Below are 55,215 nucleotides of genomic sequence, written 5' to 3'. Positions count from 1 at the left end.
TCCTCGAGCATGGCCACCTGCCGGCTGATGGCCGAGGCACTGACGTTCAGGCGCGCGGCGGCTTCGGTGAGCGAGCCGCTGCGGACGACTTCGAGAAAGTAGCGCAGCGAGGTTTCCTGCAGGCGATGCGATGACATGGCGATGGGCTCGGGCGTTGGGGTACGGACTGCGTTGCAAAAAACGCAAAGATATCCGGAAAAATCAGCAATTGTTCAAAAGCACGGGTTTGCCTAGACTGCCACGGAACTGTCATAAACCGGACTTCCATCCCATGCCCTTCCAGCCCCGAACCCCGCGCCGCCTGCTCGCACTGCTCCCCGTTGCCCTGCTCGCCGCCGTAGGCGCCGGAGTTGCTGGCGCGGCCGAACTCTCCACGGCCGATGCCGAACGGCACGCGCAGGGCAGCTTCCGCGAGTACTTCGAGCTGCTGTCCCTGCCCAACGACGCCATTTCTCCGGAGGACATCCGCAAGAACGTCGAGTGGCTGGAGCAGGCCTTCCGCAAGCGCGGCTTCACCACGCAGCAACTGCCCAACGACGGCAAGCCCATGCTCTACGCCGAGTACCCGGGCAGCGACCCGGCGCGCAAGACGGTGCTGTTCTACATGCACCTCGACGGCCAGCCCGTGATTCCGGCGCAATGGGCGCAGAAGAGCCCGTGGACGCCCGTGCTCAAGCGCAAGGCGGCCAATGGCAGCTGGGAGGAGATCGATTCGGCGCCGCTCTTCAGCGGCCCGCTCGACCCCGAATGGCGCGTGTTCGGCCGTGCGTCGGCCGACGACAAGGGCCCGATCATGATGATGCTCGCGGCCATCGACGCGCTGAAGGCCGGGGGCGCCCAGCCGGCGGTGAACGTGAAGGTGATCCTCGACAGCGAGGAAGAAAAAGGCTCGCCGTCGATCAGCAAGGTGATGCAGGCGCACCGCGACCTGCTGCGCACCGACGCCATCGTGATCCACGACGGCCCCATGCACGCCACCAACCGGCCCACCCTGGTGTTCGGCAACCGCGGCGCGGCCGAGGCCCGGCTCACGGTCTACGGCGCCAAGGTGCCGCTGCACAGCGGGCACTACGGCAACTACGCGCCCAACCCGGCGCAGCGCCTGGCCAGCCTGCTGGCCTCCATGAAGAACGACCAGGGCCGCGTGACCGTGCCCGGCTACTACGACCACGTGAAGATCGCCGAGGCCGACCGCAAGATCATGGCCGCCGTGCCCGACGACGAGGCCGCGCTCAAGCGCCGCCTGGGCATCTCGCAGACCGACAAGGTCGGCGCCAACTACCAGGAGGCGATGCAGTACCCCTCGCTGAACGTGCGCGGCATGGCCGCGGCGGCGGTGGGCGACAAGGTGGCCAACATCGTGCCCGACAAGGCCGTGGCCGAGCTCGACCTGCGCACCACCCCCGACTCCAACGCCGCCTGGCTCGGCCAGCAGATCCAGAAGCACATCGAGCGCCAGGGCTACCACCTGGTGAAGGGCGAGCCGACCGACGAAGACCGCAGCCGCTACGACAAGATCGCCAGCTTCTCCTACCAGAGCGAGGGCGGCGACGCGGCGGGCTCGCAGATCAACTCGCCCGTGGGGCAGTGGGCCTACAAGGCGCTGACCGGCACCTTCGGCACCCAGCCCGAGCCGGTGCGCATCCGCATGATGGGCGGCACGGTGCCCACGGCCGAGATCGTGCGCGTGCTGCCGGTGCCCTTCGCGATCATTCCGCTGGTGAACGCCGACAACAACCAGCACGCGGCCAACGAGAACCTGCGCATGGGCAACTACGTGAGCGGCGTGCGCACCGTGTACGGGCTGATGACGCAGCCGTTCTGACGACGGCCTTTACCGTCGAGCGCCTGTGCCCCGGTGCACCGGTGCAAGCCGGTGCAAGCCGCCTTCTTCAGGCAGGCTTGCCCGGCTTTTGCGATTGTTCGCACGCGACCTGGATCAGCTCGCGCTCGTCCAGCGTCGCGCCGATGCGCACCGCGCTCAGGCAGCCGCCCCACACGCAGCCGGTGTCGGTCGAGAGCAGGTCGGGCCGCGAGAGCCAGCCCAGCGTCGACCAGTGGCCGAAGGCGATCGTGGCCTTGGCCGTCTTGCGCCCCGGCACGTCGAACCAGGGCATGTAGCCCTCGGGCGCGGTGGCGGCGCTGTCCTTGGCCTCGAACTCCATCACGCCGTCGGCGCTGCAGAAGCGCAGCCGCGTCAGCGCGTTGACGATGGCCCGCAGGCGGGCGCTGCCCGCCAGCGTGTCCTGCCACTGCGCGGGCTCGTTGCCGTACATCGACATCAGGAACTCGCCCAGCGCCGGGCCGCGCAGCACCGACTCGACTTCGGACGCCAGCACCAGCGTGTCGCTCACCGTCCATTGCGGCAGCACGCCCGCGTGCACCATCAGCAGGTCGCCGGTGCCGATGCGCATGTGCAGCGCCATGTGCTGCTGGCGCACCCAGTCGAGCAGCGTTTCGCTGTCGGGCGCGGCCAGCAGTTCGGCCAGCGTGTCCTTGCGCCCGGCCTTGCGCGCGCCGTGCGCCACGCCCAGCAGGTGCAGGTCGTGGTTGCCCAAAAGGCTCAGCGCCGAGGCGCCGTAGCCCTGCACGCGGCGCAGCACGGCGAGCGAATCGGGGCCCCGGTTCACCAGGTCGCCGAGCAGCACGATGGTGTCGCGGCTGGGCGAGAAATCGATCTTCTGCAGCAGCCGGCCAAGGGGGGCGTCGCTGCCTTGCAGGTCGCCAATCAAGTAAAGTGACATTCCCTCATTCTCTCCCTCAGTTCATGGATGTCTTCCTCCTGGCCTTGCTGACCACGCTCAACGCAGTGTTCGCAATGTCCGAAATGGCCCTTTCCACCAGCCGGCGCGCACGTCTCGCGGCCTTGGCCGAAACGGGAGACACCGGCGCGGTGGCCGCGCTGAAGCTGATGGAGTCGCCCACGCAATTCCTCTCGACGGTGCAGATCGGTATCACCTCGATCGGCATGCTGAGCGGCATCGTCGGCGAGGCCGCCTTCGCCGCGCCGCTGGCGGTGTGGATGGAGTCGGTGGGCATGGGCGCCGGCACCGCCAGCATCGTCTCGACCGCCTGCGTGGTCACCTGCATCACCTTCTTCACCATCATCTTCGGCGAGCTGGTGCCCAAGCGCATCGGCCAGCTCTACCCCGAGCCGGTGGCGCGCTGGGTGTCGCGCCCCATGCGCGCGCTGGCCAAGGGCGCCAAGCCCTTCGTGTGGCTGCTGGCGGGCGCCACGGCCACCATGCTGAAGCTGCTGCGCATCGACGCCAACGCGGCGCGCCACGTCACGGAAGAAGAAATCTCGGCCAGCCTCGAAGAAGGCGTGGACGCCGGCGTCATCGAGCATCACGAGCACCAGATGGTGCGCAATGTGTTTCACCTTGATGACAGGCGCCTGTCGTCGCTGATGATTCCGCGCGCCGACATCGAATGGCTCGACGCCTCGTTCACCGTGCCGCAGGCGCTGCAGAAGGTGGCCGACGCGGCCGCGCTCAACCTGGTGCATTCCTGGTACCCGGTGTGCCGCAACTCGCTCGACGACGTGGTCGGCGTGGTCAGCGTGGCGCAGCTGCTGCGCCTGGGTTCGGCGCATGCCGGCGTGCTGGGCCAGGAAGCCACGCCCGCCGTGTTCGTGCCCGAGACGCTCACCGGCATGGAGCTGCTCGAGCAGTTCCGCGAGCGCGCCGGCCGCCTGGTGTTCGTGGTCGACGAATACGGCGTGGTGCAGGGCCTCATGACCCCGCGCGACCTGCTCGAAGCCATCACCGGCGAGCTGCAGCCCGGCATGCAGACCGACGCCTGGGCCCGCGAGCGGCCCGACGGCGTGTGGGAGCTCGACGGGCTCATGCCCGTGTCGGAACTGCGCGCGCGCCTGGGCATCCGCGAGCTGCCCGATGAAGAGCGCGGCCGCTACAACACCGTGGCCGGCCTGCTGATGTCGGTGTCCGGCCACCTGCCCGAGGTGGGCGAGCAGATCGACTGCGCCGGCTGGTGCTTCGAGATCGTCGCGCTGGAAGGCCGGCGCATCGACCGCGTGCTGGCCTCGCCCGATCCGGCGGCGCCGCTGAAGAGCGACTAGGGCGCGGGCTGATGCTGTCGCTGCTCGCACTCAGCTGCCCCCAATGCTCCGCGCCGCTGCCGCGCGCCGCGCGCTGGCGCACCGTCAACTGCAGCTACTGCGGCGCCACCATCGTGCGCGGCACCGAAACCGTCGAGCGCGAGAGCTTTCGCGCCGCGCTGCGCCGGGCCAATGCCGACGTGCCGGGCGGGCGCATCCTGACCTGGCGCGGCGCGCGCTACCGCGTGCTGGCACCGCTGGCCGCGGGCGAGCACAGCGACGTCATGCTGGCCGAACGGCTGGGCGCGCTGCCTGAACGCGTCACGCTGAAGCTGGCGCGGGACTCGGCCGCCAACAGCGTGCTGCTGCGCGAGGCCGCCGTGTTGCAGGCCCTGCAAGCGCTGTCGATTTCGGGCGCGGCCTACTTCACGCGCCGGCTGCCGCAGCCGCTGGGCACCGGCGTGGCCGAAGGCCTGGGCGACGGCGCCCGCCAGGCGCTGGTGCTGCGCCACCCGACCGGCTTCTGGGGCAGCCTGCAGGACGTGCAGCAGGCCAACGCCCAAGGCATCGACCCGCGCCACGCCGTGTGGCTGTGGCGCCGCATGCTCGAGGTGCTGGCCTTCGTGCACGGTGCCGGCTGGACGCACCGCGACCTGTCGCCCGCGCATGCGCTCGTGCATCCGCGCGACCACGGCGTGCTGCTCATCGGCTGGTCGCGCGCGCAGCATGCCGCCGGCTCGGCGCACGCCGCCGCCGTGGCACGCGACCTGATGCAGGCCGCCTGGACCGTGCGCGCCGTGTTGCACGGTGCTTCTGCCGGCGAGCCCGGCGTTGGCGCGCACACCCCCGCGCCGCTCGCGGCCTTGCTGCGCCAGTGCAGCGAAGACGCTGCCGCCTGCGAGCGCCTGGGCGCGCAGGGCATCGAGCAGGCGCTGTCCGCCGCGTCGCGCGAAGCCTTCGGGCCGTCGAAGTTCGTGCACTTCGACCCCGCGCCGCGCGCCGGCACCTGAACACAACAGTCACCAAGGAGGAAATTCATGGGCTACGGAAACTACTCGCATGCCGCTCACACGGCGCTGATTGCCGACCGCGCCGCCAAGCCGGGCGCCGAGGTCTTCACGCAACGTTCCACGCACCCGCTGATGAACCCGCACGGGCTCAAGGTGCGCGAGTCGCGCGACAACGCCGACCATCCGAACGCGCTGGGTATCGTCTTCGCGCTCGACGTCACGGGTTCGATGGGCGACATTCCGCAGACCCTGGCGCGCCGCGAACTGCCCAACTTCATGAAGCTGCTGACCGACTGCGGCGTGCCGGACCCGCAGCTCATGTTCATGGCCATCGGCGACGCCAACTCCGACGGCGCGCCGCTGCAGGTCGGCCAGTTCGAGTCGACCGCCAACCTCATGGACCAGTGGCTCACCTGGAGCTACCTCGAGGGCGGCGGCGGCGGCTCCGGCGAAGAGAGCTACGAGCTGGCCTTCTACGTGATGGCGCAGCACACCGACATGGACTGCTGGGTCAAGCGCAAGAAGCGCGGCTACCTGTTCGTCACCGGCGACGAGCTGCCGTACCCCGCCGTCTCGCGCCACCAGATCGAAGGCCTCATCGGCGAGAAGCTCGACGAGGACATTCCGATCGAAGAGGTCATCGCCGCCGCGGCCGAAACGACCAACCTGTTCTTCCTGATTCCCGACGCCCAGCGCCGCCGCCGTTGCGAAGGCCGCTGGCGCGAGCTGCTGGGCGATCACGTCATCTGCATGGACTCGCCCGACGACGCCTGCGCCGTGGCCGCCGGCATCGTCGCCCTCACCGAGAAAGCCGTGCCCAGCCTCGAGGCGCTGGCCGGCGTGATGAGCGGCACCGGCATGGCCAAGGAGCGCGTGGGCGGCGTGCTGCACGCGCTGGACGCCTATGCCGCGCTGCTCGACCCGAGCGCATCGCGCCGCGCGCCGCCGGCGGTGGCCACCGCGGCCGCGAACCCGCGCTCGTCGTGGTGGAAGCGCCTGTTCGGCTGATGGCCGGGTGAGCACCACGGCCGCTGCCACGCGGTATGTCTCGCTGCTGGGCCTGGGCTTCGGTGACTGTGGCAAGGGGCTCTTCACCGATCACCTGTGCGGCGCGCTGCAGGCCCACTCCGTGGTGCGCTTCAACGGCGGCGCGCAGGCCGGGCACAACGTGGTGCTGCCCGGCGGGCGGCACCACACCTTCTCGCAATTCGGCGCCGGCAGTTTTCATGCGGGCGTGGGCACTGTGCTCGCGAGCCCGGTGGTGGTGCACCCCACGGCCTTGCTTGTCGAAGAGACGGCGTTGCGCCGCGCGGGTGTCGAAGACGCCTTCTCGCGCCTGCGGGTCGACGCGCGCTGCCGCGTGACCACGCCGTTCCATCAGGCCGCGGGCCGGCTGCGCGAATGGGCGCGCGGGCGGGGGGCGCACGGCAGCTGCGGCGTGGGTGTGGGCGAGACCGTGCGGCACGCGATCGCCGCGCCCGATGAGGCCTTGCACTACGGCGACTTGCCGTACCCCGCGCGCGCGTTCGAAAAACTCGAAGCTTCGCGCACCGCATTGCTGCGCGAGTTCGCGGGCACGACGCCCATGCATGCGGATGCCGCGCAGGAACTGGCGGTGCTGCGCGACGACACGCTGCCCGCTCGCTGGCTCGCGGCGGTCGCGCCGTGCCTGGCGCAGTCGCCGCCCGCGAGCGCGGACCGCATCGCCGAGCGCCTGAGCCAAGCCGGCACCGTGGTGTTCGAAGGCGCGCAGGGCGTGCTGCTCGACGAGTGGCGCGGCTTTCATCCGCACACCACGTGGAGCACGATTTCGACTGCGGCAGTCCAGGCCGTGCTGCGCGACGTGGGCATCGGTGCGCGCGTGCAGCACCTGGGCGTGCTGCGCAGCTACCTCACGCGACACGGTTCTGGCCCCTTGCCCACGCACGACCGCGCACTCGACGCGCGCCTGCCCGAGCCGCACAACGCGGACGAAGGCTGGCAGGGCGTGTTCCGGCGCGGGCATCCCGATGCGGTGCTGCTGCGCTATGCGCTCGATGCGGTCGGCGCGCTCGACGGGCTGGTCGCGAGCCATCTCGATGCTGTCGAAGGTGTGGGCTTGCGCTGGTGCGCGGGCTACCGCGCCGCCGATGGTTCGCGCATGGCCTCGCTGCCCCTGAGCCCGACGCCTGACCTTGCGCACCAGCACGCGCTGACGCAACAGCTCCACGGCGCGCAGCCGCTGTACGAGCCCGGCACCCTCGCCACGCCGCAGGAGTGGACCGAGCGCGTCGAAGCGCTGAGCGGCCTCGCCGTGCGCTACGGCGCCTTCGGCCCGACCCGCGACACGGTGCGCGCGCTGCAGCCCTTCGAGCGCTCCTGAAAGACCTCGTGCCTAACATTCCCTTGATCATCGGCGCCGCGCTCAGCGCCGTCGCGGCGCTGCTGCACCTCTGCATCATCTTCGGTGGCCCCGCGTGGTACCGCTTCTTCGGCGCCGGTGAACGCATGGCCTCGGGCGCTGCGGCCGGGCACCTGTACCCGCCGATCGTCACGCTGCTGATTGCCTGCGTGCTGGGCGTGTGGGCAGCCTATGCGCTGTCGGGCGCCGGCGTGCTGCAACCGCTGCCGCTGCTGGCGTGGGTGCTGCCCGCCATCACGGCCGTGTACCTGCTGCGCGGGCTCGTGGCGTTGGCGCTCTTCGTGTTCGAGCGTCGCCGGCTCACGGCTTTCTGGGTGTGGAGTTCGCTGATCTGCCTGGGGTTCGGCGCGGTGCATCTGGTGGGGCTGGTCCAGGTCTGGCCCCATCTCTGAACCTGCCCAGGAGGTGAACGAGATGGCCAGCCAGCGCCCCGCAACGATCGCCGACTACATCGATGCGGCCCCGCCCGCGGGCCAGCCGCACTTGCGCCGGCTGTACGCGCTCCTGAAGAGCGTCGCACCCGAGGCCGAGGAGGCCATCAAGTGGGGAACCCCGTTCTTCGTCGAGCCGCGGTTCCTGTTCGCCTTCTCCGCGCACAAGGCGCATCTGAACTTCACGCCGACCGAAGACGGGCTGGACCCGTTCCGCAAGGCGCTGGAGAAGCACAAGACCACCAAGGGCATGCTCCAGATTCCCTACAGCGCGCCCTTGCCGGAAGCGCTGATCCGCCAGATCGCCGAGCAGCGCGTGCAGGCCGTGCGCGCGCGTGAAGACGACGCCTTCTGGTAGCTCTCGCGGCCCTCAGGCTTTCGCTTTCGGCTTCGCTGTCTTAGAGGCCTTCGGGGCCTTCGCCTTGCTCGCGCTGTTGTGCGCGATCGCCTCGCGGATCAGCGCCTTGAAGATCGTCGCGTCGACTTCCTCGCCCTCATGGATGTCGATCGCGCGGCGCATGTTGCCGTCCAGGCTCGCATTGAAGAGCTTGCCCGGGTCTGCCAGCGAGGCGCCCTTGGCGAAGGTGAGCTTCACGGCGCTCTTGTACGACTCGCCGGTGCAGATGATTCCGTCGTGCGACCAGACCGGCGTGCCCATCCACTTCCATTCCTCGACCACGCCGGGGTCTGCTTCCTTGATGAGCTTGCGCATCCTGGCCAGCACCGGGCCGCGCCAGTCGCCGAGCGTGGCGATTTTTTCAGTGATGAGTTCCGACGCCGGCTGAGCGGCGCTCGAATCTGTCGCGTCTGTTTTTTTCATGGGGTCGATCCTTGAGGTTCCGGAGGATGGTCATGCAGGACTTCGGGGCGATGTTAAGGCGCACGCCGACCGGGTCGCAAGACGAGCCGAACGAGGGCGGCGCGACGGACGCCGCCGCAAAAGCGCCCGAAGGGCGTGCCTAGAATGCGGCTCCTTTCGCCTCCCTCGACACCGCCCATGCAACTCGACGTCCCTTCGCTCATGCTGCCGCTGGGCCTGGGCTATCTGTTGTTCGCATGGCAACTGGTGCTCGTGCGCCGTCGCCTGGTGGACGATCGCGCGCTGGCGCTCTGGACCAAGGGCTGTGTGTTCCTCCTGGCGGGCATGTCGGCCCTGTTGTCGCGGTTGTTCCTGCCTGAATGGCTGGCCGTCCTGGTGGGCAATCCGCTGGTGCTGTGCGGCATGCTGTACTTCAACCAGGCGGTCTACCTGTTCGTGGGCAAGGGGCCGGTGCCTGCGTGGTTGACGGGGCTGGTGGTCGCCGGCGTCCTGGCCACGCCGGTGTTGCTGGCCTGGCCCATGAGCACCCGTTCGATGATCTTCTCGGCGGTGCTGATGCTGATGGCCGGCTTGCCGGCGCTGCATGTATTTCGCCATGCCTGGCATGCGGAAAGCACCATGCGCGCCGTGGCATTGACCATGCTGATGCTGAGCCTCGCGCATGCGCTGCGCGCGGTGCAGGCCGGCCTGGTGCCCGACCAGTACACGACCTTTTTCCAGTCCAGCCTCGGGCAGGGCATCGTCGTGCTGCTGGCCTTTCTTGCGCTGCTGGGCAGTGGCGTGGGCTTCGTGATGGCCAGCCTGGAGCGCACGGCGAAGAGCATGGAGTTCCTGGCCAGCCACGACGCACTGACGGGCTGCCTGAACCGGCGCAGCTTCGACCCGCTGTGCGATCACGAGGTGGCGCGCAGCCAGCGCGGCGCGCAGCCGCTGGCGCTGCTGCTGCTCGACCTGGACCACTTCAAGCGCGTCAACGACCTGCACGGCCACCGTTGCGGCGACCTGGTGCTGCAGGCGTTCTCAAAGCGCGTGCAGGCGCGGCTGCGGTCGGCCGATGTGTTCGCCCGGCTCGGCGGCGAGGAGTTCGCGGTGCTGCTGCCGAACACCGACCTGGCCGGTGCGCTCAACGTGGCCCATCATCTTTGCCACGAGGTGGCCGCCAACCCGGTGCAGCTGCCGGACGACAAGGTCTTCGCGCTGACCGTGTCCCTCGGCCTGGCCATGTTCACGCCGGGCGGGCGTGATGCAACGCCCCTCAAGCAACGCCATCGCGCCTCGGCGGCGCCCATGCTCTCGCCCGAGCTGCTCTACATGCGCGCGGACCAGGCGCTCTACGAGGCGAAGCGGCAAGGGCGCAATCGCGTGGTGGTGTGGCGGGAAGAACAGGAGGCAACCGCCCCCGAAGGCGTTGCCGTGCTCGCCTGAGATGGGCCGCCATGCGGCGGACCTTCGCACTTCAGCCACATCGCGTTACATTCGTGTCCCAGGAGGCACGACATGGCTGGGTTTTGGCGGAGGAGCGCGGCTGAGCCGCAGAACGAAGAGCCTGCGAAGACAAAGGCAATCGAGGGTGGCGATGCAAGGCCGCAGCCCCAGGCAGGGTGGTCGCCCCAGGTGTTCGACGACATCGAATGGCGCCGCTTCGAGGCACTTTGCGAGGCGCTGTTCGCCCAGGCGGGCGTGCGCACCGAGAGCCAGTCGCACGGGGCGGACGGCGGCATCGACATCTGGCTCTACTCGGCCAACAGCCCGAAGCCGATGATCGTCCAGTGCAAGCATTGGCGCAGCAAGCCCGTCGGCGTGCAGCAGATGCGCGAGTTCTTCGGCGTCCTCAAGTCGCACGATCTTCAGTACGGCACATTCGCCACGAGCTCGACGTTCACGTCCGACGCGGCGACATTTGCAAAGAGCAACGGCATCAACGCACAGGACCGCCACGGCCTGCTGCAACTGATCTCCAGGCGAACGCCCGAGCAGCAGGCCTCGCTTCTTGCGGTGGCATACGAGGGTGACTACTGGCGTCCGACCTGTGTCAAGTGCGGCGTGAAGATGGTGGAGCGAACGCCGAAAGACGGCGGCACGCCGTTCTGGGGTTGCAGCAACTTTGGCAAGCTGCGTTGCATGAACAAGATGCAGATGGCGGGCAAGCGCTGAGCGTGCGAGGGAACAGAGGCGAAGGCAGCGTGGCCTCGCGTCTCACCAAGCCACCCCATCCCCCTCCAACGCCCGCCGCGCCAGCAGGAACGTCGCCGCGTTCCAACTCTGCCCGGCCATCCCCATCGGCGCCAGCGTGCGCCCGTGGAACCACTCCGTGAACCGCCAGTCGTCCTGTGCATTCGACTGGGCGAGTTGCACCAGCTCCGGCCATGCCTGCGCATGCAGGCCGAGCTTCGCCAGCGCCATCACCCAGAACCCGCCGACGAAGGGCCAGATGCCGCCGTTGTGGTACTGGTGCACGATGTTCTGCTGGTGCCGTCCCATGTACGCGCGCCACAGCGGATGCTGCTGCGACAGCGGGTGCAGCACCACGCGCACCGGGTAGGGCTCGCACGCGCGCGCCTCGTTGACGGTCTGCACGATGCGGTGCGCCATGGCCGGGTCGGCCAGGCCGCTCTGTATGGCCAGCACGTTGCCGAACACGTCGCCCTCGTCGCCCACCACCGCGAGGTTGACGAAGCTCAGGTACAGCCCCGGGTCGCGCCGGCCGCGCCGCGCGTAGTGCCGCAGCAGGCGCGCGCGGTGGTACTCCGGCAGGTCGCGCTGGAAGGGGTTGAACAGGTGGTTGAAGTGGTGCTGCGTGTCTTCGGCATGGTCGAGCGCGAAGCGGCGCTTCACGTCGAACCACAGCGCGTTGGTGTACAGCACGTAGCCCGAGCGCGGCATGATGTCGGCCCAGTCGCTGGCCTCGTTCTGCTGCAGCAGGCGGAAGTGCTGGTGCTCCTGCGCATGCAGCCATTGAATGGCGCGCGCGACTTCTTCATGCCAGTGCGCGGCGCCGACCTTGCCGTGGCGGCGCACATGGTCGACCGCAATCAGCCACCACAGCGTCGCATCGATGCAACCGAGATACCAGAAGTCGGCGTCCTGGCCTTCGGGGTCGACGTACTTCGGGATCTGCCCGTTGGCCGCCTGCTGCGCCGCGAGCGCGTCGAGGCTGGCCACGGCGCCTTGCTCCAGCGCGGGCACGCCGCTGCCGCACATGGCCATCACGCAGATGGCGGCGTCGCGCCCGAAGATGCGGGTGTAGCGCCGCGCCACGGCCGCCTCGGTGCGGCTGGCCGCAAGGATGCCGTGCGGCGTGAGGTTGCTTTCGAGCAGTTCGAGCGAGGCCTGCGTGCAGGTGTCGATCAGCGCGAGGGCGGGGGCGTCAAGTGGAGCGTCAAGGTTCTTCATGGGTCGTCTATCGTCGCGCCGGAAATGCCATGGGGGGATTTTCCCTTCGGCACATCAGGTATCAGATTGTCAGACCGACCACCGGACCGACCACCAGCCTGACGCGTTACACGGTAAGCACCACCTTGCCGGCGTGGCCCGCGCGCTCCAGGTACCGGTGCGCCTGCACGACGTCGTCGAGCGCGAAGGTGCGGTCGATGCGCACCTGCAGCGCGCCGAGAGCCCGACCTGGCCGTTGCAGATGGCCTGGCGCGCGGGACTGACAAGGACCCGGCGCGGAGCTGGTTGCGCAAGGCGATGCTGCGCGCGTTCGACGACCGAGCCTGTTCAGCGCGCGCGGTGTGCCTGCGGCGTCATGCCATGCAGCCGCGAGAACGCGCGCCGCATCGCGTCCACCGAGCCGAAGCCGCTGCGGCTCGCCACCTGGTCCTGGGTCCATTGCGTCCACTGTGTCTGCTTCAGCAGCTGCGCGGCGGCGGCCACGCGGGTCTGCTCGACGAAGCGCGCGCGGGCGTGCTGCCGCTCTCTGTTACCGGACCGTTTTTCACGCAGATGCGATCGCGCTGAACGCTCGCTTGCCACGCGACGCACGCGTGCCGCACGGCGACGCAGTCCGGATGCGCATCGCCATGCGCTCGAAGCGCCGGCTTCAGCTGAACACGCTTTCGAGGTCGACCTCTTCGGCGCTTTCGTCCAGCTTCAGGCTCTGCTCGATGTGGTCGAGGTGATGCAGCATCAGCTTCTCGGCGCGCTGCGCGTCGCCGCGGTTCACGGCGGCGACGATTTCCTCGTGCTCGTCCGCGCGGCAGCTGGTGGCGGTGGGCGCGTCGTACAGCGAGATGATCAGGCAGGTCAGCGCCGACAGCTCGCGCATCGAGCGTGCCAGTGCCGAGTTGCCCGCAAGCTCGGCCAGCAGCACATGGAACTCGCCCGACAGCCGCACGATGGCGCGTTTGTCGTCGCGCTGCCGTGCCTCGCCCTCGAGCGCGATGTGCTGGCGCAGGCGCTCCCGCTTGGTCTCGTCGAGCGTGCGGATGAGCCGGCGCAGCACGCCCGGCTCGATCAGGCGGCGCGCCTCGAACACGTCCTGCGCCTGCTCGACGGTGGGCTTCGCGACGAAGGCGCCGCGCTGCGGGACCAGCTCGACGATCTGCTCGTGCGCCAGCCGGGCCAGCACTTCGCGCACCCTGGCGCGGCTGGTGGCGAAGATCGCGGCCAGCCTGTCTTCGCCCAGCTTCGTGCCGGGCGCGAGCCGGTGCTCGAGGATGGCGGACGAGATCTTCTCGGCGATCTCGTCGACGCTGTGTTCGAGGGGAGCGGTGGCACTGGCCGTGCGGGTCGCGCTGCTTGCTTGGGTCGCTTTGGTCGCGCCGGTCTTGCGGGCTGGGGCTCTGGTGGACATTGGGGCCGATTCTATCGGCGCACCCTCCGCAGCGCAGGGCGTCACGGGCCTGCGGCCTCAGCCCCGGACGCGGGCGGTGTCGCGCGCCAGCAGGCGCGCGAGGGCCTCGGGCAACCCCTGGTTCGGCTTGATGGGCGGCGGCGCGAAACTGCCGAGGCGCGCCGGCGCGGGTGCCAGCGATACGAGCGTCTGCGCATGGCACACGGCACTCGACACCCCGTCGACCACCGGCACCGGGATCCGGTCCTTGATCGACCGCGCGAGGCCCGCCAGCGGGGCGCCGGCGATGATGATCACGTCCGCGCCATCGTCCTCGATGGCCGACATGCACAGCGCTTCGAGGCGCTGGCCGTGGTCGTCCTGCACGTGCCCGATGTCCTTGAGCGGACCGTCGAGGCTGCGAATGCTCGCCAGCCGGTCGACCAGGCCGTTGGCTTGCACGCATTCGCGGTACCACGCCGTGATGCGGCGCGAGATCGCGATGATCGAGAAGCGCTTGCCTAGCAGGCACGCGCTCATCAGCGCGGCCTCGGTCAGGCCGACCACGGGAATGTCGAGTGCCTCGCGCAGGCCGTCGATGCCGGGGTCGCCGAAGGCCGCGACCACGATGGCGTCGTGCCGCGCGTGATGCTCTGCCGCGAGCGTGGCCGCGGCGTAGGCGCCGATCAGCGACTCGAAGCGGGTCTCGATGTAGGCGACGCCGAAGGGCGCGGTCAGGACCTCGATGCGCGTGTCGCTCGCGGCCGCGCGCCGGGCTTCGGCCGCGATCAGGTCCGAGACGCTTTGCGAGGTGTTGGGGTTGATCAGCAGCAGGTTCATGGCGTTGTCTCCAGGCGTGTGCTCGGTCGTGCGGTTCAGGCGGTTCAGGCGGGTCGGCGGGCCGGCAGCAGGGTGGGCTCGGCCCGCCGCAGGAATTCTCCACGTCCGGCGCGCGGGTGGAAGCGCTCGCCGTCCCACACGACTTCGCCGCGCGCCAGCGTCAGCGCCGGCCAGGCCTTGACCTCGATGCCCTCGTAGGGCGTGTAGTCCACGGCGTGGTGCAGGTCGGCGTTGCGGATCGGGCGCGGCGTGGTGCCCCAGACCACGAGGTCCGCATCGGCGCCGACCGCGATCGTGCCCTTGCGCGGATGCAGCCCGTAGGCCTTGGCCGGGTTGGTGGACGTCAGCTCGACGAAGCGGTTGATCGTGATGCGCCCGTCGAGCACGCCGTGCGAGAACAGCAGCGGCAGCCGCGTCTCGATGCCGGGAATGCCGTTCGGGATGTGGCGGAACGCCACCTCCTCGCCGCCGGGCTTCTTGCCCTCGGGCGCGTCGTAGCGAAACGGCGCGTGGTCCGACGAGAAGATCGTGAACAGCCCGTCGGACAGGCCGTTCCAGATCACCTGCTGGTTCTCGCGGTTGCGCGGCGGCGGGCTGCACACGCAGCGCGCACCCTGGTAGCTGTCGTCGATGCCCAGGTCTTCGGCCGTGAGAAAGAGGTACTGCGGACAGGTTTCGGCGAACACGCTCAGGCCGTGCGCGCGCGCCCACCGGATCTGCTCGACGGCTTCGCGCCCGGACACGTGCACGATCATGATCGGCACGTCGACCAGCTCCGACAGCGCGATCGCGCGGTGGGTCGCCTCGCGCTCCACCAGCATCGGCCGCGCATGCGCGTGAAAGCGTGGCGCGGTGCGCCCGTTGGCTTCCAGCCGCCTGGTCAGCCATTCGATGCAGTCGGCGTTCTCGGCGTGGATCATGGCCATCGCGCCGTGCGCCCTGGCCACCGACAGCACGTCGAGGATCTGGCCGTCGTCCAGCTTCAGGTCGTCGTAGGTCATGTAGATCTTGAAGGAGGTGTAGCCCTCGGCGATCAGCTGCGGCAACTCGTGCTTCAGCACGTCTTCGGTCGGGTCGCTGACGATCAGGTGAAAGGCGTGGTCGACATGGGCGCGGCCCTCGGCGCGCCGGTGGTAGTCCTGCACCGCGGCGCGCAACGACTGGCCCTTGTGCTGCGCGGCGAACGCAATCACCGTGGTCGTGCCGCCGCAGGCCGCGGCGCGGGTGCCGGTGTCGAAGTCGTCGGCCATGCGCACGGGCGGCTCCATCGGCTGGTCGAGATGGCAATGCGCGTCGACGCCGCCGGGCGTCACGTAGCGGCCGGCGGCGTTGATCTCCTGCCGTCCGGGCGGCAGGTCGAGGCCGAGTTGCACGATGCGGCCATCGCGGATGCCGATGTCCGAGTCGAAGGTGTCGCTGGCGGTGGCAACGCGGGCATTGCGCACCACGAGGTCGAGGTCGCGGAAGGTCATGGTCTTTCTCTGCTTCTTTGTCTGTCTGTCGAACTGTCTGTCTATCTGGCTGGCCGTGTTGCAGGCGCTCAGGCTTGCGCGTCGAAGAGGCGGCCCCAGCCCCTGACGGCGCGCGGATCCACGCCGGCCGTCTTCAGCGCGCGCCACACCACGGTGGCCACCGAGTCGTAGATCGGGATGCCGAGCTCGCGCTCCATCTCCTCGACCAGTTGCGCGCCGTGCAGGTTGGTGCACATGATGGTGATCGCGTCGGGGCGCTGCTGCGCCACCTCGCGCAGCATGCGGCGCAGCGTGTCGGGCTCGACTTCGCTGAACGCGAAGTTCACCGTCAGGTCGAGGTGGCGCTCGGCCACGCAGTCAATGCCGATGCCCGCGTAGTTGCCGACGATGCGCCGTTGCACGTCCTCGACATATGGCGACACCAGGCCCAGCGTGCGGGCGCCCTGCGCGGCCAGCAGTTCGTTGAGCGCCAGCACCGAGGTGGTGGCCGGGATGCCGGTCGCCTCGGTGATGCGCGCGCACAGCGCCCTGTCCTTCTCGAAGCCGAGCCAGCTCGCCGAGGTGCCGCTCCAGCAGATCGTGTCGACCCGCGCGTCGGCCAGCAGCCGTGCGGCCTCGAGGATCTTGCTGTCGTCGAACTGGTTCAGCGACGCGTCGCGCATCGAGATCTCGGTGACGGTGAAGCGCGAGAAATGCGCCGAGACGCCGGGCACGCCCGCGACCATGGCGCTGGTCAGCGGTTCGAGCGCGGTGTTGGAGGAGGGCGTCAGCACGCCGATGAGTTTTCGTGGGGTCATGGTTGTCGCAGTGGCGCCTGTTCAGACCGGCAGCTTCTTGCTGTAGTCGATCAGCATCGTCGAGCAGATGAACAGGCCGGCACCGGCCGCCGTGAACAGCATCAGCGCCATGAAGTACGAGCCGGTCGCCTGCACGATCAGGCCGACCACGATCGGCACGCCGATGCCCGCCACGTTGCCGCCGAGGTTCATGGTGCCGCCCAGAAAGCCGACCCGGGCGCGCGTGCCGAGGATCGACGGCACGCACCAGAACAGGCCGCACCAGCGCAGGAAGAACAGCGTCACCGACAGCAGCACGACCACGGCGATCGGGTCCTTGATCTGCGTCACCATGAAGATGGCCACGGTGGCGATGATCGACGAGATGCCGAACAGCGTGCGCAGCACCTTGCTCTGCGACGCGCCGGCGGCCTGCCATTTGTCGGCCAGCCAGCCACCGAACATCTCGCCGACGAAGCCCGAGAAGAACATGATGAACACCGCGCCGCCCATCTGCTTGATGTCGAAGCCGTGCACCTTCGACAGGTAGTTGGGCATCCAGGTGAGCAGGCCGTAGAACAGCGCGTTGAAGCACATCCAGCCGAAGAACATGCCCCACACGGAGCGATAGCGGAAGAAGTCGAGCACGCGGCCGCTCGCATGGGCCGGTTCCTTGGCGGCGTCGGCGGCGTGGCTGGCCTCGATGTAGCGTGCTTCGGCCTCGTTCACGCCGGGATGCTGGCGCGGATGGTTGCGGATGTAGCGCCATGCAAAGTAGCCCGCCACCACGGTGCCCACGCCGGCAATGACGAAGGCCATGCGCCAGGAGCCGAGCACGGCGATCAACGCCGAAATCAGGATCGCCCCCAGCGCCGCGCCCAGGGGGGCGCCGCCGTCGAGCAAGGTGGCGCCGCGCCCGCGCTCGGTCTGGGTCATCCAGATGCCGTTGAGCTTGCCGCCCGCGGGGTAGATCGGCGCCTCGGCCGCGCCCAGGCCCAGTCGGGTCAGCAGCAAGGGAAGCCAGCCTGTGCAGACGGCTGCAATGGCCTGGAAGAAGCCCCAGCCCACGGTGGCGGCGGCAATCACGACGCGCGGGCCGTAGCGGTCGGCCAGCATGCCACCGGGGATCTGCATCAGCGCGTAGGTCCAGAAGAACGAACTCAGCAGCAGGCCCTGCACGGCGGGGCCGATGTTGAACTCCTTGGCGATCAGCGGCATGGCCACCGAGAGCGAGGCCCGGTCGATGTAGTTGATCGAGATCAGGAACAACATCATCAGGAAGATCTTCCAGCGCACCTTGGTGGGCTGGAGCGCGTCGTCTGGTGCTGCGGCGGTCGCCTTGGCGCCGTCCGTCATGGTGGTTTGCATCGGGGTTGTCTCCTTGCAGTGGCACGGATGCCCGCGTGCAAGGAGGACCCGGCACGCTGGCGAACTTTGCAGTCGCGGGCCGGGCTGGTTCGAACCAGTGCGCCACCGAGGCTGTGCGGCGGAATTTAGGCTTTGTCGAAATTAACGTCAACAACTATGTTGACAATAATGTTAACGATAGTGGAAACACCTAGCCGAGCGGCTCCCAGAGGCGCTTGGCAGGTGTTTCTCCCGCGTCTACTTCGTCTGCGGCACGTCCGGCGACGGCGTTTGCGCGAAGTAGCTCATGGCCGCCAGCACGCCGCTGCCTGCCACCGGCACCTGCGCCAGCTTGAAACCCATTTCGATGCCGGTCAACGCGGCCATCAGCGTCAGGTCGTTGCAGTCGCCCAGGTGCCCGATGCGGAACATGCGGCCCTTGAGCTTGCCCAGCCCCGCGCCCAGCGAGAGATCGAAGCGCTGGTGGATCAGCCGGCGCAGCGCGTCGGCATCGACCCCTTGCGGCGTGATGACGCCGGTCAGCACCGGCGAGTGCACGCGCTCGTCCGCGCACTGCGTGGGCAGGCCCCAGGCCTGCACGGCGGCACGCACGCCGCGGCCCCAGCGCCGGTGGCGCTCGAAGATCACGGGCAGGCCCTGTCCGAGCACCATGTCCAGCGCCTCGCTGAGCCCGTACAGCAGGTTCGTGCTCGGCGTGCAGGGCCAGTAGCCGCCCTGGTTCATCTCGATGATCTCGTCCCAGGCCCAGAAGGCCTTCGGCAGGCGGGCCGTTCTGGCCACCTCGAGCGCCTTGGGCGACACCGCGTTGAAGCTGATGCCCGGCGGCAGCATGAGCCCCTTCTGCGAGCCGCTGACGGTGACGTCCACGCCCCACTCGTCGTGGCGGTAGTCGGCGCTCGCGAGTCCGGAGATGGTGTCGACCAGCAACAGCGCCGGATGCCCCGCGGCATCGATCGCGCGGCGCACCGCGGCGATGTCGGAGGTGACGCCGGTCGAGGTCTCGTTGTGCACCACGCACACGGCCTTGATGTGCCGGGCGCTGTCCTGGCGCAGGCGCTGCTCGATCAACTCGGCCTGCACGCCGTGGCGCCAGGCGCGCGGCAGGCCGGTCTCGTCGTTGCCCTCCAGCGCGAGGAACTCGGGCTCCAGGCCGAGCCGGCGCGCCATCTTCTGCCACAGCGTCGCGAAGTGGCCGGTCTCGAACATCAGCACATGGTCGCCGGGGCTCATCACGTTGGCCAGCGCCGCCTCCCACGCGCCGGTGCCCGATGCGGGATAGATGACGACCGGGTGCCGGGTCTGGAACACCTGCTGCAGGCCGGCGATCACCTTCTTGCCCAGGATGGCGAACTCGGGGCCGCGGTGGTCGATGGTCGGCAGGCTGATGGCCCGCAGGATGCGATCGGGCACGGGGCTGGGCCCCGGAATCTGCAGGAAGTGCCGGCCGCTGGGATGGTTGTCGAGCGCGATCATGGATGTCTCCGTTCTTCAGGGGTTGCGAAAGAGGTCTACAGCTGCACCGACGCGTGGCCGATGCCCGGAAATTCAGCGCTGACGAGCTCGCCCCGGGCCGCTTCGAGAATGCCGACCCAGGTGCCCGTCGTCACCACGGTGCCGGCCGCGACGGGCTCGCCGTTGCGCGTGGCATGGCGCAGCCACGCAGGCAGCAGCCAGGCGGGATCGCCGAGCGCGTGCGTGCCGCGGCGCTCGACCGGCGCGCGCTCGCCGATGCGCACGGTGCAGGTCTGCGCGCGCCAGTCGCGCGCCGCAAACGGCACCCATGCGCCCAGCACCAGCGCGCCGTGCGATTGCAGGTCGGCCAGCTTGCACAGCGCGGGCGCGGCCATCGCCTCGTGCCAGCGGGAGTCCACGATTTCTATCGACACGGCCATCGCGTCGACCAGTGCGCTTGCGCGGTCGGCGTCGAGCGTCGATGCCAGCGCCGGATCGACCGCGCAGCCGAGCCGCAGCGCGACCTCGGCCTCGATGCCGCGCATGTGGAACGGCCAGTGGCCGGCCTGTGCCGGGCTGGTCCATACGCCTTGGGGCGGCAGCGGCGCGTGGGTCAGCACCGCCTCGCGCGAGGGCCCGCCGGCTTTCCAGTACCGCGGCGGCGCGTCGAACCAGCCGAGCGCCTGCGCCACGCGCTGCTGCACGGCATAGGCGTCCTCGGCATGCTCGAGCAGTTCGGCCACCTGCGCCGCGGGGCACGTGGCGTGGCTGCGGCGCGCGCGAACCAGCGACGCGGCCGCGGCATCGATCCTTGACAGGGACATCTCGGTTTCCTCCAGTGATCGCAAAAAAATTCAGAAGCTCGCGCACAACGGCGCGAGCCCGCGCACGTCCACCCGCACGCGGGTGCCTTGCGAGGCGAACAACATGCCGGTGCACGAGCCGGTCGTCACGACCTGGCCCGCGCGCAGGCCCTCGCCCCGCGCCGCACCCCGGTTGGCCAGCCACACCAGCAGCGCGCCCACGTCGGGGTGGGGGTGCTCGCCGACGGTGTGCGCAACGACCTGCTCGTCGAAATGCAGCACGACCTCGGTCTGCGCCAGATCGAGCCACGCCTTCTCGAAGGGCACGGACTCGCCGAGCACCAGCCCGCCGTGGCACAGCAGGTCGGCCAGCAGCGCCGCCGGGCTTGCGTCCAGCCAGTCGGCCAGGCGGGTTTCGGCCACCTCGATCACGGGCAGCACCGATGCGATGGCGCCGGCGACCTCGTCGCGCGTGTAGGGCGCCGTGCGCGGCGGCAGGTCGGCCCCGAGCCGGAACGCGACCTCGGCTTCGACCCCACGCAGGTGCCATCCGGTGCCGTGCAGCAAGGCGCCGCCGGGCACCAGGCCCTCGGCCGGCAGGGGCGCGCAGCGCGGTTCCATTCCGGGCGCGCCGGCACCGACCTTCCAGCCGCCGGTCGGGCCGAGCGCCGCCAGCGTCGCGTCCTGGATCGCGTAGGCCGTGTCCAGGTCCCGCGGCTGCAGCAGCGACGACAGCACCCGCCCGCCTTCGCGCCGCGCGCGGCGCAGCGCCTGTGCGGCTTCGGTGGGCGTGACCCGCACCGCCGCAGCCTCGGCCGGCGTCACAGCGCGGGGAAGCGCTGCCACGGGTGGGCCTGTTCGAACGCGCTGGCCAGCGCGAGCAGGGCGTCGTCCGCGCCTTCGCGTGCCACCAGCTGCATGCCGACCGGCAGGTGCCCGGCAAAGCCGCAGGGCACGGCAATGGCCGGCAGGCCCACGGCGTTCGCGAACCCGGCGAACACCGCGTGGCCGCGCGGGCCGACCTCGCGCCCGTCGATGCGCGTCGGATGGGTCTGGCCCGCGGGCCAGGGCAGCGCGGCGGCCGCCGGCGTCAACAGGAAGTCGTGGCGCTCGAACAGCTGCGACAGCGTGTTGCGCAGCCGCTCGGCCTCGAACAGCAGCTCGAACAGCTCGGGCCCGGAGGCCTTGCGCCCGGTCTCGGCATTCGCCTGCATCGCAGGCCCGAACAGCGACGCGTCGAAGGGCCGGCCGGACAGCTCCTGGGGGTGCGCCACCAGCCAGGCCAGCCCCACCTGTGCCAGCAGCGGCCAGCGCTGGTTGACCGCCTCGACGAGGCCGAAGTCCTGCGCCGTCGTGACCTCGTGGCCGAGCGCGGCCAAGCGGCGCGCGGCCGCCTCGGTGAGCTGCGCGATCTGCGGGTCGACCGGGTGGTCGCCGAAACGTGGAATGAAGAGAATGCGCGCGCCTTGCGGGCAGGCTTGCGCCACCGGCCGGTCGCCGATGACTTGCATCACCGCCGCCGCGTCGGCCACGCTGCGCGCGATCGGGCCCGCGACTTCGAAGCCGAGAAAGATCGGCGGCAGGCCGTCGCCGCGCGGCACGCGTCCGCGCGACGGCTTGAAGCCGACCAGGTTGGTGTGCGAGGCCGGCCGGCGGATCGAGCCTCCGCCGTCGGTGCCCAGCGCGATCGGGCATCCGCCCGCGGCCACCAGCGCCACCGCGCCGCCGGACGAGCCGCCGGGCGTGAGCGCCGGGTCCCAAGGATTGCCCGTGGGGCCGAACACCGGGTTGTCGGTGTAGCCCTGCATCGTGAACTCGGGCACGTTGGTCTTGCCGAAGATCACGGCGCCTGCCTGGCGCAGCCTGGCCACCGGCAGCTCGTCGCGCTCGGCCACGAAGCCGGCCAGCGCACGGCTGCCCCAGTGGGTGGCGAGGCCGCGCACCTGCAGGTTGTCCTTGATGGTGACGGGCACGCCGTCGAGCGCGCCCAGCGGCCGGCCGTCGCGCCAGCGCGCGGTGCTTTGCCCGGCCGCGTGCGCGGCGCCTTCGCTGTCGAGCGCGACCAGCGCGTTCAGGCGCGGGTTGACCTCGGCGCTGCGCGCCATGCAGGCGTGCAGGGCGTCGGTCGGCGTGAACGCGGCCTCGCGAAAGCCGGCCGCGAGCTGCGCCGCGTCGAGTTGCCAGAGCGGTGTGTGTCGGTTCATCGGGGCCGGCCTCACATGTGCGCCGGCAGCCACGTCACCAGCTGCGGCACGGCCATCAGCAGCAGCGTGAACAGGATCATGATCAGCGCGTAGGGCAGCGCGCCCCAGATCGCGTCCTGGATGCCGCCCTTGTCCGGACGGATGCCGTGCACCACGAACAGGTTCATGCCCACCGGCGGCGTGATCAGGCCCAGCTCGCACATCAGCACGATGAAGATGCCGAACCAGATCGGGTCGACGCCGACCGCGATCGCGATCGGGTAGGTGATCGGGATCGTCGCGACCTGCATCGACAGCACGTCCATGAACATGCCCAGCACCAGGTAGAACACGATCAGCGCCAGGATCAGCCCGGTGGCCGACAGGCCCTGGCTCGCGACCCACTTCGTCATCGACTCGGCCACGCCCGTGAGGCTCACCGTCAGGTTGAGGATGAAGGCGGCCACGACGATCAGCAGGATCATGCCGCTCACGCGCGCCGTCGAGATGAAGCAGTTGCGCAGCAGCTCCCAGTTGAGCTTGCCCGACTGCCAGACGAAGCCCAGCGCCGCGATCACGCCCAGCGCCGCGCTCTCGGCCGCCGTGGCAATGCCGAAGTACAGGCTTCCCATCACGATGCCGAACACCACCGCCGGCGGCACCAGGTGCACCAGCACGCGAAGCCGCTCGGCCATCGGCACCTTGGGCTCGCGCATCGCGTTGCCGCCGGCCAGGCTCGAGATCGCAATCCAGAGCATGAAGCACAGCGTGAGCAGCAACCCCGGGACGATGCCGGCGACGAAGAGCTTGCCGATCGAGTTGTTGGTGAGCGAGCCGTACACGATCATGTTCACGCTGGGCGGAATCAGGATGCCCAGCGTGCCGCCGGCGGCCAGGCTGCCGAGCGACGCGCGCATCGGGTAGCCGCGCCGTTGCAGCGAAGGCAGCGCCACCGTCCCGACCGTGGCCGCGGTGGCCACCGACGAGCCCGAGGTCGCCGCGAACAGCGCGCAACTCCCGATGTTGGTGTGCAGGAGCCCGCCCGGCAGCCGGCCGAGCCAGGCCGACAGCGCGATGTACATGCGGTCGGCGATGCCCGAGCGCAGCAGCAGTTCGCCGAGCAGCACGAACAGCGGCACCGAGGTCAGCAGGCTCTCGTTCTGCACGCCCCACACGACCGGCGCGATCGAGTCCATGAACGGCGCGCCGTAGGCGGCGATGCCGCCGATGATCCCGACGGCCGCCATCGACACGGCAATCGGCATGCCGAGCAGCATCAGGGCGAGCATCGCGAGGAATGCGGATCCGATCAGGGCGATGTTCATCGTGCGGCTCCTTCGGCGTGCTGCCTTGCCTTGAGGTCGTCGAGTTCTTCCTTGAGCTCTTCCTTCGCGCTCTTCGGATGGAAGTCGCTGTTCAGCGTGCGGGTGTCGCCGCCCAGCAGCAGCCGCGTGGCACGCCATGCCAGCGCGCAGGCCACCAGCGCGAAGATCACCAGGCCCGCGTACCAGACGCCCTGCGGAATGATCAGTGGCGTGGCCCAGGGCGTCTGCGCGGTGCTGCGGTAGGCCGTCGTGTCCTGGATCACCTTGAACGCGACCCAGGCGATGAACAGCGCGAACACCGCCAGCGAGACGATCGAGATCCAGTTCAGCAGCGCCTGCACGCGCGGCGGGAACCGGTCGTGGAACACGTCCACGCGGATGTGGTTGCGCCCCAGCAGCGCCAGGCTGAAGGCGAGCGTCGAGCCGACCGCGAGCGCGTAGCCGCCCAGTTCGTCGGCGCCCTGCAGCGAGACGTTGAACAGCTTGCGCGAGATCGTCTCGATGGCGACGACGGCCGCCAGGCCCAGGAAGATCGCGCCGAACGCCGTGGCCAGCACGGTCTCCAGGCGCGCCCTGAAGCCGGCGCGCGCGGAGAGGGACGCCGTGGCGCCGGGCGGCGCGAGGGGCTGCCGGTCGCGGGTCATGGTGCCGCTGTTCATTGCAGGCCCAGTACCGGCGCCACCGTCGCCTGCCAGTTCTTCAGGCAGCTCGGGTTGGACTTGTTGCACACCTCCGCCCACACCGGCAGCGACACCTTGTTCACCGCGCCGCGCAGCAGTTCGACGTCGGCCGGCGTGACGGCCACGTTGACGAGGTTGAACTTCTTGCCGGTCGTGCACGGGTCCTTGCCGGCATTGCAGTTCAGCGCGTCCTGGAAGATCTCTTCGGAGTACTTCCACATGTCGTCGCTCAGCGTGTCGAACGCCTTCAGCAGCTTGGCTTTGGCGTCGGGTGCCAGCGCGTTCCAGGCCTTCATCGTCATGCCGTAGCCGTTCAGGGCCATCTGGAAGCCGATGGCCATCTGGTGCGTCGTCACTTCCGGCCAGCCCGCGGAGTTGGCCGAGCTCGGCCCGGTGATCGCGCAGTCGACCACGCCCAGCGAGAGCGACTGGTGCGTGTCGGCGAACGACACCGGCACGGGCGTGCCGCCCACCATCTCGATGAACTTGGCCAGGTTCTGGTCGTACACGCGGACCTTCAGGCCTTTGATGTCGGCCAGCTTGGCGATCGGCTTCTTGCAGAACAGGATCTGCGGGCCGAAGGGCCACACGGCCAGCAGTTTCACGCCGAACTGCGCCTGCAGCCGCGTGTCCGCCGTGTCGAAGTAGGCCTTGGCCACCTTGCGGCCCGTGGCGTAGTCGGGCGCCGCGCCCACCAGGTCCAGGCCCAGGATGGTGGGCTCGTCGCGCGAGTTCTGCGACACGCGCAGCGAGACGATGTCGAACAGGCCCGCCTTCATGACGCGCAGTTGCTCGGTGTCCTTGATGCCCAGCGTGTCGATGGGCTTGTAGTCGACGTCGATCGGCAGCCCGGTGCGGGCCGCGAAGTTCTCGAAGAAGGGTTGCTCCTTGTTCTTCTGGATCAGCCCGGTGGCCAGCGGCTGGCCGATGGCTTTCATCCGGGTGCGGTCCTGTGCGTGGGCCGCGGGCAACGCGAGCACCACGGCCAGGGCAACTGTGGCGAATGACTTGAGGCGAAGGTGAAACGGCATGAAGACTCCAGCAAGGAAGGTGAGGGAACGGGGCGGCATCGAAAGAAAGATGTGCCATTGAATCCCGCGGCGGCGACGCGCAGCGGACTATCCCGCTGCGTGGGACAGCCGGAAAAAGAGCTTGGAAATCAAGTACTTGGCGCGCCGCGCCAGCGGAAGACGCAGGCCTTAGCGGGCGCGCCCGCCGTAGGCGGCGGTGATCTCGTCGGCCGCGGCGCGCACGGTGGCGCCGAGCTGCGGGAAGTCGGCGCTCTTGATGCGCTGCGTCGGCCCGACCAGCGAGATCGCGCCGAAGGGCTGGCCGTGCTCGTCGCGAACGGCGGCCGCGATGCAGCGCAGGCCGACCGCGTTCTGCTCGTCGTCGATCGCATGGCCCGCGCGGCGCACCTCGCCCAGCGTTTCATGCAGCCGCGAGGCGCGCGCGATGGTGTTGTGGGTGAGCTTCGGCAGGCCGTAGGTGCGCAGGTACTGCAGCACGTCGTCCTCGGGCATCGCGGCCAGGATCGCCTGCCCCATCGCAGTGCCGTGCAGCGGCGCGCGAAACCCCGGCTTGCCGATCGCGCGCATCAGCTCGCGGCTCTCGACCTGCGTGACGAACACGATGTCGCCGAGGTCGGCGATGCCGAGGTTGATGCTCTCGCCGGTGCTGTCGCGCAGCCTGCGCATCACCGGCAGCGCCAGGTGGGCGATGCGTCGGCGCCGCCCGAAAGCCGCACCGACCGAGAAGCAGCGCACGCCGACATACCAGAGGCTCGTCTCGCGGTCGAACTGCACGAAACGCCGCTGCTCGAGCGTCGTGAGCAGCCGGTGCGCCGTCGAGGAGGACAGTCCGCTGTGCGCCGCGATGTCGACGAGCCTGAAGCCCTCGTCGTCCTCGGCCAGGAGCTCCAGCAGTTGCATGGCGCGCGTGAGCGACTGCACCGTGCTGTCGTTGTCGCGGTCGATGCGGGTGACCTTGGTGGCTTTGGCGGGCAGGCGAGGCGAAGTGGCAGTCATGGCGGGCCCTGTGCAAATTACGTGCCATCCGGATGTCGGGTCCGGCGTGCGATGACGCGTCCAGATGGTGTGCGACAAGTGTTTTGTCGACCATGGTGTTTGCACTAATGTTGACATCGGCGCGACTTCTCCGGCACTCCCCGGCACCCCCCAGCACTCCCCGGCGCTTTTCCGGCGCAGCAGCGCCCGCCGCTCGGTGCGCCGCACGGGCGCCGTGGCCGAGCTCCCTCGCTTCCTTGCCGCCCTGCCTTACACGTTGCTGGTCGCGCGCACTTCCTCGATGGTCGTCTTGCCGGCCAGCACCTTCTCGATGCCGTCCTGCCTCAGGGTGCGCATGCCTTCCTGCAGCGCCGCGGCCTGCAGCTCTTCCGCGCGGGCGCCGGTCTGCACCAGGCGGCGCAGCGTCTTCGACATGGTCATGAGCTCGTGGATGCCCACGCGGCCCTTGAAGCCCGTGTTCTTGCACTGCTTGCAGCCGGTGCTGGTGTAGTGGTGCAGGTGGCCGTCGCGGCCGTAGCGCTGCAGCCAGTCGCTGCGCACGGCCTGGCGCTGCGGGATGGGGCTTGCGGCGTCGGGCTGCGCGCCGAACGAATGCATGTAGTCGTCCAGCAGTTCCTCGACCATCTCGGCGCTCGCGGGGCGGCTGGTGGTGCAGCTGCTGCACAGCCGGCGCACCAGCCGCTGCGCGAGCACGGCCAGCAGCGAGTCGGCGAAGTTGAACGGGTCCATGCCCATGTCGAGCAGGCGCGTCACGGTCTCGGGCGCGCTGTTGGTGTGCAGGGTCGAGAGCACCAGGTGACCGGTCAGCGAGGCTTCGACCGCGGTCTTGGCCGTTTCGCCGTCGCGGATTTCACCCACCATGATCACGTCGGGGTCGGCGCGCACGAAGGCGCGCAGCGCCTTGGCGAAGGTCCAGTCGATGCGCGGGTTGATCTGCACCTGGCGCAGCCCGGTCTGCGTGATTTCGACCGGGTCCTCGGCGGTCCAGATCTTGCGCTCGGGCGTGTTGATGTGCATCAGCGCCGAGTGCAGCGTGGTGGTCTTGCCCGAGCCCGTGGGGCCGACGCACAGCACCATGCCGTAGGGGCGCTCCACGGCCCGGGTCAGCTGCGCGAGGTTGTTGGGCGACAGGCCCAGGTCGCGCATCGGAATCGGCTTGGCCGACGCCAGGATCCGCATCACCACGTCCTCGAGGCCGTTGTTGGTCGGAATGGTGGCCACGCGCAACTCGATGCGGTGCTGCGGCGAGTACTTGGCGAAGTTGATCTTGCCGTCCTGCGGGTTGCGCTTCTCGCTGATGTCCAGGTCGCACATGATCTTCACGCGCGCGACGATCGCGTTGCGGTAGCTCGGCGGCAGCTCCAGGTAGGTGTAGAGCAGGCCGTCGCGCCGAAAGCGGATGCGGGTCTTCTCCTGGCCGGGATAGCTCTCGATGTGGATGTCGGACGCGCCCTCGCGGTGCGCCTCCAGGATCATGCTGTTGATCATGCGCACGAGCGAGTTGTCGGACTGCTCGATCGGCGCCTCGGCGGGCGGTGCCGACGCGGGGCCTTCGCGCTCGAGGGTCTGCAACAGCTCGGTGGTGCCGGCCATGTCGAACTCCAGCGGCCGGCTCGGGTCGAGATTGGCGGCGAAGACGCCTGCGGCGCCGACAGCCGGCTCGCCGATCTTCTCGTAGGCCGCGTTCAGCACGTTGTCCAGGTCGAGGCATTGCCCGACCACCGGCACGACCTTCATCTGCGCGATGAATTCCACTTCGTCGAGCGCCGAATGCCGGCTCGTCGGGTCGTCCAGCGCGACGATGAGCCGGCCTTCATGCAGCATCAGCGGCATGACCTGCAGCCGCCGCGCCACGCCGTGGCTGATCTTGCGCAATGCTTCGGCGGCAGCGGGGAACAGGTGCAGGTTCACCAGCGGGTAGCCCATCTTGCGCACCAGCGCGGTCTGCAGCTGGCCCTGGGTGACGACACCCATGCGCACCAGCGTCTCGCCCAGCGGCACGCCGGGCTGGCGCTGTTGCTGGGCCAGGCCCGCGCGCAACTGCTCGTCGGTGACCATGCCGAGCGAGGTCAGTGCTTCGCCGATCCGGGCGATCGGCATGTGGCTCTGGACATCGAGCGCATTCAGCAACTGCTCCGGCATGACGACTTCGGTTGATGGCATGGGGCAGTTCTCCTGGCTGGTTTGACTTGGTCGTCGGCGCTGCCGAAATGCAGCTGCCGATGCTGCATCGTAGGGCGCGCCGCGAGAACCTGCCAGCCAAGGGAAACTGTTGAGTACGCAAGTTCTCAGGCGGGGCGTTTCTCCAGCACAGCCTTGACCACGGGGATCGCCGTGAAGACGTTCGGCCAGCCGACATGGAAGGCCAGTTGCGTGAGCGTTTCCGACACTTCGGCGCGCGTCAGTCCGCTGTCCATCGCGCGGTTCAGGTGATAGGGAATCTGCGCGACCTGGCCTGCGGCGATCAGCGCGGTCACCGTGACCAGGCTGCGGTCTCGCGGCGCGAGCGCGGGGCGCAGCCACAGGTCCTTGAAGAGCAGGTCGCCGGTGTACTGCACCACGCCGGCCGACACTGGACCCGCGTCCTGTTCGACGCGGGCCGCGCGCTGCGCCTCGGCGGCTTCGTCGAGCGGCAGCAGCTCGGGGCGCGCGGGCGGCAACCGGTCCGCGCCGATCTTGCGCGCGGCGTACACGTCAGCGGCAACGGCCACCGCGCCCATGGCGTTGCCCCAGCCCGCATAGAACGCGAGGTGCGTGATGATCTCGGAGAGCTCCGCCGGCGTGACGCCGTTGTCCAGCGCGCGCTGGAAGTACATCGCCATTTCGGTCGTCTGGTTGCGCGCCACGAGCGCAGCCACGGTGACGATGCTGCGGTCTCGCGGCGACAGGCCCGGGCGCTTCCAGAGTTCGCCGAGCACGGTGTCCTGCGCGTAGCGCTCGAGCGCGGGCGACACGCGCGGCAGGCTGGAGGCACGGTCGGCCTGCACCACCGACGTGGCCATGAGCGACAGCGAGGCGAGGGCGGTGGAGAAGAGCTTCATTTCTTCGGTTCCTTCATCGGCCGTACGACCCGTCGCCGACCTTCTCCATCCACTCGACGTTCCTGCCGGCAAGCGATTCCTGGATGGCCATGTGCGTCATGCCGGTGGTGGCCGTGGCGCCGTGCCAGTGCCTCACGCCGGGCGGCGTCCAGACCACGTCGCCGGGCCGGATCTCCTGCCGCGCGCCGCCTTCCTGCTGGACCCAGCCGGTGCCCGCGGTCACCACCAGCGTCTGGCCCAGCGGGTGCGTGTGCCATGCCGACCGCGCGCCGGGTTCGAAGGTGACGTAGGCGCCGGACACGCGCGAAGGCTCGCGGGGCGCGAAGAGCGGATCGACGCGGACGGCGCCCGTGAAGTTCTGTGCCGGCCCCTTGGCTGAGGCCTGCGTGCCGCCGCGGTTGACCGTCATGCCGTCGTTCGCTTCGCAGAGCGGCGTGAACAGCGCGCCGCAAAGAGCAAGGGTGAGGGGGAGGGCGGTGCGCAGTTTCATGGGTGTCGGCTTTCGGATCTGTTGCCGACGAATCTACCGACGGGCCCTTGCCCGCACTAGCCATCTCAAACCGCAAAAGCTCATGAGCCGGGCTCATGAGTCTCGCGACACGCGCCCACCTGCCCACCTGCCTGCCTTCACAACCGCTCAGGGCCGGTACCGCAGCGCGTCGACCACCACCGCCATCGCGCGCGAAGACTCGCGCCGGCTCGCGTAGAAGATGTGCAGCCCCGGGAAGGTGGGGCACCAGTCCGCGAGCACGCGCTGGAGGCGGCCTGCGGCCATGTGCTCCCGCGCCAGCTCCTCGGGCACGAAGGCCAGGCCCGCGCCCGACACGGCCGCGGTGATCATCTGGTAGACGCCGTTGCAGGTCAGCTGGCCGTCGACGCGCACCTGCAGTTCGCGCTTGCCCTTCTTGAGTTCCCATGCGTACAGCCCGCCGCGCGTGGGCAGGCGCAGGGTGATGCAGTTGTGCGCGAGCAGGTCCTGCGGTTTCTTCGGCGGCGCCTGGCGGGCCAGGTAGCCGGGCGAGCCCACGATCACCATGGTCACGTCGGGCCCGATGCGCACCGCGATCATGTCCTTGGCCACTTGGTCGCCGAAGCGCACGCCGATGTCGTAGCGGTCCGCCACGATGTCGGCAAGCCCGTAGTCCACGATCATCTCGATCTTCAGGTCGGGGTAGCCGGGCAGCACGCGCGACAGCTTGGGCCACAGGATCATGTCGGCCGCGTAGTCGGTGGTGGTGATGCGGATGGTGCCCGCGGGCTTGTCGCGCAGCTCGGCCAGCGCCGACAGCTCCGCCTCGATCTCGTCCCAGCGCGGCCCCACGGTGTTCAGCAGCCGCTCGCCGGCGTCGGTGGGCGACACGCTGCGCGTGGTGCGCGTGAGCAGGCGCAGGCCCATGCGGGCCTCCAGGCCGCGCACGGTGTGGCTCAGCGCCGATTGCGACACGCCGAGCTTCGCGGCGGCGCGTGTGAAGCTGCGCTCGCGCGCCACCGCGAGGAAAGCCAGGATGTCGTTGATGTTCTCTCTTGCCATTCATGAATTGTGCTCATGAGCGAATGCGCATTCAAGTGTCTAGTCGCGCAAGCGGTCTGTGCCGAGAATCCTGCCCAGCCAGCGGAATGCGCGCGACGCGCGCGAAACGCACAACACACGCAACACACGCAATACGCAAGGAACCCACCATGGACTACCGAAGACTCGGCCGCAGCGGCCTCAAGGTGTCGCCGCTGTGCCTGGGCGCGATGATGTTCGGCGGCGAGACCGACGAGACCACCTCGGCGCGCATCATCGACAAGGCATTCGCGCAGGGCATCAACTTCATCGACACGGCCGACGTCTATCACGCGGGCCGCTCCGAGGAAATCGTCGGGCGCGCCATCGCTGCGCGGCGCGACAGCTGGGTGGTGGCCACGAAGTTCGGCTTTCCGGCGGCGGCGGATGCGGGGCCGAACGCGCAGGGCCAGTCGCGCAAGTGGATCGTGCAGTCCGTCGAAGCGAGCCTGCGCCGGCTGAAGACCGACTACATCGACATCCTGTACTTCCACCGGGCGCTGGCCGACGTGCCGCTCGAAGAGGGCGTGCGTGCCATCGGCGACCTGGTGCGCCAGGGCAAGCTGCGCTACTTCGGCGTGTCGAACTTCCGCGGCTGGCGCATCGCCGAGATCGCGCGCCTGGCCGACCAGCTCGGCATCGACCGCCCGGTGGCCAGCGAGCCGCTCTACAACATCGTCGACCGCACGGCCGAGGTCGAGCAGTTGCCCGCGGCGGCGCACTGCGGCCTGGGCGTGGTGTCTTACAGCCCGCTGGCGCGCGGCGTGCTCAGCGGCAAATACGCGGTGGACGCACCGCCGCCGGCCGACAGCCGTGCCGGGCGTGGGGACAAGCGCATGCAGCAGACCGAGTGGCGGCCCGAATCGCTGAAGATCGCCCAGGCCATTGCCGCGCACGCTGCTGCGCGCGGCACCACCTCGATCGCGTTTGCGCTGGCATGGGTGCTGAAGAACCGCCTTGTCAGCGCCACCATCGCGGGGCCGCGCACCGAGGCGCAATGGGACAGTTACGCCGATGCGCTCCGGCTGGAACTGGGTCCGGACGACGAGACGCTCGTCGACAGCCTGGTGGCGCCGGGGCATGCCTCCACGCCCGGCTACTCCGACCCCGGCTATCCGGTCGAAGGCCGGGTGGCCGGCTGACCTTGCGACCATCACAACCCTTTCACGGCACCCCCGTCATCCATCTCATCCACCGCACCACCATGACCACAGCCCACGCCTACGCGGCCCAGTCCGCCACCACGCCGCTCGCGCCCTTCACCTTCGAGCGCCGCGCGCCCGCCGCGCGCGACGTGGCGATCGACATCCTCTACTGCGGCGTCTGCCACTCCGACCTGCACACCGCGCGCAGCGAATGGGGGCCGGCGGCCTACCCCTGCGTGCCGGGCCACGAGATCGTGGGGCGGGTGCGCGCGGTGGGCAGCGAGGTGTCGAAGTTCAAGGTCGGCGACCTGGTGGGCGTCGGCTGCATGGTCGACAGCTGCCAGCACTGCCAGCCTTGCAAGGACGGCCTGGAGCAGTACTGCGACAACGGCATGACCGGCACCTACGACAGCCAGGAACAGGTGTCGCGCGCCAACACGCTCGGCGGCTACTCGGACCACATCGTGGTGTTCGAGAAGTTCGTGCTGAAGATCTCGCACGACGAGAAGCAGCTGGCCGCCGTGGCGCCGCTGCTGTGCGCGGGCATCACCACCTATTCGCCGCTGCGGCAGTGGAAGGCTGGGCCGGGCATGAAGGTGGGCGTGGTCGGCCTGGGCGGGCTGGGCCACATGGGGGTGAAGATTGCCGCGGCCATGGGCGCGCACGTGGTGCTGTTCACCACCTCGCCCGGCAAGAGCGAAGACGCCAGGCGGCTCGGCGCCAAGGAGGTGGTGGTGTCGCGCAACGAGAGCGAGATGGCCGCGCACCGCAACAGCTTCGACCTGATCATCAACACGGTGGCGGTGTCGCACAACCTCGACCCGTTCGTGCAGCTGCTCAAACTCGACGGCACGCTGGTGCTGGTCGGTGCGCCGGGCACGCCGCACCCGTCGCCCGGCGTGTTCGGCCTGATCACCAAGCGCCGCCGCATCGCGGGCTCGATGATCGGCGGCATCGCCGAGACGCAGGAGATGCTCGACTTCTGCGCCGCGCACGGCATCGTCTCGGACATCGAGACCATTGCCATGCCGAAGATCAACGAGGCCTACGAACGCATGCTCAAGAGCGACGTGAAGTACCGGTTCGTGATCGACATGGCGACGGTGCAGGGCTGATCGCCATCGGCTGTGGTGGGCCGCGGTCGGCTGTCGGGCTCAATGCGCGGGCGGCGCGGGCGGCGCGGGCGGCGCGGCGGGTCGCAGGCGCCGCAGCCGCACCGTGAGCTCTTTCACCAGCTGCATCTCGCCGCGCCGCTGCGCCACCTCCAGGCCCTTGGCGAATGCGGCCTCGGCCTGCGCCTTGTCGCCGAGCTCCAGCGAGATCAACCCCTGCAGCCGGTGCGCGGCGGTGAAGTCCGCATCGAAGGCCAGGGCCTTTGCAAGATGCAACAGGGCGGTCTGCGGATTGTCCCGGCGGTGCCAGGCCAAGGCGAGGCTCATGCGCAGCAGCGCGCCGTCGCGGCCCGCGGCCAGCAGGCGTTCGAGGGCGTCGGGGGAGGGGCCGGGCGCGGTGGGCGTGCTCATGGGTCTGTCCTTTGCTGGAGTTTGTCAAAGCATAGTCTTTGATATTTGCAGTTGCAGTTCACGCCGGGAATCTCCTTTCGTCCTACGTGGGCCGGCCGTGGCTTCCCCAAGCATGGGTGCGATGCGTAAATTGATTGTCTTGACGACGCTGGGGTGGGGCGCGGCCTGCGCCTTCGCACCCCTCGTGCATGCGGAACCGGTGAAGGTGCCGGTGGAAACCAACGAGAAGGGCACGTACTACGTCGCCCCCAACGTCAACTCCACGGAAGACTCGGCCTACACCACGGGTGGGATCGTCGGTGTCGAGCGCAAGGACGGCAGCGGCGGCTACATCGGTACCGACACCTCCCTGCAGCGGCCCACGTATTCGCTGGGCGCCAGCACGGGCGGCAACGTGTCGTTCATGGGCGGCGTGTCGTCGGACGGCAAGAACAACAACGGCGTGAAGGCCGGCGTGAAGATCCGGTACTGAGGGCCGGCGCCGGCTTGCTTTCGTGGTCGTTCCTGAAGCGCGCCGCGACAAGTCCGGCTCTGTGCATGTGATAAATCGGGTTGCCCTTCGTTGCACAGGTCGAAATGGAATTACGCCATTTGCACCGCTGCTCAAAGTGGGCCTGCGATGGCTGACGGCTGGCTGTGTTTTCGTTCGGACAACGCACGGCGGCCGATTCACCCGCACCCGAAAATCCTGGTCGACACCTTGGCCCAGCCTTCGAAGATCAACTAGAAACTCAGGGACGGTGCGACGGGAGTACGGCTTTGGAAGCCTGCCGGTTACTCCGCCGTTGCGCAGGTGCTGAATCGCATTTTCTAAGCGATGGCACCACTCGATAGCGGTCGATGCAGGTGGTGGCCCAGGCCCAGTCGAGCTGCTCGATGTAGGCGCTGGCCAGGCGCAAATGGGCCGCGCTGAGGTTCTCCTCGATGCGCAGCAGGTTGATGGCTGGCGCGGTGGCGGCCGTGCCCAGGTCTGTCCCTGGACTCGGCCGCCGAAGGCCTGCTGCTGCAGGTAGAAGAAGCGCGCCGCGCGCTGCACGTCCGTCGGCACCTCGGGCGGCGTGGCCTGGGTCCACTTGAAGATCTGCCGGCTCGACAGCGCGTATTTGAACTGCCGAACGAACTCCTCCACGTGGTGCTTCACGACCCGGTACAGGTTGACCAGGCCGCCGTGACGTCGTTGATCACTTCGACCTCGGCGGGGTGCCGCAGGAAGTACAGGGCAGCGCCCCCGGCGAACACCTCCGCGTAGCACGAATGCGGCGGGAAGCGGCCGAGCAGCAGGTCAGCCAGGCGGCGCTTGCCTCCCAGCCAGGGAATGATGGGTGATGACCTCATGAGGCACTCTTTCGATTGAAAGGCGCTCTGGGCGCTGCCGGCACGGCGCCAGCGGTGCCGCCGCGCACGCTCCGACGCCCCACGCCCTGGGCGGTGCCGAACACGTACACCGCCTCCCACTGCGGCTGCTCGTCTGCCTCGTAGTCGCCGGCCGCGAGCGCGGCGCTGGCCTGCGCGGTGCGCGGCCAGGGCTGGAGCCTCGGTCTCGTGAGCTTCAGCGGGCACACCAGCCTGGCGGCGGGCATCGTCTTCGGAGCGCTCGTCGCGCACGCGCGCTTCAGGTCCGCGCGTTGATTCAGACCAGCGTGCCGTACACGATGAAGCCGTCGTGCGTCGCCACCTTGTCGTACAGCGCGCGCCCAGCCGCGTTGGTCACGTGCGTCTGCCAGTACACGCGGTGGCCGCCGGCCTGCTTCACGCGTTCGCAGACGCCTTCGATCAGCTGCCGCCCCACGCCGCGCCCGCGCTCCGACGGCAGCGTGAACAGGTCCTGCAGGTAGCACGTGGGCTCGATGCGCGTGGTGCTGCGGTGGTACAGGTAGTGGGTCAGGCCGACCAGTTGCCCGTCGCGCTCGGCAACCAGCGCGTGCATCGGTTCGTAGGCATCGAAGAAGCGTTGCCACGTGGCCTGCGTGATCTCGCCGGGCAGGGCGGTCGGGCCCTCGCGGCCGTAGAAGGCGTTGTAGCCGTCCCAAAGCGGCTTCCATGCCGCGAAGTCGTCCGCCACCGGTGGGCGGATCAGGAGTGTGGAAGTCGTCATGCGTCTGCAGCCTGCGCGTTGAAAGGAAAACGCGCGATTGCAACATGACTCGGGCCGCCTCGAGATCAAGGCACGAAGAAATCCTTCAGTGCAGCTTCAGGCAACCGGCCGCGCAGGCCGATGGCGACCACGCCGGCACGCGCATCGCCCGCCGGCGCCGATGCCTTGCGCAGGCTGCCGTGGCGGCCCGCGAACTGCACCTCCGACCAATCGACTTCGCCGGTGCGCAACAGGCCCTTGAGCCGCAGCACACCCGGTGGCACTTCGCGCAGCCAGGCGCGCAAGGTGGCCGCGGGAATGACGGCCTCGGGCTGCGCGCTCCATGTCTGGAACAGCGCACCGTGGTCGGGCGCAGCATGGTCATGGTGGCCATGGCGGCCATGGTGATCGTGGCAGCCAGGTCCGCAGACATGCGGCGCGGCATCCGCATGCGGCACGCCCGACAGCAGCGCCAGCGGCACCGCCGATTCGGTGGTCTCGATGCATGGCGTGCCGGGCACCATCGCCTCGACCCATGCCAACGCCCCGGCCAGCGCATCGGCCGTCGCCAGGTCCGCCTTGTTCACCACCACCAGGTCGGCCGACTTCAGCTGCCGCACCAGCGTGTCGGCCAGCAGCGGGTCTTTCGCCTGCTGCGCCACCGCGCTCGCATCCACCAGCACGATCACGCCTTCCAGGCTCAGCTCCGGCGCCGCCATGCCGATCTGCGCAATGCGCCACGGGTCCGACACGCCGCTGGCTTCGATCACCACCGCGTCGAACGGCGTCTTCGCGTCGATCACCTCCACCAGCGCGCGCCCCAGGTCGTCGCCGATCTGGCAGCACACGCAGCCGTTGGTCAGCGCGGTGGTGTCGCCGTGCGTGGCGGCGATCAGCTCGGCGTCGATGTTGAGCGCGCCGAAGTCGTTCACCAGCACCGCCATGCGCAGGCCGTTCGCCTCGCGCAGCCAGCGGTTGAGCAGCGTGGTCTTGCCCGCGCCCAGGAAGCCGCCGATCACGGTGAGCGGCAGGCGCTTCTTCAGGGTCACGCGGTCTGTCCCCGCTGCGCCTCGAACACGCGGCCCGACAGCACGGTGCCCCACACGCGCGCGTCCTTCAGCGCCATCGGGTCCATCTCGAGCGGGTCGTCTTCCAGCACGCAGAAGTCGGCACGCTTGCCGCATTCGATGCTGCCGACCTCGCCGTCGAGCTTCAGCGTCCAGGCCGCGCCCAGCGTGATGGCGCGCAGCGCCTGCGCCACGGTGATGCGCTCCGCCTCGCCCAGCAGCCGGCCCTTGGGCGTCACGCGGTTCACCGCGCACCAGGCCGTGAACAGCGGGCCCAGCGGCGTGACCGGCGCGTCGGAGTGAATGGCCAGCGGCACGCCCGCGGCCAGCGCGCTGCCACAGGCGTCGAGCCGGTTGGCGCGGTCGGGGCCCATCGTCATCTCGTAGTGCTGGTCGCCCCAGTACCAGATGTGGTTGGCGAACAGGTTGGCGCACAGGCCCAGCTGGGCCATGCGGCGGAACAGCGGCGCGTCGATCATCTGGCCGTGCTGCAGCGTGTGGCGGTGGTCGGGCCGCGGCGCGCGCGTGAGCACGCGCTCGATGGCGTCGATGGCCACCTCGCTGGCCTCGTCGCCGTTGGTGTGCGTGTGGATGGTGAGGCCCGCGCGGTGGTAGGTCTCGAAGTCGGTCTCGTACTGCGCGGGCGCGGTCACCCAGATGCCGTTGGGCGCGCCGTTGAAATGCCCCGGCCAGCGCAGCCGCGCCGAGAAGCCCTGGATGGAGCCGTCGAGCATCATCTTCACCAGCCCGTAGCGCAGGCGGTCGGTGTTGCGCGGCATCAGCGCCTTCACGTGCTCGGCACCCTGCGCCGCGCCGTGCGTGCCGTGGAAGGCCTGGAACGCGGGGAGGATGCGAACGCCGAAAGCGTCGTCGGCCGTCGTCTTCTCGAGCACGCCGCAGTCCTCGGGCGTGAGCTTGTTGACGAGGTCGGTCGCCGTGGTCACGCCCTGCAGGCAGGCCAGCTTGGCGAACGAGCGCACGCCCGCCTCGGTCATCGGCGCCAGCAGGCCGGCGTTGCCGATCTTGCGCAGCACCAGGAACATGGCGGCCGGCTCCTGCAGCTCGCCGGTGGGCTCGCCCTCGTTCGAACCCTCTGCGAACTTGACCACGCCCTCCACCTCGTTGTCGCGCGTGATCTGCGCAATGCTCAGCATCGCGCTGTTCACGTTCATCAGGTGCCCGTTGGCATGGCCGATGACGATGGGCCGCGTGGCGCTCGCGCGGTCGACGTGCCGAACCGTCATGCGCTCGCCGCCGAAGTAGATCGGGTCGAAGCCCCAGGCGATGAGCGGCACGGTGTCGGGCACGCCGTCGGCCGTCATCTTCGCGGCCACTTCGCTCAGGCGCGACACCACCTCGTCCATCGAGCGCAGGCCGCTCCACACCTTGCCCGCGGGGTCTCGGCGGTCGAACCAGCCGAGGTATGTCCAGTCCCACATGCTGCCTTCCTTCAGGTGGCAGTGGCCTTCGACCAGCCCGGGCATCAGCACCTTGGCGGCAAAGCGTTCGTCCAGCGTGAACTGGCCCCAGGCCTGCATCTCCGCCAGCGAACCGACGGCCAGCACGCGGCCGTCGCGCACCGCCACGTGGGTGGCGTGCGGCTGCATGGGGTTCATGGTGATGATCTTGCGGGCGGTGTAGACCGTGGTGCTCGCGGCGGTGTTGGTGTTGGTTGGGGTCTTGTTTGGGCTCATGGCGACTCTGGAATCGAAAGAGGCGGGCGCGGCAGGCCGTCGACGAGCTCGACGCGCCTGCAGCGTACCCAGTGATCGGGCGCGACCTCGCGCAGCGGCGGCAGCTCGGCCGCGCAGGCCGGCTCCGCCACCGGGCAGCGGCCGGCAAAGCGGCAGCCCTTGGGCGGGTCGATGGGGCTCGGCGGGTCGCCGCTGAGCTTGATGCGGTTCGCCGCGCGCCTGCGTCCGCCGCTCACGGTGGGCACGGCCGACATCAGCGCCACGCTGTACGGATGCAGCGGCCGCGCGAAGAAGCTGCGCCGCGGCGCGCGCTCCACGATCTGGCCGAGGTACATCACCGCGATGTCGTCGCAGATGTGTTCCACCACCGCCATGTCGTGCGAGATGAACAGGTAGGTCAACCCCAGCTCGCGCTGCAGCCGGGCCAGCAGGTTCAGTATTTGTGCGCGAATCGCGATGTCCAGTGCCGACACCGGCTCGTCGCACACCACCAGCTCGGGGTTGGTGGCCAGCGCCCGCGCGATGTTGATGCGCTGGCGCTGCCCGCCCGAGAACTGGTGCGGAAACAGGTGCTGCTGCTCGGGCCGCAGCCCCACCGCCTCGAACAGCTCGGCCACGCGGCGCGTGCGCTCGTCCGGCGTTCCCACGCGCATCAGGTCCAGCGGCGCGCGCACGGCGGCGCCCGCGCGCTCGCGCGGGTTCAGCGAGGAGAACGGGTCCTGGAAGATGATCTGCATGCGCGTGCGCGCCTGGCGCAAGGCCTCGCCCTGCAGCGCGCCCAGGTCGGTGTCGCCCAGCCGCATGCGCCCCGAGGTCACGGGCGCGAGCCGCATCACCGCCAGCGCGGTGGTGGTCTTGCCCGAGCCTGATTCGCCGACCACCGCCAGCGTGCTGCCGCGGCGCACCTCGAACGAGACGCCGTCCACCGCCTTCACCACCTCGGGCGTGCGGCCCCAGCCGGCCCTGCCGCGCGGAAAGTGCACCTTCAGGTCGTCGACCGCCAGCAGCGTGTCGGTCTTGCCGATGAACGTCATGCGGCCTCCTTTTGGCGTTGGCCGTGCGCGTCCAGCGCCTCGGCATGCAGCCAGCAGGCCGCGCCGTGCGGCAGGCCGGGCGCCACCTGGCCGTGCACCGCGAACATCGGCGGCACCTCTTCGGCGCAGCGCGCCATGGCGCGCGGGCAGCGCTCGCGAAAGGCGCAGCCCGTGCCCAGCTCCCAGATGGAAGGCACCACGCCGGCAATTTCCGCCAGGTCTTCGCGCGCGTCGCCGTCCCAGGCCGCGCTGCTGCCGAGCTCGGGCAGGCAGTCGATCAGCCCGCGCGTGTACGGGTGGCCCGGCTCGGACAGCACCTGCTCGGTGGTGCCTTGCTCGATCACGCGGCCCGCGTACATCACCATCACGCGGTCGGCCATCTCGGCCACCGCGCCCATGTCGTGCGTGATGAGCATGATGGCCGTGCCCTTCTCGCGCTGCAGGTCGCGCAGCAGGTCGAAGATCTGCGCCTGCACCGTCACGTCGAGCGCGGTGGTGGGCTCGTCGGCAATCAATATGTCGGGCCGGCAGGCCAGCGCCATGGCGATCATCACGCGCTGGCGCATGCCGCCGGAGAGCTGGTGCGGGTACTCGTCCACGCGCCGCTCGGGCGCCGGAATGCCCACCTGCCGCAGCATCTCGATGGCGCGCTGGCGCGCCGCGTGCGCGTTCATGCCGGCATGCAGCTGCAGCGATTCACCGATCTGGTCGCCCACCGTGAACACCGGGTTCAGCGAGGTCATCGGCTCCTGGAAGATCATCGAGATGCGGTTGCCGCGCACCTCGCGCATGCGCGCGTCGGTGGCCTGCACCAGGTCTTCGCCCTCGAACAGCACGCGGCCGTCGCGAATGCGCCCCGGCGGCGACGGAATCAGCCGCAGCAGCGCCAGCGCCGTCATGCTCTTGCCGCAGCCCGATTCGCCGACCACGCACAGCGTTTCGCCGGCGCGGATCTCGAAGTCGACGCCGTTGAGCACCAGCGCCTGGCCGCGGCGGGTCTTGAACTCGACGTGCAGGTCCTGCACGCGCAGAAGTGCTTCGTTGGTTGCATGGGTCGCGGCCATCAGCGTTCCCTCAGCTTGGGGTTGAGGGCATCGTTCAGCCCGTCGCCGATGAGGCTGACGGCCAGCACGGTGATGAAGATGGCCACGCCCGGAAAGGCCACGGCCCACCAGCACGACAGCACGTACTGCCGGCTCGAACCGATCATCAGGCCCCAGCTCATCTGGTTCGGGTCGCCCAGCCCGAGGAACGACAGGCCGGCCTCGAACAGGATGGCCGCGCCGATGGCCAGCGTGGCCGACACCACCAGCGGCGGCAGCGCGTTCGGCAGGATCACCTTCCAGATGATGCGCGCGTCGCGCGCGCCGATGGCGCGCTCGGCGCGCACGAACTCCAGTCCGCGGTACTTCATGAACTCGGCCCGCGTGAGCCGCGCGGTGCCGGTCCAGCTCACGATGCCGATGGCCAGCGTCACCGTCACCAGCGTGGGCGAGAACAGCGTCACCACCACCATCGCGAACAGCAGCGCGGGCAGCACCTGGAAGAACTCGGTGAGCTTCATCAGCGCCGCATCGACCTTGCCGCCGTAGTAGCCCGCGAAGGCACCGAGCGTGATGCCGATCACCACCGACAGCAGCGCGGCCACCGCGCCCACCAGCAGCGTGGCGCGCCCGCCATAGATCAGCGCGGTGAGCACGTCGCGGCCCAGGTAGTCGCTGCCGAGCCAGGCGTCCTCGCTGAAGGGCGGGGTGAGCGGCGCGGCCTTGATCTCGAACGGGTCGGCCGGGTAGAGCCAGGGCCCGGCAATGGCCACCAGCAGCACCGCCAGCAGCATCACCATGCCGGCGATGGCGGCGGGGTTGCGCAGGAACATGCGCATCGCCTCCATGCCGGGGTGCTCGACGCGCACGGCGCGCGCCGTGGGTGGCATGGGTGCCGGGGGCAACCTGGCTTTGGCCTTGGAAGATGCAGCAGCAACAGGGGGCATCGTGATCACCTTGCTCATGAGGCCTTGATCCGTGGGTCGATGAAGCGATAGCACAGGTCGGTGAGCTGGTTCATCACCACCACCACGACCGACGAGAACAGCAGCACGCCCAGGATGGTGGGGTAGTCGCGCCGCAGCACCGACTCGAAGGCCAGCCGGCCGAGGCCCGGCCAGTTGAACACCGTCTCCACCAGGATGGCGCCGGCCAGCACGTTGCCGAACTGCAGCCCCAGCACCGTGACCACCGGCAGCAGCGCATTGCGCAGCGCGTGCTTGTAGAGCACCACGCGCTCGGCCAGGCCCTTGGCGCGCGCGGTGCGAATGAAGTCCGAGCCCAGCACGTCGAGCATCGACGAGCGCGCGAGCCGGCTGTACTGCGCCAGGTACACCAGGCTCAGCGTGAGCGTGGGCAGCACCAGGTGGTGCGCCACGTCGAGCATGTCGGCCAGGCCGCCGGTACCGGACGAGTCGATGGCGCGCATGCCCGCCACCGGCAGGATGGGAAACACCGACGCCAGCAGGATCACCAGCATGATCCCCAGCCAGAACACCGGCGCCGCGAAGCCCACCAGCGACAGCACCGTGATGAACTGCGACAGCCAGCCGTTCGGCTTGCGCGACGACAGCACGCCCAGCGCCGTGCCCACGAAGAACGCCAGCAGCACCGAGCTCAGCACCAGCAGCAGCGTGGCGGGCACGCGCTCGGCAATCATGCTCGTCACCGGCAGGTTGAAGAAGTACGAGTAGCCCAGGTCGCCCTGCGCCACCTTGCCCAGGTAGATGCCGAGCTGCACGGGCAGCGACTTGTCCAGCCCGTACTGCGTGCGCAGCTGCGCCATGAGTTCGGGCGACATGCCGCCGCTGGCACCGGCAATGGTTTCCACCGGGTCGCCCGGCGCGGCGTGCACGAGCACGAAATTCAGCACCACCACCGCGAGCACCAGGCCCAGGGCCTGGAGCAGTCGCGAGGCGGCATAACGCAGCGTGGCCATGAGCTGCCCGCCTTACTTGAGGTACACCTCGTCCAGCGGCGACAGCGGCCCCCAGATGGTGGTCGGCACGTTGCCCACCTTCTTGCTGGTGATGGTGTGGTAGGGCACCTGGTTGATGAACTCGATGGGCAGCTCGTCGGTCACGATCTTCTGGAAGGTCGCGTAGTAGGCCTTGCGCTGCGTCGGGTCGGTCAGGCTGCCGGCGGTATTGAGCAGCTCGTCGACCTTCGGGTTCGCGTACGACTGCGTGTTGGTCCAGACGATCGGCTTGATGTTGGTCGACAGGTAGGTGCGGTGCACGCCGATGATCGGGTCGCCCCAGTTGAACACCGCGTCCATCGACATGTCGAAGTCGTGCGTGGCCAGGCGCTTGGCCCAGGCCGGGAAGTCGGCCGAGGCGCGCACCTCCACCGTGATGCCCACCTTCTTGAGCTGGCCGCGGATGTACTCCGCCACGTTCTTCTGCTGGTCGTCGCCGCCGGGCAGGTAGTCGATGGTGAGCTTGAAGCGCTCGCCGCCCACACCCCCTGCACCGGCCTTGTAGCCCGCGGCGTCCAGCATCTCGCCGGCCTTCTTCAGGTCCAGCGGGTAGCGCACCAGGTCGGTCACGGCAAATGGGCTGCTGGCCACCAGCGGACCGTCGGACACCGTGGCAAAGCCGCCCATCAGCGCCTTGGTGATGAAGTTCTTGTCGATGGACGTGGCAATGGCCTTGCGCACCTGCACGTCCGACAGCGGCTTCTTCGCCGTGTTGAAGGCCAGCCAGTTGAGCGGGCCGATGCCGTCGTAGCCCTTGGGCGTGAGCGACACCTTGGGGTCGTTGGCCAGGCGCTTCAGGTCGGTGGGCAGCGTGGCGAAGGGCAGCATCTGCACGTCGCCGCGCTCCAGGCCCAGCACCAGGCTGGCCATGTCGGGCGTGACGTTGAAGATCACCTTGTCGAGGTAGGGCTTGTTGGGCAGGAAGAACTTGTCGAAGCGCTCCAGCACGATGCGCTGCGAAGGCTTGAACTCGGTCACGCGGAACGGGCCGGAGCCGATCACGTCGGTGCTGTTGCGCGGGTGGTTCTTCAGGTCCTGCCCGTCGCCGTAGATGTGCTTGGGAAGAATGGGGCACAGCGCGGGCGACATCGCCAGCACGATGGCCGGGTGCGGCACGCTCATGCGGATGACGGCGGTCTGCGCGTCGGGCGTGTCCACCTTCTCGACCGGGCCCATCATGGTGGCGAAGGGATGGTTGGCCTTGATGGCCATGATGGAGAAGGCCACGTCGGCGGAGGTGACGGGCTTGCCGTCATGGAACACCGCGTCCTTGCGCAGCTTGAGCGTGAGCGACCTGGCGTCGTCGGCCAGCTTCCACGACTCCGCCAGGTAGGGCTGCGGGTTCCACTTGTCGTCGAAGCGCAGCGGGCTGGCGAACACCTGCGTGGAGGGCATGGCGGTGGCGATGCCCGACTGCACCGCGCCGTTCAGGTGCCGCGGCGTCTGCGTGCTGCCGATGACCAGCGTGCCGCCGCGCTTGGGCTCGTCGGCCGCGAAGCTTGGCAGCGGGAGCAGGGTGCCCGCCGCCGCGAAGGTGGCGGAGAGCAGGGTGGTGCGGCGCGTGAAAACGGGAAGCGACATGGCAGGACCTCGGAGAGTTCGACACAGGCAATCGGGATTCGGTGTGCATCGGCATGCGGCACCTTGGTGTCGAAGATAGGTGCTTGCGGCCCGCTGGCGAAGAGCCAACGCGGCGCGAGTCACAGGGCCAGAGGGGGCGGGTTTGCCCCGTTGTGCGGCGGGGTGGTGCGCCACTTCGGGGAATGCCTTGGGGAATGCCCGCGGAAGGTGCTTGCGCGGTGCCTTCCCCGATGCACGAAAACGCTACTTCTCGTCCCGCAGCCAGTACCACTTGTAGAGCATGCGCTGCCCCACGCGCCGGAACGGCGCGAACGCGCGCGACTCCACCAGCCCCAGCACGTTGGGAAACGGCAGCGGCGAGCCGTAGATGGGCAGCTCGAACACGTCCTTGCCCGTGTCCTTGCCGGCCACGCGCTCGGCCAGCCGCTTGCCCGCCCAGGTGGAGAACGACACGCCGTTGCCGCCGTAGCCCACCGCGTACCAGACCTTCTTGTCGGCCTCGGGCTGCGTGATGCGCGGCATCATGTCGTGGCTCATGTCGACCCAGCCCCACCACGAGTAGTCGATGCGGATGCCCGCCAGCGGCGGGAACTTGCGCGCAATGGCGTCCGTCAGCAGCTTCAGGTGCACCGGGTGCTCGGCGTCGGCGCCGCTCACCGAGCTGCGGCTGCCGATCTGCAGCCGGTTGCCCTTGAGCAGCCGGTAATAGAAGCGCAGCGTGCGCGTGTCGGTCAGGAAGGTCTGCGACTTGAAGTTGGTGGCCTGCAGCTCGGCGTCGGTCAGCGGGCGCGTGACCACCGAGTTCGACAGGATCGGCATGATCCGGTTCTTCAGCAGCGGGCTCAGCGCCTGCCCCGTGTAGCCGCCGGTGCACACCGCCACGCGGCGCGCGCGCACCACGCCGGCCGGTGTCTGCAGATGGTGCACGCCGTCCACCGTGTGCCAGCCCTGCACCGGGCTCGAGGTGTGCACCGTCACGCCGAGCGCGCGGGCGCGCTGCATCAGCCCGAAGGTGAACTTCAGCGGGTGGATGCCGATGCCCTCGGCCTCGAACATCGCGCCCACCGTCTCGCGCTCGTCGCAGTAGCCTTCGTGCACCTCTTCGGCGCTCATCATCCGCGTGGCGTAGCCGAACTTCTCGCGCATGAGCTGCGCCTCGGCCGCGAGCACCGGCAGCTTCTCGCGCCGATGCGCCAGGTAGAGGTGGCCGCCGTCGAAGGCATCGCAGTCGATCTGGCGCGTGAGCTCGCGAAAATTCTCGAAGCCGCTGCGGATCTCGGCGTCGAGCTGCTTGGCGGTGTCCATGCCCCAGCGCTGGATCCACTGCGAGCGCTTCAGGCGCCCGCTCGCGTTCTGGCCCTGCCCGCCGCTGCGGCTGGAGCAGCCCCACGCGGCCTGGTTGGCTTCGAGCACCGTGGCGCGAATGCCGTGTTCCTGCGCGAGGTACAGCGCGGTCGACATGCCGGTGGCGCCCGAGCCGATGATGGCCACGTCGACATCGATGTCGCGCACCAGCGGGCCGTCGTCCTCCGGCGGCTCGCCGGCGCTGGCCACCCACCAGGTGGGCGCGTAGGCGCGGCCCGCGCCGGGGTCGGGCGCGTGCAGCGGGTCGTACTGCGGGTCGTAGGGCCGAAACGGCGCCTGGTGCGACGGGGGGGGCTGCTGGAGCGATGCGCTGTCGATGGCCGCGCTCGCGGTGGCGAACGGCACGGTGCCTGTCATGGTCATGAAGGGCTCCAAGAGAGGAAGAGAAAGGCCGGGCTGTGCGGGTTGTGCGCGCCGGGGCTTACTTGGCGGCGGGCAGGTTGGGGCGGGCCTTGCGGAACACGTTCTTCAGGTGGATCCTGTCGCCCCTGAAGGTGAACACGTCGATGCCGTCGGTCTCGATGCGGCTGCCGTCGGCGGCGGTGCCGGTGAAGGTCCACTGCGAGGTGCCGAAGTCGCCGTGCACGAAGTGCTGGCCGTTCACCCACTGCGCGTCGGGCACGGCGGCCCACGCGGTGGCGAAGGCCTTGCGCACCGCCTCGGTGCCCACGTGGCGCGTGCCGCAGGCGTCGGGGCCGGCGGCGGTCTGGAAGATGCAGTCGGCGGTCATGAAGCCCATGAGGGCGTCGATGTCGTGGCGGTTCCAGGCGTCGCTGAAGGCGGCGAGAGTGTCGGTGGTCACCGAGGACGAAGAAGAGGAAGATGAAGAAGAGGCGGTCACGCGGAAGCTCCGGAAATTGATGGGGCAAGCGTAGGCAGCCCGCTGGCCGCGCGATAGGGCCAGTTGCGGGGATTCGACCGAGCCAGAACGCCACCGGAACGTGAAGAACGGCGCGCGCTGCCCTAAACTGCGGCGCACCATGCCCAACCCGCGAGCCACCCAATGGGCGCAGCTCTTTGCGCTGCCCGACCAGCCGGCGTTGCCCCTGCAGGCCCGTTTGCGGTCTGCCGTGGTGCAGGCCATTCTTGAAGAACACCTGAGCCCGGGGGCGCCGCTGCCTTCGTCGCGCGAGCTCGCCGCGTTGCTGGGGTTGAGCCGCAACACCGTCACCTCGGCCTATCTGCAACTGATCGACGAAGGCTTTCTTGAAGCGCGTCCGCGCAGCGGGGTGTTCGTGGCGCGCAATGCGCGGCCGGTCTCCGCCGTGCACGCGGAGCCGCTGGTGGGGCGCAGCGGGCAGGCGAGCCAGCCGCCCGACTGGTCGGGGCGCGTGCTGCGCTCGCTGCTCGACAAGCCCACGCTGTCCAAGCCCGACCGGTGGCGCGACTACCCGTACCCCTTTGTCTACGGCAACTACGACCCGCAGCTGTTTCCCACCGAAGACTTTCGCGAGTGCTGCGCGCGCAGCCTGGCGCGCTCGCAGCTGCCGCACTGGACGCCGGACTTCGAGACCGACGACGTGCCCGACCTGATCGAGCAGATACGCACGCGGCTGCTGCCCAAGCGCGGCGTGTTCGCGCTGAAGGAAGAGATCCTGGTGACGATGGGCGCGCAGCACGCCTACTACCTGCTGGCCGAGGCGCTGTTCGACGAGCAGACGCGCGTGGGCCTGGAGGAGCCGGGGCACCCGCATGCGCGCAACAGCTTCTCGCTGCGGCAACCCAAGTGGGTCGAGGTGGATGTGGACGAAGACGGGCTGGTGGTCGACGCGCTACCGGCCGCGGACTACCTGTTCGTGACGCCTTCGCACCAGAGCCCGACCACCGCCACCTTGAGCCTGGAGCGGCGCCAGTGGCTGCTGCGCAAGGCGGAGCTGCAGGACTTCGTGATCATCGAGGACGACTACGAGGCGGAGAACCTGTACGAAGGCACGCCGATGCCTGCGCTCAAGAGCCTGGACAAGACGGGGCGGGTGATCTACGTGGGGTCTGTGTCGAAGAGCTTGTCGCCTGCGCTGCGGCTGGGGTTCATCGTGGCGCCGCGTGCGCTGATCAAGGAACTGCGGGTCATTCGGCATGCGATGGTGCGGCACCCGAGTGCTTTCCTGCAGCACGCCTATGCGCTGTTTCTTTCGCTGGGGCACCACGAGTCGCATGCGCGGCGGGTGAACCATGCGATGCAGGAACGGCTGGCCCTGGCGGCACAGGCGCTGCGTGACCACCTGCCCGACTTCGAGTTTCGGCTGCCTTCCGGCGGGGCCTCCATCTGGGTGCAGGCGCCTACCTGGGTGGATGCGACCGAGCTGTCGTTGATGGCGCGCAACCATGGGGTGCTGATCGAGGCGGGGGACGTGTTTTTTGCGCGGCCTCCTTATCCTTGTCCGTTCTTTCGGCTGCGCTTGTCTTCCATTGCTGCGGCGCAGATTCCTGCGGGGATTCGGGCTTTGGGGATGGCTGTGGAGGAGCTGGCTTTGGCGCGTGGCGAGAAACGGCCTGCTGGCGGTCGGACGCACTGAATCTTTTGACTTTTCGGAGCCGGGACTCGCCCCGGCAGGCGACCTGCTTTTCTTTGCTTCGCCAAAGAAAAGTAGGCAAAAGAAAGGCGACCCCACTGCCCGCGTCCCTCCGCGTCCCTCCGCGTCCCCCCGCTTCGCTGCGGGCAACCCGCGGTGCTCACGTTTCGCGGGGTCCCACCCAAACTCGCCGCGCTCGGACAAGGGTGGGCCCTGATCCGCGAAACGCTCCGCTCCTCGGCGCGGCCAGAGGGGAGGGGGAGCCGGTCGGGCCATTGCTTCGCTCGGCTTGAGACTTTGCGGCGCACCTCACGCGTGCGCGACGCACCAGAACGAGGGTAAGTCCCCATCCACTGGCTCCACGGCCATGCGGTGGCTGGTACTTCCTGGCTGGAGGGGATCGGTGCAAAGTCGCCCCCGAGATTCAACCTCCAGGAGAAAACGATGACCATGAACCGACGTCTTTCCCTCCAGTGCGCAGCCCTCGTGGCGGCATTCACGCTCGGCGGTGCCGCGCTCGCGCAAACCAAGGAAGTCACCTTCGCCCACCAGGACATGCTGGTGCCGCTGCGGCTGGTGATGGAGTCCGGCGAGGTCGAGAAGGCCACGGGCTACAAGATCAACTGGCGCATGTTCTCCGGCGGCGGCGACGTGATCCGCGCAATGGCTTCGGGCGACGTGCAGATGGGCGAAACCGGCTCCAGCCCATTGACGGCCGCGGCCAGCCAGGGGCAGGACATCAAGCTGTTCTGGATCTCCGCCGACATCGCCAACGCCGAGGCACTGATCGCGCGCAACGCGTCGGGCATCAACAGCATGAAGGACCTGGCCGGCAAGAAGGTGGCCACGCCCTTCGTGTCGACCGCGCACTACCAGCTCATGGCCGGCATGAAGATGGACGGCGTCGACCCCAAGAGCGTGAACGTGATGAACATGCGCCCGCCGGAAATCGCGGCCGCCTGGGAGCGCGGCGACATCGACGCCACGTTCATCTGGGACCCGGTGCTCTCCAAGATCAAGGCCAACGGCAAGACCATTGCCACGTCGGGCAGCATCGGCAAGCGCGGGGCGCCCACGTTCGAAGGCATCGTGGTCAACGCCAAGTGGGCCGCCGCCAACGAGCCGTTCATGGTCGCCTTCGTGAAGGCGCTGAACCGCGCCAACGAAGAGTACAAGGCCTCCGGCAAGAGCTGGACACCCGACTCGCCGCAGACCAAGGCCATGGCCAAGTGGACCAAGGCCGACCCGAAGGACGTGTCGGCCGCCATGTCGCTCTACACCTTCCCCACCATGGCCGAGCAGGTCTCGCCGGCCTGGCTGGGCGGCGGCGCGGCAAAGGCCATGGCCAACACGGCCGCGTTCCTGAAGGAGCAGGGCCGCGTGCAGGAGGTCAAGCCCGACTACAGCGCCTTCGTGACGACGGCCTACGTCGACAAGGCGATGGGCAAGTGAACGGGGGCCACGCATGCCCACGCTCGACATTCGCGACCTGACGGTCAACTACGCCGTCAAGGGCGGCACGCTGCAGGCGCTGGCGCCGGTGAACCTCACCATGCGAGACGGAGATTTCGTCGTGGCGCTCGGCGCCTCGGGCTGCGGCAAGACCACGCTGCTCAACAGCATCGCGGGCTTCCTGCCGCCTTCCACCGGCGAGATCCTGCTCGACGGCAAGCCCGTGGCCGGCCCGGGTGCCGACCGCGGCGTGGTGTTCCAGAAGCACGCGCTCATGCCCTGGCTCAACGTGCGCGACAACGTGGCGCTCGGCCTGCGGCTGGCCGGCGTCGGCAAGGCCGAGCGCGACCGCGTTGCCGAAGAGAAGCTCAACCTCGTCGGCCTGCAGAAGTACGCCGACCGCGCGGTGTACGAACTCTCGGGCGGCATGCAGCAGCGCGTGGGCATTGCGCGCGCGCTGGCCAGCGACCCGGCCGTGCTGCTCATGGACGAACCCATGGGCGCGCTCGACGCGTTCACGCGCGAACAGGTGCAGGAGATTCTTCTGCAGGCCTGGTCCAAGTCCAACAAGATGGTGTTCTTCATCACCCACTCGGTGGAAGAGGCGCTGTTCCTGGCCACCCGGCTGATCGTGATGAGCCCGAGCCCGGGGCGCATCTCGCATGTGTACGACAACGTGCCGTTCTCGCGGCAGTTCCTGTCGCACGGCGATTCGCGCAAGGTGAAGTCGGAGCCCGAGTTCATCCGCATGCGTGAAGAAGTGCTGTCGATCATTCACCATCGCGAGGCCGCCCATGCCTGACGTCACCATCGCATCGCCCGTCGCCGTCATGACGCCTCCTTCCAAGCCCGCCGCGCCGACACCTGCACCTGCTTCGCCGGCCCCCGGCACCAAGCTCAAGACCAGCGCCTTCAAGGTGCCGGGCGAAGGCTCCAGCGTGACCATCAGCGTGGTCACCGTGGTGGCGCTGGTGGCGCTGTGGTTCATCGTGACCAACATGGGCTGGGTCAAGCCGCTGTTCCTGCCCACGCCGCAGGCCGTGTTCCAGCAGTTCTACGAATACCTCACGGGGCAGGCCAACGACAAGCCGCTGTGGCAGCACTTTCTGGCGAGCATGTTCCGCGTGTTCTCGGCCTTTTTGCTGGCTTGCGTCACGGCCATTCCGGTAGGCATTGCCATGGGCATGAGCCGCTTCTGGCGCGGCATCTTCGACCCGCCGCTGGAGTTCTACCGGCCGCTGCCGCCGCTGGCGTACCTGCCGCTCATCATCATCTGGTTCGGCATCGACGAGCTGCCCAAGGTGCTGCTGATCTTCCTGAGCTGCTTTGCGCCGCTGGCGCTGGCCGCGCGCTCGGGCATGCGCAGCGCGTCGCAGGAGCAGATCAACGCCGCGTACTCCATGGGCGCGAGCTACATGCAGGTCATTCGCCACGTCATCTTGCCTTCGGCCCTGCCCGACATATTGGTGGGCATGCGCATTGCCATCGGCTTCGGCTGGACCACGCTCGTGGCTGCCGAGATGGTTGCGGCCAACATGGGGCTGGGTCAGATGGTGCTGAACGCGTCGAACTTCCTGCGCACCGACATCGTCATCATGGGCATCATCGTCATTGGCGTGGTGGCGTATCTGTTCGACCTGCTGATGCGGTGGCTCGAAAGACGGCTTGTTCCCTGGAAAGGGCGCATGTAGGCGGCGCCACCGGCTGGGCGGCGGGCATCACCTGCGGGAACTCGCCGTTCGGCCCCATCGACTGCTCCAGGAAGTCGAGCATCGCGCGCATCGCGGCGCTGTTGTGCCGGCGCTGCGAGTACGCGGCATACAGCCAGTGCTCGTGCGGCATGTGCTCGCGCAGCACCGGCACCAGCGCGCCGCGTTCCAGGTGCGACTGCGCCAGCGGCTCGGGCACATAGGCCACGCCCACGCCGCGCAGCGCCAGCTCGATCAGCGCAATCGCGTCGTTGGCCTCCATGCGGCTGTGCACCGCCACGTCGTGCGGCTGGCCGTTGGTCTCGAAGGGCAGGTGCGTGGTGGGCTGCGCCGAGTAGCTCAGCACCTCGTGCTTGGCCAGGTCGTCGGGCACCTGGGGAATGCCGCGCTGCGCCCAGTAGCCGGGCGACGCGCACACCACCATGTCGAACTGCACCAGCCGCCGCACGATCAGGTTCATGTCGTCGATGCGCCCGCCGGTCAGGTGGATGTCGATGCCTTCCTCGATCAGGTCGAGGTTCTCGTTGGTGAACATGAGGCTCACGTACACCTCGGGGTAGCGCTTGATGAACTCCGCGATCACGTCCGACAGCCAGCCCGCAATGAGCCCGTGCGGCGCGCTCATGCGCAGCCGCCCGCGCGGATGCGAGCCGTGGGCCTGCAGGTCGTTCAGCGTGTTCTCGGCCATCTCCACCAGCTCGGTGCTGCGCTCCAGCAGCACCTGGCCGGCGTCGGTCAGGCTCAGCGAGCGGGTGGAGCGGTTCAGCAGGCGCACCCCGCTGCGGGTTTCCAGCTCGGCCACGTAGCGGCTCACCGTGGCTTTCGACATGCCCAGCGAAATCGCCGCGCGGGAGAAGCTGCGCCGGAACGCGACTTCACGGAAGGTTTTGATGAGGTCGAGGCCGTCCATAAGTGGGCGGATTGTTCCAGCTTCCGGATTCGGGGTTTTTTGCGGGGGCATCGGCGGCATTTGCGCCCTGCGAGAGCGGACACCTGCGTGGCTATACTGCGGCCGTCACGTCAAAAAGAGGCGTGATCGGGATTGGACTCCCGCTGAAATCACTGCGACGCAAGCCGCAGTCACCCGCAAGGTCTGCGGCTTTGTCGTTCGTGCCTCCCTTTTAGGCGGCTCGATGGGCGGGCGCGAGCCCGGCCGGTTTCACGCAAGTGGTTTCCCGGTAGTCCAACTCGTCGAGCCGCCGCCTCCGCTTGGACTCGGGTGCGTCGGTTTCAGAAAACCGAAACCCTTGGAGGCCATTCATGGCTCACGTTCCCCCGTTCCCCGAATCTTCTGAAGAAGCCGCCAGCGCGGAATCGCTCGCGCTGCAGGCTTGCGATGACGTCGACGCCCTGCACGTTGTGTGGCGTGCGTACGCATGCCTTGAAAAATTGATCGAGCCGCAGCACAGGAGCGAGGCGGAAGAGCTTTGTCCGAGTCGCACGGAGCTCAGCACGCTGATGGGGCTGGTCAATGAGGAATTGCGGCGGCGGATTGAGGTGGCCGACGTCACGGTGCAGGCGTTGCGTGTTGCCGTGAGCGAAAGTGATGTGCAATAAAAAGCCCGCGGAGAACCGTTGGTCATCACGGATGTAGGCATGCACAAATGCTGTGCGGCCAGCTTGTGAAAATCAACGGCTTGCGCGACAACTGTGATCGGCGGCGGGGCAGGCGTGATCACGGTTGTTGAGCCAATTTCGACGATGCTGCCGAGTTGGTGAGCTTGGGGCGGGTATACGGCCGGCGGCTTTGGGCCGAGGCTGTGTGAAAACCCTTCCCCAAATGCCAGTCCAAAAATAAAATGAGGTCACCCGTTTCTAGCGAGGTGGCCCATGAAGCGATTCATCGAAGGCGCAGACCGACACCAGGTCACGTTGTTGCCGGAATGCCTTGACGACTATGTCGACGAAGACAACCCGGTGCGCATCGTCGATGCGTTCGTCAACGAATTGAATCTAGGCGCTCTCGGCTTTGAGGGTGCAGACCCTGCAATCACTGGCCGCCCTGGTTATCACCCATCGGTTCTGCTCAAGCTCTATATCTACGGCTACCTCAATCGCATCCAGTCGAGCCGCCGGCTGGAGCGCGAAGCCCAACGCAACGTCGAACTCATGTGGCTTACCGGCCGCCTGACTCCCGACTTCAAGACCATTGCCGATTTCCGCCGCAACAACGGAAAGGGTATCCGCAACGTGTGCCGCAGCTTCATGGTGCTGTGCCGGCAAATGAAGCTCTTCTCGCAAGCCGTGGTGGCCATCGACGGCAGCAAGTTCAAGGCCGTCAACAGCCGCGACCGCAACTTCTCGCCGGGCAAGATCGACGCACGCAAGGAGCAGATCGAGCAAAGTATCCAACGCTATCTCGATGCACTGGAGACCGCGGACCGTGTTCAGCCCGCCGACTTCGAAGCCAAGACGGATCGCCTGCAGGAGAAGATCGGCAAGCTGCGCGAACAGATGCGGCAACTCGACAAAACGAAGGCGCAACTCAAGAGTGAACCGGGCCAGCAGCGCTCGTTAACGGACCCCGATGCGCGCTCGATGCTTCAGTCCGGCAAGAGCACAGGCATCGTTGGCTACAACGTCCAGACGGCGGTCGACGGTAAGCACCACCTCATCGTCGCCCACGAGGTCACGAACATCGGCAATGACCGAACTCAGCTGAGCAAGATGGCAGTGGCGGCACGCGAAGCAATGGGCAAGACCAAGGTGCAGGCCTTCGCGGATCGCGGCTACTTCAACAGCCTGGAGATCAAGGCCTGCGAAGACGCGGGCATCACTGCCTTCGTACCCAAGCCGATGACTTCCAACGCGAAGGCGCACGGGCGCTTCGGCAAGGCTGACTTCGTCTACATCAAGAAAGACGATGAATACCGTTGCCCTGCCGGGCAGCGAGCCGTCTTCCGGTTCAGCAGATTGGAGGACAACCTGGACCTGCGTCTCTACTGGTCCAGCGCCTGTCCAGGTTGCGCGCTGAAGGATCAGTGCACGACTTCATCCTTCCGACGCATCCGTCGTTGGGCGCACGAAGGCGTGATCGAGCGAATGCAGCAGCGCCTGGACCGCAAGCCCAATGCGATGACATTGCGGCGCTCGACCATCGAGCATGTGTTTGGAACGCTGAAACACTGGATGGGCTCGACGCACTTCCTGATGAAGACGATGGCTCACGTTGGGACGGAGATGAGTCTTCACGTGCTTGCTTACAACCTCAAGCGCGTGATGAGCGTATTGGGGATTGCGAAAATGATGAAGGGTATGCGGCTAGCGGGGGCATGAGCCTCTTCAGGCGCTCCTTCGCGCCTCCATGAGGTGCAGTGAAGGCCTCGCAGTCGATCTCAGATGCGTCTCGGCACCGAAAGAAGTCCGTTGATCTCAGCACGTCGTCGTTCGCATGACGGCGCCGCACGTTTCTACACAGCCTCGGCCCAGACCAGAAGTTCGATTCGCTCCAAAGCTGACGCTCCACGCTTGTATTACCGCCGTCCACGAACCGTCCAAACCCCCACAAGCTTGGCCTCACTGGAGCTATCGTCAGAGGCGAGATTGAGATCTATCCAGCCCCTAGCCGCCCAGCGGCGAAACGCCAAGGAAAGCCGCACGCCATCTGCAAGATCGCCTTCTCGAACTCCGCCGGAGCCGAACGAAACCATTCGGAGACCACGGCGATTGGCGTCGATCGTGGTGACCCCGTGTGCCAAGAGTGCATTGAGCGCCGCTTCCGAGAAGAGCTCCCGAAGATCGTATTCGAGGCAGTCAAATGCATCACTGTGTTCTGCGACGAATTCTGTCAGGTGGCGGTCACCCAGGGCGTACTCGCGCCATTGCGCTTCGCGCGCCCGACTTGCTGCTTGTAGATGAGGCGAATCGATCAAGTGTGAGACCTCGTTGGGGTGGATCCGAGGCTACCCATTACCGGCGCGCGGTCAAGGTCTGCTTCTCTGATCGGGCCAGTTTGTCAAGCGCAGAGTATCTCGGTATTTTGGTTTCGTCGAACAGAACGTCTCGGTGCAGTTCACGCTTCTCTA

General features: G+C 68.5%; 55 protein-coding genes and 1 pseudogene (1 of these 56 only partly in view). 18 read left to right on the top strand and 38 right to left on the bottom strand.

Annotated elements, in window-relative coordinates; genetic code table 11:
* Positions 1–137 carry the 5' portion of a LysR family transcriptional regulator gene (locus tag BM004_RS34995; protein WP_093220558.1) on the bottom strand. The gene continues 781 nt to the left of window position 1, outside the view, so 137 of the gene's 918 nt are visible here — the first part of the coding sequence; its start codon is at positions 135–137; its stop codon lies off the left edge, out of view.
* A gap of 134 nt (positions 138–271) precedes the next feature.
* Here BM004_RS34995 and BM004_RS34990 point away from each other — a divergent pair, with 134 nt between their 5' ends.
* Positions 272–1,825 carry a M20/M25/M40 family metallo-hydrolase gene (locus tag BM004_RS34990; protein WP_093220555.1) on the top strand — a complete coding sequence of 518 codons (1,554 nt, stop codon included), beginning with the start codon at positions 272–274 and terminating at the stop codon, positions 1,823–1,825.
* Positions 1,826–1,892: 67 nt separating this feature from the next.
* Here BM004_RS34990 and BM004_RS34985 read toward each other — a convergent pair whose 3' ends face one another.
* Positions 1,893–2,744 (bottom strand): symmetrical bis(5'-nucleosyl)-tetraphosphatase, encoded by an 852-nt coding sequence (locus BM004_RS34985; protein WP_093220554.1) that lies wholly within the window; start codon positions 2,742–2,744, stop codon positions 1,893–1,895.
* A gap of 23 nt (positions 2,745–2,767) precedes the next feature.
* Here BM004_RS34985 and BM004_RS34980 point away from each other — a divergent pair, with 23 nt between their 5' ends.
* Genes BM004_RS34980 through BM004_RS34955 form a run of 6 tightly spaced genes read left to right on the top strand, consistent with a single transcriptional unit; the run spans position 2,768 to position 8,260 of the window.
* A complete protein-coding gene (locus BM004_RS34980) occupies positions 2,768–4,081 on the top strand; it encodes a hemolysin family protein (protein WP_093220551.1) in 1,314 nt (437 codons plus the stop codon).
* An 11-nt stretch (positions 4,082–4,092) separates the two neighbouring features.
* Positions 4,093–5,070, top strand: coding sequence for a lipopolysaccharide kinase InaA family protein (locus BM004_RS34975; protein ID WP_093220549.1), 978 nt, complete (start codon positions 4,093–4,095; stop codon positions 5,068–5,070).
* A gap of 27 nt (positions 5,071–5,097) precedes the next feature.
* Positions 5,098–6,078 (top strand): hypothetical protein, encoded by a 981-nt coding sequence (locus tag BM004_RS34970; RefSeq protein ID WP_093220546.1) that lies wholly within the window; start codon positions 5,098–5,100, stop codon positions 6,076–6,078.
* A 7-nt stretch (positions 6,079–6,085) separates the two neighbouring features.
* Positions 6,086–7,432, top strand: a complete 1,347-nt coding sequence (locus BM004_RS34965) for an adenylosuccinate synthetase (protein WP_256220191.1) — start codon at positions 6,086–6,088, stop codon at positions 7,430–7,432.
* A gap of 8 nt (positions 7,433–7,440) precedes the next feature.
* Entirely contained in the window at positions 7,441–7,863 is a 423-nt protein-coding gene (locus BM004_RS34960; protein WP_177206716.1) for a hypothetical protein, read from the top strand.
* A gap of 22 nt (positions 7,864–7,885) precedes the next feature.
* Positions 7,886–8,260, top strand: coding sequence for an iron chaperone (locus BM004_RS34955; RefSeq protein ID WP_143072618.1), 375 nt, complete (start codon positions 7,886–7,888; stop codon positions 8,258–8,260).
* A gap of 12 nt (positions 8,261–8,272) precedes the next feature.
* Here the strand turns inward: BM004_RS34955 and BM004_RS34950 are convergent, their stop codons facing one another.
* Positions 8,273–8,722 carry a DUF1801 domain-containing protein gene (locus BM004_RS34950; protein ID WP_093220539.1) on the bottom strand — a complete coding sequence of 150 codons (450 nt, stop codon included), beginning with the start codon at positions 8,720–8,722 and terminating at the stop codon, positions 8,273–8,275.
* A 177-nt stretch (positions 8,723–8,899) separates the two neighbouring features.
* Here BM004_RS34950 and BM004_RS34945 point away from each other — a divergent pair, with 177 nt between their 5' ends.
* Together BM004_RS34945 and BM004_RS34940 are read left to right on the top strand one after the other, a co-directional pair.
* On the top strand, positions 8,900–10,147 hold the full coding sequence (locus BM004_RS34945) for a GGDEF domain-containing protein (protein ID WP_177206717.1): 1,248 nt from the start codon (positions 8,900–8,902) through the stop codon (positions 10,145–10,147).
* A gap of 189 nt (positions 10,148–10,336) precedes the next feature.
* Positions 10,337–10,876: a restriction endonuclease gene (locus tag BM004_RS34940; RefSeq protein ID WP_256220190.1), complete on the top strand. Its 540-nt coding sequence runs from the start codon at positions 10,337–10,339 to the stop codon at positions 10,874–10,876.
* A 42-nt stretch (positions 10,877–10,918) separates the two neighbouring features.
* On the opposite strand, the gene BM004_RS34935 is transcribed toward BM004_RS34940, so the two are convergent.
* The 20 genes from BM004_RS34935 to BM004_RS34840 all read right to left on the bottom strand — a co-directional run bounded on the left by BM004_RS34935 (position 10,919) and on the right by BM004_RS34840 (position 30,994).
* Positions 10,919–12,115, bottom strand: a complete 1,197-nt coding sequence (locus tag BM004_RS34935; RefSeq protein WP_093220532.1) for an amylo-alpha-1,6-glucosidase — start codon at positions 12,113–12,115, stop codon at positions 10,919–10,921.
* A gap of 106 nt (positions 12,116–12,221) precedes the next feature.
* Complete coding sequence (locus BM004_RS34930) at positions 12,222–12,320, bottom strand: zinc-binding dehydrogenase (RefSeq protein ID WP_371271187.1); 99 nt, start codon at positions 12,318–12,320, stop codon at positions 12,222–12,224.
* Between the two features lie 122 nt (positions 12,321–12,442).
* Positions 12,443–12,697 (bottom strand): helix-turn-helix domain-containing protein, encoded by a 255-nt coding sequence (locus tag BM004_RS41010; RefSeq protein WP_256220189.1) that lies wholly within the window; start codon positions 12,695–12,697, stop codon positions 12,443–12,445.
* A 67-nt stretch (positions 12,698–12,764) separates the two neighbouring features.
* Entirely contained in the window at positions 12,765–13,517 is a 753-nt protein-coding gene (locus tag BM004_RS34920) for a GntR family transcriptional regulator (RefSeq protein WP_093220529.1), read from the bottom strand.
* Positions 13,518–13,574: 57 nt separating this feature from the next.
* Positions 13,575–14,336 carry an aspartate/glutamate racemase family protein gene (locus BM004_RS34915; protein WP_093220527.1) on the bottom strand — a complete coding sequence of 254 codons (762 nt, stop codon included), beginning with the start codon at positions 14,334–14,336 and terminating at the stop codon, positions 13,575–13,577.
* A gap of 44 nt (positions 14,337–14,380) precedes the next feature.
* Positions 14,381–15,808, bottom strand: a complete 1,428-nt coding sequence (hydA, locus tag BM004_RS34910) for a dihydropyrimidinase (RefSeq protein WP_093220524.1) — start codon at positions 15,806–15,808, stop codon at positions 14,381–14,383.
* A 68-nt stretch (positions 15,809–15,876) separates the two neighbouring features.
* Positions 15,877–16,605 carry a maleate cis-trans isomerase family protein gene (locus tag BM004_RS34905; RefSeq protein WP_093220520.1) on the bottom strand — a complete coding sequence of 243 codons (729 nt, stop codon included), beginning with the start codon at positions 16,603–16,605 and terminating at the stop codon, positions 15,877–15,879.
* A 21-nt stretch (positions 16,606–16,626) separates the two neighbouring features.
* Positions 16,627–17,952, bottom strand: coding sequence for an MFS transporter (locus tag BM004_RS34900; RefSeq protein ID WP_371271190.1), 1,326 nt, complete (start codon positions 17,950–17,952; stop codon positions 16,627–16,629).
* A 237-nt stretch (positions 17,953–18,189) separates the two neighbouring features.
* Positions 18,190–19,425, bottom strand: coding sequence for a pyridoxal-phosphate-dependent aminotransferase family protein (locus BM004_RS34895; protein WP_093220517.1), 1,236 nt, complete (start codon positions 19,423–19,425; stop codon positions 18,190–18,192).
* A gap of 35 nt (positions 19,426–19,460) precedes the next feature.
* Positions 19,461–20,228: a fumarylacetoacetate hydrolase family protein gene (locus tag BM004_RS34890; protein WP_093220515.1), complete on the bottom strand. Its 768-nt coding sequence runs from the start codon at positions 20,226–20,228 to the stop codon at positions 19,461–19,463.
* Positions 20,229–20,258: 30 nt separating this feature from the next.
* Entirely contained in the window at positions 20,259–21,053 is a 795-nt protein-coding gene (locus BM004_RS34885) for a 2-keto-4-pentenoate hydratase (RefSeq protein WP_256220188.1), read from the bottom strand.
* Entirely contained in the window at positions 21,029–22,411 is a 1,383-nt protein-coding gene (locus tag BM004_RS34880) for an amidase (protein ID WP_093220509.1), read from the bottom strand. Before BM004_RS34880 ends, BM004_RS34885 begins: the two co-directional genes overlap by 25 nt.
* 11 nt (positions 22,412–22,422) lie before the next feature.
* A complete protein-coding gene (locus BM004_RS34875; RefSeq protein WP_093129500.1) occupies positions 22,423–23,715 on the bottom strand; it encodes a TRAP transporter large permease in 1,293 nt (430 codons plus the stop codon).
* Positions 23,712–24,374 (bottom strand): TRAP transporter small permease subunit, encoded by a 663-nt coding sequence (locus tag BM004_RS34870; RefSeq protein ID WP_093220507.1) that lies wholly within the window; start codon positions 24,372–24,374, stop codon positions 23,712–23,714. Before BM004_RS34870 ends, BM004_RS34875 begins: the two co-directional genes overlap by 4 nt.
* Positions 24,371–25,426 (bottom strand): TRAP transporter substrate-binding protein, encoded by a 1,056-nt coding sequence (locus BM004_RS34865; protein WP_093129501.1) that lies wholly within the window; start codon positions 25,424–25,426, stop codon positions 24,371–24,373. The genes BM004_RS34870 and BM004_RS34865 overlap by 4 nt, the downstream gene beginning before the upstream one ends.
* A 168-nt stretch (positions 25,427–25,594) precedes the next feature.
* Positions 25,595–26,422, bottom strand: a complete 828-nt coding sequence (locus tag BM004_RS34860) for an IclR family transcriptional regulator (protein WP_093129502.1) — start codon at positions 26,420–26,422, stop codon at positions 25,595–25,597.
* Positions 26,423–26,671: 249 nt separating this feature from the next.
* The gene (locus tag BM004_RS34855; RefSeq protein WP_093129503.1) at positions 26,672–28,585 is read right to left on the bottom strand and encodes a GspE/PulE family protein; all 1,914 of its coding nucleotides are present in this window, start codon (positions 28,583–28,585) and stop codon (positions 26,672–26,674) included.
* Between the two features lie 125 nt (positions 28,586–28,710).
* The gene (locus BM004_RS34850) at positions 28,711–29,463 is read right to left on the bottom strand and encodes a carboxymuconolactone decarboxylase family protein (RefSeq protein WP_093220505.1); all 753 of its coding nucleotides are present in this window, start codon (positions 29,461–29,463) and stop codon (positions 28,711–28,713) included.
* Positions 29,464–29,476: 13 nt separating this feature from the next.
* Entirely contained in the window at positions 29,477–29,872 is a 396-nt protein-coding gene (locus BM004_RS34845; protein WP_218152768.1) for a (R)-mandelonitrile lyase, read from the bottom strand.
* 228 nt (positions 29,873–30,100) lie between these two features.
* Positions 30,101–30,994: a LysR family transcriptional regulator gene (locus tag BM004_RS34840; RefSeq protein WP_093129506.1), complete on the bottom strand. Its 894-nt coding sequence runs from the start codon at positions 30,992–30,994 to the stop codon at positions 30,101–30,103.
* A 149-nt stretch (positions 30,995–31,143) separates the two neighbouring features.
* Between BM004_RS34840 and BM004_RS34835 the strand changes: the two genes are divergently transcribed.
* Positions 31,144–32,154, top strand: coding sequence for an aldo/keto reductase (locus BM004_RS34835; protein ID WP_093220500.1), 1,011 nt, complete (start codon positions 31,144–31,146; stop codon positions 32,152–32,154).
* 62 nt (positions 32,155–32,216) lie between these two features.
* Positions 32,217–33,272 (top strand): NAD(P)-dependent alcohol dehydrogenase, encoded by a 1,056-nt coding sequence (locus BM004_RS34830; RefSeq protein ID WP_093220497.1) that lies wholly within the window; start codon positions 32,217–32,219, stop codon positions 33,270–33,272.
* 39 nt (positions 33,273–33,311) lie between these two features.
* Here the strand turns inward: BM004_RS34830 and BM004_RS34825 are convergent, their stop codons facing one another.
* Positions 33,312–33,680: a hypothetical protein gene (locus BM004_RS34825; protein ID WP_093220494.1), complete on the bottom strand. Its 369-nt coding sequence runs from the start codon at positions 33,678–33,680 to the stop codon at positions 33,312–33,314.
* A 121-nt stretch (positions 33,681–33,801) separates the two neighbouring features.
* Here BM004_RS34825 and BM004_RS34820 point away from each other — a divergent pair, with 121 nt between their 5' ends.
* A complete protein-coding gene (locus tag BM004_RS34820; protein WP_093129510.1) occupies positions 33,802–34,152 on the top strand; it encodes a hypothetical protein in 351 nt (116 codons plus the stop codon).
* A 358-nt stretch (positions 34,153–34,510) separates the two neighbouring features.
* Here BM004_RS34820 and BM004_RS34815 read toward each other — a convergent pair.
* The 12 genes and pseudogenes from BM004_RS34815 to BM004_RS34765 all read right to left on the bottom strand — a co-directional run.
* A pseudogene (locus BM004_RS34815) lies at positions 34,511–35,015 on the bottom strand (DNA adenine methylase); the annotation flags it as partial.
* A complete protein-coding gene (locus BM004_RS41660) occupies positions 35,012–35,260 on the bottom strand; it encodes a hypothetical protein (protein ID WP_177206718.1) in 249 nt (82 codons plus the stop codon). The gene BM004_RS41660 and the pseudogene BM004_RS34815, both read right to left, overlap by 4 nt.
* 50 nt (positions 35,261–35,310) lie before the next feature.
* Positions 35,311–35,775 carry a GNAT family N-acetyltransferase gene (locus BM004_RS34810; RefSeq protein WP_093220492.1) on the bottom strand — a complete coding sequence of 155 codons (465 nt, stop codon included), beginning with the start codon at positions 35,773–35,775 and terminating at the stop codon, positions 35,311–35,313.
* 65 nt (positions 35,776–35,840) lie between these two features.
* Positions 35,841–36,797 (bottom strand): CobW family GTP-binding protein, encoded by a 957-nt coding sequence (locus tag BM004_RS34805; RefSeq protein ID WP_093220616.1) that lies wholly within the window; start codon positions 36,795–36,797, stop codon positions 35,841–35,843.
* Positions 36,798–36,799: 2 nt separating this feature from the next.
* Positions 36,800–38,515 carry an amidohydrolase gene (locus BM004_RS34800; protein WP_093220489.1) on the bottom strand — a complete coding sequence of 572 codons (1,716 nt, stop codon included), beginning with the start codon at positions 38,513–38,515 and terminating at the stop codon, positions 36,800–36,802.
* Positions 38,512–39,549 carry an ABC transporter ATP-binding protein gene (locus tag BM004_RS34795; RefSeq protein ID WP_093129513.1) on the bottom strand — a complete coding sequence of 346 codons (1,038 nt, stop codon included), beginning with the start codon at positions 39,547–39,549 and terminating at the stop codon, positions 38,512–38,514. Before BM004_RS34795 ends, BM004_RS34800 begins: the two co-directional genes overlap by 4 nt.
* Positions 39,546–40,613, bottom strand: coding sequence for an ABC transporter ATP-binding protein (locus BM004_RS34790; RefSeq protein ID WP_093220486.1), 1,068 nt, complete (start codon positions 40,611–40,613; stop codon positions 39,546–39,548). Before BM004_RS34790 ends, BM004_RS34795 begins: the two co-directional genes overlap by 4 nt.
* Positions 40,613–41,482, bottom strand: coding sequence for an ABC transporter permease (locus tag BM004_RS34785; protein WP_093129515.1), 870 nt, complete (start codon positions 41,480–41,482; stop codon positions 40,613–40,615). The genes BM004_RS34790 and BM004_RS34785 overlap by 1 nt, the downstream gene beginning before the upstream one ends.
* Before the next feature lie 71 nt (positions 41,483–41,553).
* The gene (locus tag BM004_RS34780; protein WP_093220483.1) at positions 41,554–42,531 is read right to left on the bottom strand and encodes an ABC transporter permease; all 978 of its coding nucleotides are present in this window, start codon (positions 42,529–42,531) and stop codon (positions 41,554–41,556) included.
* Between the two features lie 12 nt (positions 42,532–42,543).
* Complete coding sequence (locus tag BM004_RS34775) at positions 42,544–44,151, bottom strand: ABC transporter substrate-binding protein (protein WP_093129517.1); 1,608 nt, start codon at positions 44,149–44,151, stop codon at positions 42,544–42,546.
* A 243-nt stretch (positions 44,152–44,394) separates the two neighbouring features.
* The gene (locus tag BM004_RS34770; protein ID WP_256220187.1) at positions 44,395–45,879 is read right to left on the bottom strand and encodes an NAD(P)/FAD-dependent oxidoreductase; all 1,485 of its coding nucleotides are present in this window, start codon (positions 45,877–45,879) and stop codon (positions 44,395–44,397) included.
* A gap of 58 nt (positions 45,880–45,937) precedes the next feature.
* On the bottom strand, positions 45,938–46,357 hold the full coding sequence (locus BM004_RS34765; RefSeq protein ID WP_093220481.1) for a nuclear transport factor 2 family protein: 420 nt from the start codon (positions 46,355–46,357) through the stop codon (positions 45,938–45,940).
* Positions 46,358–46,496: 139 nt separating this feature from the next.
* Between BM004_RS34765 and BM004_RS34760 the strand changes: the two genes are divergently transcribed.
* The 4 genes from BM004_RS34760 to BM004_RS34740 all read left to right on the top strand — a co-directional run bounded on the left by BM004_RS34760 (position 46,497) and on the right by BM004_RS34740 (position 51,172).
* Positions 46,497–48,032 carry a MocR-like pyridoxine biosynthesis transcription factor PdxR gene (locus BM004_RS34760; protein WP_093129519.1) on the top strand — a complete coding sequence of 512 codons (1,536 nt, stop codon included), beginning with the start codon at positions 46,497–46,499 and terminating at the stop codon, positions 48,030–48,032.
* A gap of 441 nt (positions 48,033–48,473) precedes the next feature.
* On the top strand, positions 48,474–49,481 hold the full coding sequence (tauA, locus tag BM004_RS34750) for a taurine ABC transporter substrate-binding protein (protein WP_093129520.1): 1,008 nt from the start codon (positions 48,474–48,476) through the stop codon (positions 49,479–49,481).
* 13 nt (positions 49,482–49,494) lie between these two features.
* Positions 49,495–50,283, top strand: coding sequence for a taurine ABC transporter ATP-binding protein (locus BM004_RS34745; protein WP_093129521.1), 789 nt, complete (start codon positions 49,495–49,497; stop codon positions 50,281–50,283).
* Entirely contained in the window at positions 50,276–51,172 is an 897-nt protein-coding gene (locus BM004_RS34740; protein ID WP_093220478.1) for an ABC transporter permease subunit, read from the top strand. Before BM004_RS34745 ends, BM004_RS34740 begins: the two co-directional genes overlap by 8 nt.
* On the opposite strand, the gene BM004_RS34735 is transcribed toward BM004_RS34740, so the two are convergent.
* The gene (locus tag BM004_RS34735; protein WP_093220476.1) at positions 51,090–52,100 is read right to left on the bottom strand and encodes a LysR family transcriptional regulator; all 1,011 of its coding nucleotides are present in this window, start codon (positions 52,098–52,100) and stop codon (positions 51,090–51,092) included. The two genes, BM004_RS34740 and BM004_RS34735, sit on opposite strands and share 83 nt — an antisense overlap.
* A 350-nt stretch (positions 52,101–52,450) precedes the next feature.
* Between BM004_RS34735 and BM004_RS34730 the strand changes: the two genes are divergently transcribed.
* Positions 52,451–52,747: a hypothetical protein gene (locus BM004_RS34730; RefSeq protein WP_093220473.1), complete on the top strand. Its 297-nt coding sequence runs from the start codon at positions 52,451–52,453 to the stop codon at positions 52,745–52,747.
* 273 nt (positions 52,748–53,020) lie between these two features.
* Positions 53,021–54,466, top strand: coding sequence for an IS1182 family transposase (locus tag BM004_RS34725; protein WP_093220471.1), 1,446 nt, complete (start codon positions 53,021–53,023; stop codon positions 54,464–54,466).
* A 197-nt stretch (positions 54,467–54,663) separates the two neighbouring features.
* Here BM004_RS34725 and BM004_RS41000 read toward each other — a convergent pair whose 3' ends face one another.
* Complete coding sequence (locus BM004_RS41000) at positions 54,664–55,062, bottom strand: hypothetical protein (protein ID WP_143072619.1); 399 nt, start codon at positions 55,060–55,062, stop codon at positions 54,664–54,666.
* Positions 55,063–55,215 lie beyond the last annotated feature (153 nt).

It is taken from the genome of Variovorax sp. OK212 (genome assembly GCF_900112425.1).
Lineage (GTDB): Bacteria > Pseudomonadota > Gammaproteobacteria > Burkholderiales > Burkholderiaceae_C > Variovorax.
Note: the sequence above shows the minus strand (reverse complement) of the source record. Positions and strands in the feature narration are given on the sequence as shown.

What these genes read in the sequence shown, in the direction of transcription:
- BM004_RS34990 (WP_093220555.1), top strand. Translation starts at nt 272, where the DNA reads ATGCCCTTCCAGCCCCGAACCCCGCGCCGCCTGCTCGCACTGCTCCCC.
- BM004_RS34985 (WP_093220554.1), bottom strand. Translation starts at nt 2,744, where the DNA reads ATGTCACTTTACTTGATTGGCGACCTGCAAGGCAGCGACGCCCCCCTT.
- BM004_RS34980 (WP_093220551.1), top strand. Translation starts at nt 2,768, where the DNA reads ATGGATGTCTTCCTCCTGGCCTTGCTGACCACGCTCAACGCAGTGTTC.
- BM004_RS34975 (WP_093220549.1), top strand. Translation starts at nt 4,093, where the DNA reads ATGCTGTCGCTGCTCGCACTCAGCTGCCCCCAATGCTCCGCGCCGCTG.
- BM004_RS34970 (WP_093220546.1), top strand. Translation starts at nt 5,098, where the DNA reads ATGGGCTACGGAAACTACTCGCATGCCGCTCACACGGCGCTGATTGCC.
- BM004_RS34955 (WP_143072618.1), top strand. Translation starts at nt 7,886, where the DNA reads ATGGCCAGCCAGCGCCCCGCAACGATCGCCGACTACATCGATGCGGCC.
- BM004_RS34950 (WP_093220539.1), bottom strand. Translation starts at nt 8,722, where the DNA reads ATGAAAAAAACAGACGCGACAGATTCGAGCGCCGCTCAGCCGGCGTCG.
- BM004_RS34945 (WP_177206717.1), top strand. Translation starts at nt 8,900, where the DNA reads ATGCAACTCGACGTCCCTTCGCTCATGCTGCCGCTGGGCCTGGGCTAT.
- BM004_RS34935 (WP_093220532.1), bottom strand. Translation starts at nt 12,115, where the DNA reads ATGAAGAACCTTGACGCTCCACTTGACGCCCCCGCCCTCGCGCTGATC.
- BM004_RS34920 (WP_093220529.1), bottom strand. Translation starts at nt 13,517, where the DNA reads ATGTCCACCAGAGCCCCAGCCCGCAAGACCGGCGCGACCAAAGCGACC.
- BM004_RS34915 (WP_093220527.1), bottom strand. Translation starts at nt 14,336, where the DNA reads ATGAACCTGCTGCTGATCAACCCCAACACCTCGCAAAGCGTCTCGGAC.
- hydA (WP_093220524.1), bottom strand. Translation starts at nt 15,808, where the DNA reads ATGACCTTCCGCGACCTCGACCTCGTGGTGCGCAATGCCCGCGTTGCC.
- BM004_RS34905 (WP_093220520.1), bottom strand. Translation starts at nt 16,605, where the DNA reads ATGACCCCACGAAAACTCATCGGCGTGCTGACGCCCTCCTCCAACACC.
- BM004_RS34900 (WP_371271190.1), bottom strand. Translation starts at nt 17,952, where the DNA reads ATGCAAACCACCATGACGGACGGCGCCAAGGCGACCGCCGCAGCACCA.
- BM004_RS34895 (WP_093220517.1), bottom strand. Translation starts at nt 19,425, where the DNA reads ATGATCGCGCTCGACAACCATCCCAGCGGCCGGCACTTCCTGCAGATT.
- BM004_RS34890 (WP_093220515.1), bottom strand. Translation starts at nt 20,228, where the DNA reads ATGTCCCTGTCAAGGATCGATGCCGCGGCCGCGTCGCTGGTTCGCGCG.
- BM004_RS34880 (WP_093220509.1), bottom strand. Translation starts at nt 22,411, where the DNA reads ATGAACCGACACACACCGCTCTGGCAACTCGACGCGGCGCAGCTCGCG.
- BM004_RS34875 (WP_093129500.1), bottom strand. Translation starts at nt 23,715, where the DNA reads ATGAACATCGCCCTGATCGGATCCGCATTCCTCGCGATGCTCGCCCTG.
- BM004_RS34870 (WP_093220507.1), bottom strand. Translation starts at nt 24,374, where the DNA reads ATGAACAGCGGCACCATGACCCGCGACCGGCAGCCCCTCGCGCCGCCC.
- BM004_RS34865 (WP_093129501.1), bottom strand. Translation starts at nt 25,426, where the DNA reads ATGCCGTTTCACCTTCGCCTCAAGTCATTCGCCACAGTTGCCCTGGCC.
- BM004_RS34860 (WP_093129502.1), bottom strand. Translation starts at nt 26,422, where the DNA reads ATGACTGCCACTTCGCCTCGCCTGCCCGCCAAAGCCACCAAGGTCACC.
- BM004_RS34855 (WP_093129503.1), bottom strand. Translation starts at nt 28,585, where the DNA reads ATGCCATCAACCGAAGTCGTCATGCCGGAGCAGTTGCTGAATGCGCTC.
- BM004_RS34850 (WP_093220505.1), bottom strand. Translation starts at nt 29,463, where the DNA reads ATGAAGCTCTTCTCCACCGCCCTCGCCTCGCTGTCGCTCATGGCCACG.
- BM004_RS34845 (WP_218152768.1), bottom strand. Translation starts at nt 29,872, where the DNA reads ATGACGGTCAACCGCGGCGGCACGCAGGCCTCAGCCAAGGGGCCGGCA.
- BM004_RS34840 (WP_093129506.1), bottom strand. Translation starts at nt 30,994, where the DNA reads ATGGCAAGAGAGAACATCAACGACATCCTGGCTTTCCTCGCGGTGGCG.
- BM004_RS34835 (WP_093220500.1), top strand. Translation starts at nt 31,144, where the DNA reads ATGGACTACCGAAGACTCGGCCGCAGCGGCCTCAAGGTGTCGCCGCTG.
- BM004_RS34830 (WP_093220497.1), top strand. Translation starts at nt 32,217, where the DNA reads ATGACCACAGCCCACGCCTACGCGGCCCAGTCCGCCACCACGCCGCTC.
- BM004_RS34825 (WP_093220494.1), bottom strand. Translation starts at nt 33,680, where the DNA reads ATGAGCACGCCCACCGCGCCCGGCCCCTCCCCCGACGCCCTCGAACGC.
- BM004_RS34820 (WP_093129510.1), top strand. Translation starts at nt 33,802, where the DNA reads ATGCGTAAATTGATTGTCTTGACGACGCTGGGGTGGGGCGCGGCCTGC.
- BM004_RS41660 (WP_177206718.1), bottom strand. Translation starts at nt 35,260, where the DNA reads ATGCCCGCCGCCAGGCTGGTGTGCCCGCTGAAGCTCACGAGACCGAGG.
- BM004_RS34810 (WP_093220492.1), bottom strand. Translation starts at nt 35,775, where the DNA reads ATGACGACTTCCACACTCCTGATCCGCCCACCGGTGGCGGACGACTTC.
- BM004_RS34800 (WP_093220489.1), bottom strand. Translation starts at nt 38,515, where the DNA reads ATGAGCCCAAACAAGACCCCAACCAACACCAACACCGCCGCGAGCACC.
- BM004_RS34795 (WP_093129513.1), bottom strand. Translation starts at nt 39,549, where the DNA reads ATGACGTTCATCGGCAAGACCGACACGCTGCTGGCGGTCGACGACCTG.
- BM004_RS34790 (WP_093220486.1), bottom strand. Translation starts at nt 40,613, where the DNA reads ATGGCCGCGACCCATGCAACCAACGAAGCACTTCTGCGCGTGCAGGAC.
- BM004_RS34785 (WP_093129515.1), bottom strand. Translation starts at nt 41,482, where the DNA reads ATGCCACCCACGGCGCGCGCCGTGCGCGTCGAGCACCCCGGCATGGAG.
- BM004_RS34780 (WP_093220483.1), bottom strand. Translation starts at nt 42,531, where the DNA reads ATGGCCACGCTGCGTTATGCCGCCTCGCGACTGCTCCAGGCCCTGGGC.
- BM004_RS34775 (WP_093129517.1), bottom strand. Translation starts at nt 44,151, where the DNA reads ATGTCGCTTCCCGTTTTCACGCGCCGCACCACCCTGCTCTCCGCCACC.
- BM004_RS34770 (WP_256220187.1), bottom strand. Translation starts at nt 45,879, where the DNA reads ATGACCATGACAGGCACCGTGCCGTTCGCCACCGCGAGCGCGGCCATC.
- BM004_RS34760 (WP_093129519.1), top strand. Translation starts at nt 46,497, where the DNA reads ATGCCCAACCCGCGAGCCACCCAATGGGCGCAGCTCTTTGCGCTGCCC.
- tauA (WP_093129520.1), top strand. Translation starts at nt 48,474, where the DNA reads ATGACCATGAACCGACGTCTTTCCCTCCAGTGCGCAGCCCTCGTGGCG.
- BM004_RS34745 (WP_093129521.1), top strand. Translation starts at nt 49,495, where the DNA reads ATGCCCACGCTCGACATTCGCGACCTGACGGTCAACTACGCCGTCAAG.
- BM004_RS34740 (WP_093220478.1), top strand. Translation starts at nt 50,276, where the DNA reads ATGCCTGACGTCACCATCGCATCGCCCGTCGCCGTCATGACGCCTCCT.
- BM004_RS34735 (WP_093220476.1), bottom strand. Translation starts at nt 52,100, where the DNA reads ATGGACGGCCTCGACCTCATCAAAACCTTCCGTGAAGTCGCGTTCCGG.
- BM004_RS34730 (WP_093220473.1), top strand. Translation starts at nt 52,451, where the DNA reads ATGGCTCACGTTCCCCCGTTCCCCGAATCTTCTGAAGAAGCCGCCAGC.
- BM004_RS34725 (WP_093220471.1), top strand. Translation starts at nt 53,021, where the DNA reads ATGAAGCGATTCATCGAAGGCGCAGACCGACACCAGGTCACGTTGTTG.